The sequence below is a fragment of the Sphingobacterium sp. UBA6317 genome, assembly GCF_002440385.1.
GTDB classification, from domain to species: Bacteria; Bacteroidota; Bacteroidia; order Sphingobacteriales; family Sphingobacteriaceae; genus Sphingobacterium; species Sphingobacterium multivorum.
In genome coordinates this window covers 1-42692 of sequence record NZ_DJTD01000022.1, presented here as the reverse complement: position 1 = coordinate 42692, position 42692 = coordinate 1, and the positions used below count along the sequence as shown (strand labels likewise).

The following is a 42692-nucleotide window of genomic DNA, read 5'->3' as shown; positions in this document are numbered from 1 at the left end:
TATCTCCCCTTTGTATTTTTATTTTTTGAGCTGCTCCAACCGTGTCAAACCTTCCAGATAATAATAATCTGCATAGGTCAGCGGAACATCGATTTCCGAATGATGGGGTAAGCTACCCACACTATGCTGCAATAAGAAACCGCCATTGCTTGCATATTTAGCAAAATAGGTGGCTCCTGATAGTGTTTGCAGGCTTTCCTGAGCAAATGTCAAGTAGGATTTGCTTTCGGTGCCAGTGGTCATTGTTGAGAGTTCAATCAGTGCAGAAGCAACAATGGCTGCAGCTGAGGCATCGCGCGGCACAAAATTTAATTTCAAGGAAGAAAAATCAGCATCCGATTTATAACCCGGCTTTCCGGCATTAAAATCCCAATACGGAATTTTATTTTTTGGAAGATTCGGATGGGTCATGTAAAACTTTGCCGCCGCTTTTGCCGTTTTAAGAAATTCTGGTTTTTTGGTCTCCCGGTACATCATGGTAAATCCATAAATAGCCCAGGCTTGACCGCGTGCCCAGGTTGAATTGTCGGCATAGCCTTGGTTCGTTTGTTGGTGGATAGCATGGCCATTACCATCGTAATCGACAACATGGTAAGTACTGTGGTCTTTACGAAAATGGTTTTTCATGGTTTGGGTGGCATGACTGATGGCCACATCCTTATATTTGGTATCTCCAGTCAAGTCGGACACATAACACAGCATTTCCAGGTTCATCATGTTGTCGATAATGACTGGATATTTCCATAGGGTCTTGCCGTCCCAAGACTTCTTCTCGTTCCATGATTTGATGACGCCCACCTGCGGATTATAACGTTTAAGCGCAGTATTGGCCGAGTGGATGAGGATATCCTTGTAAGCGGCAACCTTTTTGGGATCTTTAAGGTATTTAATGGCATTGCCATAGGAACAATACATCACAAAACCAATATCATGATGTTGATCAAGGTCTTTGGCTTTTTCAAGCGCCTCTGTCCATTTGATCGCCGCAGCTTCGGTCTCTTTATTATGGGTATGGTTGTAGATATACCATAGTGACCCTGGAAAGAAACCGCCGGTCCAATCCCATTCGTCTGTCCCTACCAGTTTTCCTGCAGGACTCAATGTGCGTGGAAATTTGTGCTGCTTTTCTGCTGCTTGTTCTAAAAATTGATATTGTTTTTCTGCAGCTCTAAAACTTGTGTCAATAAAGCTTGGTTTTTGATCTGTAAAACTCAGTGCAATCAGACTGGATGTGATCACAAAAAGTGCTTTTAGACCAGGTTTTCTTTTTTTCATAACGGCTTATATTCTTAGTAAGTTACATAATAATCTGATTCTTTTTATTTTATAGCCTCTTGGCGAATCGTAAAGGTATATTTTCCAGCGGATTTGATGCTTTTAGCGGTGAGTTTGATGCGATAGAGTTCCTTACCCCATACCTGACTCAAACGTGGGTCATCTTGAGGAATGACATCGTAGCTCGCCGTGAACTGTCCAGCATCAAAGTGTAGGGTTGCGTGCCCATTATTGAGGCGGATTTCCCCTTTGCCAATTTTTGGTTCCTGAGCAACAAGAAAATGGATGATATTGGCCTGCTTAGGACCTGTGATTTTAAACTCATCCTGAATGTCCAGCCCATTTTGTACGAGGGTGTAACTTCTATTCCAGTGTTCAACATTCGCCGACTTCGGATATGCTTTTCCAATATCAAGTTGGAATCTATTTTGTGCAGGCAGAAATGCCACATTTTCAGCTTTATATTCCTTTCCAAAAGATTGGTCTGCTCCATTGATCATCGGAACATTATGGTAAGCACTCTGCATTGTCCAGATACTGTATCTGTCATCGCTAAAGGTCTTTTTGGTATAGGTGCCGACACCGGCGTCAATGAACAGTGGTTGTTGATCCGCGTATAAGATAAAACTCCCGACATCGTTATGGTTGTGACTTTCATTATTGAAACCACCTTTGGCGGCAAAGAAAAACGGGCCCTTTTTTAGATATATAAATTGTGTTTCCGGATACCACTTGGCATTATTTTGAGGGAGTGAAGCGGTAACACGCTCTAATTGTGGATAGCATCTCAGGTCCTCGAAGGCGCGAAAAATATCCCTTGAAGGTTTGAAATTTGCAGTTTTGTCGCCGGTATTTTCCATATATCGGGCAAATTGCATCATCTCGCTACTATTGACATCCTGTCCATAACGGTAGATCAATAGTGGATCGCCGCCACCTTTTGCCGAAGCATCGGCAAAATTAACTACCCATTTATCTCCGCCAATATAGGATTGTGCGATGTACTCACCCATATCGCGAATTACAGGTTTATCAAAAATATTGATCTTGCCCTTGGTGGCAAGCGAAAGTATTTTTAAATAATCGTACAGTTTGCCCGCAGCATGTCCCCAATAGGAGGGTCCCTCTTCGCAGGCACCGTCTGTTTTGACATAATTGATAAAGCGATCCACAGAAGACATTGTCTTATAAATTCCCGCCAGTTGTATATCGGGATTGTCCTCAACCAAAAGTAAGGCCGTAAGAACATTAAAGTTACACCATGGATTCCAGTTATTGACCAACTGTCCTTCCTTGAGTTCAAATGCCTGCCACCACATGTCGTTACGATCCAGATAGGGCTGTATAATGCGTTGTTGGATCTGTTGTTTTAGACGGGTACTGATTTCGGGGTTTATTGTATTGAACGTATCGCGGAAGAAATAATGAACCCAGGAGAGGAGAGAGCCTACATCACCGGCCATCAGATCGACTACTTGTGTGCGCTCTTGCGGCAATGATCGCTTACTGGACTGAAAGGCCCCAAGGTGTGCCGAGAGAGACCATGTTGCCATTTCCGTCAATTGCCAACTGCCGTTTAGGATTTGGTCAACAAAGCGCCCCTGTCCTTCTGCAAGCTCCGCCAACAGTAGGTTGGTCAGCGCAGTACAATTTTCGTTCATTGGCTTTTCCATTATGCTGCGGTTGCCTGAACGCTCATATTCAAGGTAGTCGGTTGCTTTGACGACCTGCCACTGGTAGTTCAGGGCCTCGTTTCCCTTTTTTATAATACGCTCTTTAAAGGGAGCCATCAGCTTATCCCAGGCTAAACGGTCGGAATAAGCCGGGTAGGGAACCCAAGATTTGTCATTGCCTAGGCTGGCTTTCAGGTTCTCTTGTTTAAATGCTCCTGTTAGCAGGTTCAGATCTTTCCCTAGCAGTCTTTGGAAAGAAAAACTGCTAAGGAAAAATAGTAGGATTAAGTAAATTCTCATAATTACCAATCTTGATTTTGTGGTAGTAATGCCGGGTTCATTTCAATCTCTTGCCCTGGTATTGGCCAAAGCTTATGACGGCTTTGGTAACCCCGGGTGACGAGATTGTCTCCAGTAATACTTTTTTCGATGTAGTCTTTGGAGACGCTTTCTAAGAGGTTCCAGCGCTTAAGATCAAAATAACGCCATCCTTCACCTGCTAGTTCTACGGCCCGTTCGTGCTGGATACGTTTACTCATATCTGCTTTGTTACCGACAACCAAAAATGAGCTGCCACTATTTAGTGCGGGCATTTTAGAGCGTGTACGTACTTTGTTAAGCTCAGTAATCGCTTTATCCAATTGATTGGACTCGTTGTACGCTTCGGAAAGCATCAAAAGTACATCGCCCAAACGTATGATAGGGAAATTGATCGGTGTATGTGCACGATCGGTAATGGCGCCTTTTAGGTTTCCTTCAGGAACAAATTTCCGCCATAGATAGGTGTACCAACCCCGATTGTTGCGGATCTGACCAAAGTTTTCGTTTACACCGGTTGCCAATATCAGCTGCATATCTCTTTCTTTGTTTGCATTCCATCCTAAGTAATGCGAATATGGTACGATCAAGGTTTGATTCATCCGAGGATCGCGATTGGCATAGATCTGACGCAGTTTTGCTGTATCTGGTACTTTGGTAAGTGTGCCGCCAGATTGCGTAGACTCCATCGCCTGTTTTTTGACCGCATTATCGGTTGTATAGTTGGAGAAATAATCATTCCAGTTGAATGGACTACCATCTCGGTTTTCGTAGCGATCAGCAAGACGTGTGCTCGGCATACAGTTGTTCCAGTCGCTACCAAAGGTTGAACGCGTTCCCATATAGAAGGCCATGGGCATACCATAAGGGAAACCCGTACCACCCATATTCTGAATGGCAAAAATCATCTCCGGCGATTGATCACCATCCATGGTGAATAAGGCCGAGTAGCTTGTGTTTAAACTATAGCCATACGTGTTGGTCTTGTTGTAAACAATCTCTTCAAAATCCCGGATTGCTCCAGCCCAATCTTTATTGTAAAGGGCTACTTTCCCTCTCAAAGCATACGCTGCACCTTTAGTGATTCTTCCATAATACTTTGCATCATAGCTTACCGGCAATTTCTCAATTGCATAGTTCAGGTCATTGAGGATAAACTTATTGACATCTTCTACAGAAGAGCGACTATTTTTAAGATCAGCGAAATCTTTGTTCAAGTCGACAGTTTCATCGTATATCGGCAAGGCGCCATATAGATTGGTGAGCTGGAAGTACATCAGCGCACGTAAGAACTTCGCTTCCGCAATAAAGCCCTCCTGTTTGGCCTTGTCTATGGTCATAGGCTGGATATGCGCGATTGCATGATTACAACGTTGGATAAGATCGTAGCCCGCTTGCCATCTATCCACAATAATTGACGAACGGTCCGTAAAAGTACCGCTGATCACTTCGCCCAAACCCGGGGGATCATAGCCCAGACCAATATCGGTAAGACCATCGTAAGAAAATTGCAAACCAAAGGTGGCTTCTTTCTTTAAATCATTATAACAGCCCAGTACGCCAGCTAGGGCTTGGTCTTCATTCTGCCAGAATGTGCTAGCACTTACCTGACTGTAGGGGTTGGTATCAAGCTTATAACAAGATGATAAAGCAATGCATCCGGCTATGAGTAGTGAAATTTTTTTCATGAGGTTTAATTAATTATTCATGATATGTGTTATATTCAAAGGTGTTAAACCACCTCCTCAACTTTTGTCCATAATTTATTTAATACAGGAAGGGGATACCTCCAGTTACATTTCTTTCTTATTAGAAAGATAAGCTAACGCCAAAAACAGCCTGTTTCATTGTTGGATAGTTGGTACCGCTGATCTCCGGATCGAAACCTTTATATTTGGTAATGGTCCAAAAATTTTCCAGCGATGCAAATACGCGTAGGTTTTGCACCTGTATCCGCTTAGTGATATCGTTCGGGATTGTATAGCCCAGCTGGATATTTTTTACGCGGATAAATGCCTTGTTCTGTAACCAGAAATCACTGTTTTTGGTGTTTCTTGTATCGGTATAAGGCAACAATCGCGGGAATTTTGCATCTGTTGCACCTTCAGTCCATCGGCCATCAGCAATTTCCTGATTGATTTGATAGCCCCAGCGAACAGTGGGTGTGTAATAACCATCCGTCCACACGACTTTGTTGCCTGCATTACCTTGCAAGAAGACCGAGAAATCAAATCCTTTATAATCGAATCCCATGTTAAAACCATAGGTCATCCGTGGCGCCGTACCATGACCTACCGGAACCCGGTCATTGTCGTTGATGACGCCGTCTCCATTGGTGTCTTTATACAAGAGATCCCCTTTTTTAGGTGTACCATAGGATGCGAATGGATTTACTTTTTGATTGGTGTTTGGATCGATTGGCGCATTATCGATCATCTGTTGCACGAGCTGCATATCAGCATCTGTCTGTAATATGCGGTCGGTCAACAGGATATATTGGGTATTAATGGCATAACCTTCCTGAAGTAAATTGGAACCACTGATAGACTTGTCATTGCCTTTAAATTTGACCACTTTATTGTCAATAAAGGTAAAGTTGCCACCAATGTTGAATTTAAAATTATCGCCAATTTTATCGCGGTAAGTCAAATTCAGCTCGACACCATTATTACGTACTTTGGCCGCATTGGTGCGTGGTATTGTCGCATTTCCAACGACAAGCGGAGCAGGCAGGTTGATTAAGATGTTGTCGGTTACTTTGTTGAAAACGTCGATCGAGCCCCCTAGTTTGTAATTGAAAAGGTCAAAATCTAAACCAGCATTCAGGATATAAGTGTTTTCCCAAGTCAGAAGCGCATTACTCAATACGGTCTGCGCAAAACCTACATAGAGCTGGTTGTTTAACACATAGTTTGTTGGATTATAAAGCGCTTGATATTCATAATTGTTGATGTTGGCGTTTTTGCGGAAAGACTCATCGGAGGTTCCATTGTTACCTAAGGCACCATATGATGCACGGAATTTCAGGTTAGGCATCCATTTGATGTCATAAAAGTCTTCTGAGGAAACTTTCCAGCCAAAGGAAGCGGATGGAAATGTTCCCCATCTGCTTTTTCCGCTCATAAAACGAGATGAACCGTCTGTCCGTAGATTGGCTTCCAACAAATATTTGTCATCCCAGGATAGGTTGATCCGGCCAAAAAACGAACGCATAGCCCAATCGGTGATATTGCCAGAAGCGGAGGCATCCATAGTCGCCGCATTCAGAACGGTCAGGGATGGATCTACAAGGTCGAGTTTGGATGCCGCAAACCAACCATCTTTAAAATACTCCTGGCTGGCACCCACCATGACTTCATAGTTCAGTTTCTCAAAGAGCTTGTTTTTATATTTGGCAATTCCATCCATGTAATAGCGGTGGGATTTGATTGATTCGTTAGTTACCGACGAACGGCCTGTACCCGCTGAGGCAATTGTATTTGTCAAAAAGTTCCACCGGTCATTGAACACGGGTTGAGAGTAGACGAAATCATCGTCATAGGTATAGGTGTACGATCCTTCGATGGAAAGTCCCTCGACGGGTTTCAGTTTTCCGTAGAAGCGCGACACGAAACGGTTTTTGTTGATGTTGCCTTTCTGCGCATAAAGGCGGTGTAGCACGTTGTTAGACTGTGGGTCATCTTCCGGATTGTTTGGCGAACCAAATCTTCCATCTGGAGCACGCAGGACCATCCCCGAAGTACTTGCTGCGGCAAAAGTAAATACATCATCGATGATATTGGTGCCTATATCTGTTTTGGAAACGACACCATTGATATTGGCTCCCAACGTTAACCAAGGTTTTACATCAGCTTCTAGATTGATACGTCCGGTATGACGTTTATAGGTTGCTTGTTCGATGATTCCAGGGTTATTGAGGAGGCCGTAGGAACCAAAGAACTTGATTTTGTCACTACCTCCGGTAAAGGAAAGGTTGTGGTTTTGGCTGATTTTGTTCTGGAAAAGGTCCGAAACCCAGTCCGTATTGGGATATTTCAATGGATCCTGTCCTGCGTCCTGGCGCCAAAGGTCAATTTTTTCCTGCGAAAATATGGGCTTAGCATTTGGATCGCCATTGCGATAGCCTTCATTGATCAGCTCCATATAGTTGGCATAGTTGGAAACCATTCCAATGGTATTGGATGGTTTTTGACTCGAGAAATAATTGTTGTAAATAACTTTAAATTGCTCCGATTTACCCTTTTTCGTTGTAATGAGGATAACACCATTTGCGGCTCTTGAACCATAAATTGACGCTGAAGCAGCATCTTTTAAAACCGATATGCTTTCGACATCTTGTGGGTTGATCAAGTTCATGTCGCCAATAACACCGTCGATCACGACAAGTGGATTGGCATTATTGAGTGTTCCCTGTCCGCGAACACGTAGTGTTCCCCCATCACTGCCCGGTCTGCCTGAGCCCTGATTAACATATAATCCCGGCGCCTGTCCAGCTAGACCAGCTGACAAGGAGGTTACAGGTCTGCTTTCCACAACCTCGGACATCTGGATGGAAGAGACCGAACCGGTTACATTTTCTTTTTTCTGTGTACCAAAACCGACAACAACAACCTCGTCGAGTCCCTTGGACTCATTCTCCAAGGTGATCGTAAGCGGGTTGCCAGCTTGTGCCTTCGTTTCGATACTCTTATAACCGATGCTCGTGAAAACCAATGTTGCGTCGTTCTGTTGACTTTTGATTTCGAATGAACCACTTGCATTGGTCGATGTTGCTAGATTCGTTCCTTTAATCTGAACGGTGACATTGGCGATGCCTTTGCCATCTTTGTCTAAAACCTTACCCCGAATGGTTGTCTGCTGCATGGCCAGTGAAAGCTTGCTGTTTGTCTTAACAGGTGCAAATGGAGTCGCTTGTGTTGTCAGGCTAGATACGACCAACAAGCAGGATAATGGTATTGCCGGTTACATCCAACGATTCGTCGAAACGGATGTGTTCTTGATCTTGATCATAGGCTTTTAGATTTAATTGGTCTGAAAAATGAATTTTCTGTGAAGTGAATTTACAGTATTGATAGAGAACAATAAGGACGTTTTCTCGCAATCGTTTTCGTAACAGCCTGCCTAAAAATCGAAAGATTTTTGGTTAATATCTGTTTAGAAAGGTATGCCTGCTGGGAGTATTTGGATCAATAATTCAAAGGTCAGTGTAGCGTCTGTAAGCGATTGTCGTTTAATAAGGAAATTATGTAAACCTATTTCTTTTCGTATGATGAATATCAAAAAAACCGCGTTATTGTTATGTCTGTCACTTGGAGCATATGCAGGCTATGCACAGACAAAATGGAATGTAAAAGCCGGAGTCGCCTTTTCAAATGTGGATGCTAAAAATAAAGCGGGCGATAAGGCCAGCACGGCCGCGGTCGGAGGCCTGTATTTGGGACTCGGTCCCACATTACGCCTCAGCGATAATTTCTCTTTAGAACCGGCATTTGTGTTTGCTAAACGGGGCTTTAAACGAAAAGATGGAAGTTTTATAGGCTGGGGTAAAGATTTTAAAGCGAATACGTCTTATATAGAAATGCCTATCGATGTTGTCTTTAATGCTACGATCGGTACAGGTAAGTTGGAGGTCGGTATAGGCCCTTATATAGGTTATGGAATGGGCGGGAAATGGAAAACTTCAGAATCTGTTTACCTGGACGATATTGCAATTGATAACAAGGGAGATATCAAGTTCAAAAATGATTCGAGTGAAGGTGAGTATGGGGATTATACACTTGGGAGACCTTTTGATTATGGCGCTCGTGCAAAAGTAAACTATCTTTTTAGGGAACATTATCTTGTCGGTATAGAATTTCAGAAAGGAATTGCCAATTTAGAATCCAAATGGGGGGATTATAAATCCGGGAATGCTATACGTAATCGCTCCTTGGGTATTTCAGTTGGCTATCGGTTTTAGTAACTTAAAAACAGTGAATAAATAAGCGTATTGTTGGAAGCATGAGCTTGTCTCATTAATCCAATCGTTTGTCTTCAGCGCCTCGTGTCTGGAGACAAACGATTGGAAATAAATCTTTCCGTTGTACTTGCTACTATTGGGCATTAGAATTCAATCCGGTAGTTAATGGTCGGAATGATACCAGTCCATTTTTGAGGTTCAATGATACGTTTGCTGAAATTGTAGTGCATACCCACAGTGTTTTCTCTATTAAGGAGATTCTGAATATCCAAAATAAAAAGATGGCTTACTTTTTTGCGGTTAACCCGATAGCTCGATGAGAAATCAACACGTACGTAGGGATCGGCAGTCAGGGTATTGATGCGATCTTGATCAATAACTTCTTCGTCTAAACGAAGCGATTCTTCTTCCAGAACAGGAGAGTACTTTCTTCCTCCGGCATAAATTAATTTGGCATTAAGACCGAACAGATTATTCTTACTCTTTCCCACGGTCCATTCTTTCCCCATCAATAAATTTCCTACATAACGCGTATTGAATGTGGTGTTGTATTCTTTGCCATTGCGTGCTTTGAATTTAGAATCAAAGAAGGAGGTCGTTGCCATGAAGTAATACCCCTTACTTAACGACTTCTCAAGCGTCAGCTCAATGCCGTAATTTTTGCCGGTTCCTTTATTGATAAGCTGACGGTAGTTTGATGTACCAATAGCTGCAATATCCGATACATTGAGTAAGGAGAAGTTGATGTCGGAATCTGTAGATACTGGGACATCATAAAGATGCTGATAATAGAGTTCTGTCTTAAACCGGAGTGTTCTGCTTAGGTTCTTTTCATAGCCAATAACAGCCTGAGCAGATTTCGTTGGCGAAAGAGGCTTGTTTGGCTCTAGGCTTGTTTGATCGCTACTTTTAGCAAAATAGTAGACCAAGGGCTCCAGTCGGTTATATAGACCAGTCCCAAAAGATATCGTTTGATCTGCGGCTACACGCCAGTTTAGGCCAAGCCTTGGCTCGATAGACCAGCTCTTGCTCAAGGCGAAGTAATTTGCATGTACTCCTGTATTTAGCGTTAGTTTGTCGTTCAAAACTGTTTTTAACTGTGCAAAAGCATCATAAGTACTTGTATTCCCAGTCTCATTAATCCGCTCTTTCAATGCTGCTAGCTCGGTGTCGTAGGACAGCGCATAGAGGTCATAGTGTAATAAACTTGCATTTAAGCCCGCTCTAATCGTGTTTTTACTGTTGGCGCGATAGTTTAGCGTACCCGCATAGCGAAGAGCCGTATTCGTAAATTTGTCCTTGTGATAGAGGCTGGAAACATAGTCCCGTGTTAATGTATCAGTGCTATTGGAATTACGGCTAAGGGACATGGAAACAATATTGGTGAAATATAATCTGTCGTTTGCAATGTATTGATGTTTTAGTCCAGCACTCCCCGCGTTGAACTTTAAGTTTAGATCTTGGGCGTCTGTTCGTTCGTCCCATTTTTCGTAATTACGCTCGGCAGTTTGTTGAAGTTTCCCCAAACCGCCTATACCGAATAAGGAAAAGGTTCCGGCTTTTTTTGTGGGAAATACAAAATTAAAAGAAAGGTCCTGATATTTTGGGACGCCAGTGTCTGAAACTTTTACACCTACTTTTTCCAGTAGACTCAATGAAGAATAGCGGTAACTAATCAAATAGGAAGCGTCACTTCCTTTTTTGAAAGGCCCTTCTAACGTTGCTCCTACGCCCAGTACTCCGACGTTGAATGTGTATTCGCGTTTGTCGGTATTACCTTTACGGAACCTAAGATCAAAAACACCCGCTGTTGCATTGCTGTATTCCGCGGCAAGTCCACCAGTATAGAAATCAGATTTTCCCAATACCATGGTATTGAGCATACTGATTCCGCCGCCTGCAGCGCCTTCGGCTCCAAAATGATTGGGATTTACAATTTCGATACCTTCAAGCCGCCATTGCAAGCTTTTGGGAGAATTTCCGCGAACAATAATTTCATTGTCATCGCCGCCGGCAGCAACACCTGGAAAACTCTGTGCCATACGGGCGGGATCAAAAAAGGCGCCAGCATAGCGGTTGGTCTCTTCCGGCGAAAAAGAGCGTCCACTCGTCATTGCCATCTGGTTGAGCGGTTGTTTTCCGGCATTGGCATAGACGACAGCTTCAGTTAATGCATTTATTTGCGGCTCCATTTCCACATTGACCATATTCTCCCGTCCACTGGTGATCAGTAATTCTGTAAATTCTTCTGGTTTATATCCGGCCATGCGAACTTGAAGCTGTTGACGCCCAACCGGAACTTGCTGCAGCCGAAATATGCCCTGTGCGTCTGTACTTACAGACTTTGTTCCATCACTGGATGAAATGACAATTGTGGCACCTGTAAGCGGTAATCTGGTATTTTTATCTATCACGGTTCCTTTGACAGTTTCGGTCACAACCTGATTTTTTTGCTTTGGCGCTGCTGGTTGCTGGGCGAATGTAAACCCTGCTTGAAGCGATAATCCAATAAGTAAGATTGGCGATAGTTTCATAAAAGATTAGTTTTTATCTTTATGACAGCCGACTTTCAATTTACCCTTAGCTTTTACCTAATTTTTTGTTTTTCACGCCGCGAATATGTATGATTCAACTTAAATTCACATGTCATTACATGAAATTTTATAGGTTTTACTGATAAGTAGTTATTAACATAAAGGTTGCTGATTACAAGTTAATTAACATTGTTGTTAACATTTTAGCTGAACTGTTTTTGTCCTAAATGCCTAATTGTAAAAAAATAGGACGTCCGCTACGTTTTTAACAAAAGATCTGCTCTATACTAGAAAGTTAACATGTTTATTAACAATTCCTGGGATGGTTTTTTACAAAGACTAAGCGGAGTGTATTCAAATGGCGCAGTTCATTTGAGTAGCGCAGTTCATTCAAATAATAGAGCGTATTCAAATAAAAGCTTCCCGAAAAATTAACATTTTGATAATCTGACGAACCTATCTTTGTTAGGTGAAAACTACCGAAGCCAATGTAGATAGCCACTATGTGTTGCGTTTTAAAGAAGGTGACCCCATTGCCTTTGCCCATTTCTTTGAGCGGTATTGGGAGGATCTATACACCGTCGCTTTTCGTCATCTTCGGGAAGAGGATCAGGCTAAGGATCTTGTGCAGGAAGTATTCATCCATATCTGGGAAAAACGATCGCTCGTGAGTACTGAATACTCCGATATAAAATTCTATTTCCACAAAGCCCTCAAAAACAAAATACTGAATTACTACGCCTCGGAGCGTGTACGAAAACAGGTCTTGGAGAAATCAATGGAACGTATGGACGCTTTTTCCAATTTGGATAGCCAGGCCTTTGCCAGGTATAAGGCGCTGGAGGCTATTGTGGATGATTCGATAGACAAATTACCTAGATTGATGAAAGCAGTCTACTTAATGCGTTCTGACAATTATTCAATAACACAAATTGCCAAGGAACTCAATCTGGCTGAACAGACCGTTAAGAACTACCTGTCAGAGGCCAAAAAGATTATGCGGTACGAATTGACAAGAAGGTTTGCGGACCACGATTCTGTATTTTTATTGCTCGCAGGAAGCTATCTCCTTTATGATTATTTAATATAAAGAACATATTTAATTAAAGTACTTTGCCCGTTTTGATCTGTATTAGTATAAAAATTAATGCAGGTGAATTTAGAACGCTTTAAACTTATCATAACAGATTATCTCGGAGGAAAATTGACTGAGGAGGAAAAAGGTCATGTTGACGACTGGTACGAGTCTATTTCAAACGATGATATTAATCCCTTTAGCGATGCAAATCATCGGGAAAAAATCAAACAAGAATTATTTATTCGTGTAGGAATAGCTGAAGCACCTGCGAGGGCAAAGAAGGTGGCCAACATACCGGTCAGAAAATTCTCTTGGCTTTCAGCAGCAGCGGCTATTTTGGTCCTAGGAGGCATCAGTCTGCTATTTTTACAGCACAACCCGATGTCGCTTTCTCGGAAGCGGACAGAAGCGGTCGCATTACTGACGGAAACGGTTACGAATGCGGGCGAATTGAAAGAAATTCAGTTACCTGATGGCACATCTATTTTTTTAAACGGAAATACACGTATCCGCTACGATCGTAAGAATTTTGCATCAAATAGAAAATTCTTTTTAGATCGAGGGGAAGCATTCTTTCGGGTCAGACGGGATACTTTACACCCATTTGAGATAGAAACAGGCAGCGTTTCTGTTGCAGTCCTAGGAACATCATTCAACGTCAACAATTCGATGTCTACTAAACATGTGACGGTCGAAGTTAAAACTGGGCGGGTGAGTGTTCTAAATGCAAAAAATGGAGCAAACCATATCCTTACAGCAGGTAAGGCCGTCCGGTATAGCGTAGTTAAAAATGATTTTAAAACTTTCGATAGCGATCCAGCTTACATCAGCCTTTGGACACAAGGCGGTATGCAATTGAATAACATCAGCTTCAAGGAACTGAAAGAAATAATCTATAACCGCTTCGGTGTTGTGTTGCTTACCGAAAATCTGAATACAGATCCATTCAATTATTCGCTTATGATACCACATGTACAGTCATTAGACCAGGTGCTGAATATCGTTTGCAATATTCATCAAATCAAATTTAGGAGGGAGAAAAATGAAATAATCTTATACAAATAAGCTGTAGGGGGTAGAACAGCATAATTTATCTGCCCAAGAAAAGTGCTCATCTGGCAAACCGCTAAATCGACCAGTGAGCACCTGAATATTCATGTTTAAAACATTCATACAAATATATGTATAAAATAATTAAGCTTACCGGCCTTGCGACAAAGCTTGCCATCTGCGCTATGGTCTCTTGTGCTGTAACCAATAGCCATGCTGAGGGATTGGAAAAGATCAATCGCACTTACTGGGATAATATCAATATTCATTTGTCTAGTGGTAACGCCGCGCAGGCGGTACTGCAGTTGTCAAAACAAACAGGTCAAGCGATCGGCTACGATCGGAGTATGCTCCAATTAGATCGGATTTTAATTGCCGAAAAAAAATTCCAGAATGCGAGCTTCGAGGAAGTCCTTGCCTATATCCTGAACGGGACCAACATTAAGTCAAAAAGAGTGTCAGGGGGTATTGTCCTTGTAAAAAATACGGGTAAACAGGAATCTTATGACTTGAAATTGCAGCTTGTCGATCGTACAAAACAACCTATTGGGGGAGCTTCCGTGCATATTCCACTGACTGGACAGAGCGCCTTGTCAAATGCCAAAGGTGAAGTGACTATTCGACTAGCTGCCGGCGTATATGATGTACTGATAAGCCATGTTGGATATGAAAAAAAAGAGTTGAACGATCTCAAGCTCGATGCCAGCACAGCAGGTATACGTCAGGTGGTCTTAAACGAAGATGACAACGAATTGGATGAAGTGGTCGTGACTGCATTGGGCATCAAACGGCAGGATCGTTCCCTCGGTTATGCTGTCGGTAAAATTAAGGGCGAGGATATCAATCGGGTCAATAATGATAACTTTCTGGTTGGTATGGCAGGTAGAGTACCCGGGGTTTCGATTAGTTCTACAGGACCCACCGGTTCCAGCGTGAATATGGTGATTCGGGGGGCATCATCGCTAAGTACAGACAACCAGCCGCTATTTGTCGTAGATGGAGTGCCCTTGATGAATAGTTTAAATAATGTTGGTCAGATCGGTGACGACAACAAAGTGGATTATGGTAATGCAATTGCCAATATCAATCCCGAAGATATTGAAAATATTTCTATCTTGAAGGGGCCAAGTGCAGCTGCGCTTTACGGCTCACGTGCAGGTAATGGTGTAGTGCTGATCACAACCAAAAGTGGTAAGAATGCGGAGAAGATGACCATTGCTGTGACTAGTAACACAGTATTTGATATCCCGTATAAATTTATTGAATTGCATAACAAATTTGCAAGCGGTACCTTGCCATGGCGACCAGGCGACCTGCCCGGCAATTTAGTTATTGAGGAGGAGTCTAGTGTTATGGTAGGCCCAGCACTGGATAAGGGGTATAAAGCTGTCCAATGGAATAGTCCGCTTGACGAGAACGGTAAGCCCATTCCTACGGAACTAAAAGCGTACCCAAATAACATTAAAAACTTTGTCCAGACTGGGGTCACAAGTACCAATGGGATTTCCCTGAGCAACAGAAGCGAAAAATTGGACTATCGTTTCTCGTATTCCAATATGGCCAATAAGGGTATTATCCCCAATTCGGATCTGTTCAGAAACACCTTGAATATCAATTCGACCATGCGCCTTCGCAATAGTTTGACATTGGGGCTTTCGCTAGATGCCAGCAGAAATAACTCCAGCAATAGACCTGCAGGAAATCGGGGAACCAATCCGATGCAAGCGGCCTATGAAGTTGCACCTCACATCAATATTCTGGAATTGCAGGATTATTGGTTGCCAGGGCAGGAGCAGATCCAACAGCGTTCACAGTCTATTGGCAACCACAATAACCCGTATTTCCTTGCTTATGGAGTGAATAATGCTTTTACAAGAGACCGCGTCTTTGGAAACTTACGGTTAGATTGGACCATCAAAAAAGATTGGACGGCCATGATACGGTACGCAACGGATATTTATTGGGAAAATAGGGAAACAAAAATCCCTTACAGTTATACGAACGAACCCAGAGGTGCTTATGGGATTGTTAATCTGATGAATATGGAACAGAATATCGACTTTCTGACGGCATATACAAAGAAGATGAGCGACTTTCAGATCACAGGATCACTGGGTGGAAATTTGCGGTATAATCGTGGTAAATCCGTGCAAAATACCTCAAAGAATGGCGCTGGATTAATCACGCCGGGACTCTACACATTGGCCAATATCAGTCCATTAAATTTGGATTTCTACAGTACAATTTCTGAAAGAGCCATAAACAGTGTTTACGGACTGATCAATCTAAGTTACAGGGATATGGTTTATTTAGATGTGACTGGGCGCAATGACTGGTCCAGCACCTTACCTGTGAACAATCGGTCCTATTTCTATCCTTCGGCATCCCTAAGTGTGTTGGCTAACCAGGTGTTTTCTCTGCCTAAAACGATCAATTTGGCAAAACTGAGAGCGGGTATTGCACGTGTAGGAAATGATACTTATCCCTATAATCTCTCCAATGTACTGAGTAATCCCGGTAGCTGGGGTGATGTATTGCGGCTAACACGTTCGGGATCACTCTTGGTTCCTAATCTGAAGCCCGAAATTGCAACATCTTACGAATTTGGTTTGGATCTAGGCATGTGGAATAATCGACTGAAGTTTGAAGGAACCTACTATAAGCTGGAGAACAGAAACCAAATTATTTCAACAACACTTCCCGGATCAAGTGGTTTCAATTCTAAAAATATCAACGCCGGACTGTTAAGCAGCCGCGGTATTGAACTTGCTGTTTCCGGGCGACCTATTGCCAAGGAAAATTGGTCCTGGGACGTTGGTGTCAATTGGCATCGCAATCGTACCCGTATCGATGAGCTTTCTGATGGTGTAGAATTCTATACCTTTTGGACCGACGGTCGGGGTGGGGCACGTACCTATGTCGGGGAAGAGATCGGGGATCTGTACGATTCCAAGTTAGTGACCGTAGAGGATCAATCGTCGCCGTACTATGGTTTTCCTATTCTCAATAAAAATGGTTCTTGGCAGGCTGTACGGATCAATAATAGCCGAAACAAAATCGGAAACTTCAATCCCGATTTCACGATGGGATTACAGTCAAGTCTTCGCTATAAAAAATGGACAATGAATATTGCCGCAGATATGCGTTTTGGCGGGAAATTTATGTCGCAGACCTATCGCTATTTCGAATCGAACCTAACCACGCAGCGTTTTCTTGATCAGATGATCAACCCCAATGGGATGACAGGCGAAACGCTACGCAATTATTTGGTCGATAACAATCTTGTTCGCGTGCAAGGCAATAGGTATCCCATTGTTGGAGGACCAGGCGAAGAGTATGGTGGTTATCCGATCAGTGTGGGTGGTCTTGTTGGCAATTTTGGGGTGTTTAATCCAGGTGTTATCGCACAATATGATGATAAAGGTAATATCACAGGTTATACAGAGAATCTTGGTGGTGAAGGAACAAAATATATCGCTTATTCAGACAATTACCCTTGGGATTTTATGAATGCAGCGACATTTGATGCTTCTTTTATCAAGCTTCGGGAACTGTCCTTTAGCTACGATTTATCAGGAAAATGGCTGAAACGTCTCGGAATAGAGAATGGCAGCGTGGGAGTCTATACCCGTAACCTGATCTTATGGACCAAAGCGAAAGTAGGTATAGATCCGGAAATGGCCTTTCAGCCAGAAACTGGTGTTGGATTTAAACAGGGGATTGAGCGCTACAACGTTACCCCTTGGTCAATGCCTATTGGATTTAAAGTAAATGTGACATTTTAATATACGACATAAATGAAAAATCAGTTGAAGAGATTCACCATGGCTGTAGTAGGCCTTGGGATGGTATGGAATATTTCAGCTTGTAAAGATCTGACTGAACTTAATATCAATCCGAACGGTGTAAGTGAGGAAGACGCCAATCCCAATCTGTTATTGCCGACGATATTGACAGGAACAGCGAAAAAATACAACGAATTGAGTTTCTCAGATCTTGGCGGAGTTATGCAGCACACCCAATTTGATGCATGGTTCAATTCACATAATGACTACGAATGGACAGGAGGGATTCTGAGTTGGGATGCTTATTATGGCTTTTTACGTGACAATGAGCTTATGCGTAAACGCGCGGAGAAATTAGGGTTGGATTTTCATACAGGAGTTTCGCTGGTGATGCGCGCTTACTTATTCGGATTGGTGACTGATCTCTGGGGAGACGCTCCTTATACCGATGCCTTAAAAGCGGAACTGGGAGATGCTGTATATAATTTTCCGAAATACGATAGTCAGGAAATAATCTATAAGGGAATTATCGACGAGTTGAAACAAGCCAATGAACTTCTATCCCGCCCCGATGGTTCTTATGAGGTGCTGGCGAATGCGGATGTTTACTTTGGCGGAAAGGCTTCCAAATGGCGTCGTTTTGCCAATTCTTTGGCATTACGGTATTATATGCGCATTTCAGCAAAGTCTGCTGACTTTGCCAAACAGGGGATTGAAAGTATTGTTGCCAATCCCGATAAATTTCCAATTATTACGAGTACCACTGATGATGTATTGATGGATTTTGTTGGAAATAATGCAAATGACTCCTGGCCGTCAAATACGGTGTATGATGCCAGTGGAAGTAATTTTAGACGAATGAAAATGTGTGCAACACTGGTCGACCGGCTACAGGAACTTGGCGACCCTCGTTTGGCGGTTTGGGCAAGAAAGGTAGACATACCCATTGAGATCCGCAGTAACGAGCCCGCAGGTACAGATAAGATCGTTAATGGTGTTCGGATTGTATCGCCAGATGTCGTCAAAGGCGTTCCGGTGGATACCGATAAGGAGTATGTTGGACTGCCGCCAAGTGTATCTAAAAACCCTTCGGCCTACAACCTCAATCCAACACCGGGGCAAACCTCGATCAATCCGCATGTTTCTTACCTGAATGATAGCTATCGTTCGGCGAAGGGAAGTTTGTTAAAAGCACGCTTGCTTTCTGCTGCCGAAGTTAATTTTATTTTGGCTGAAGCAGCCTGGAAAGGATGGGGGCTGCCTGAGTCAGCCAAGACCTATTATGAGCGTGCTATACAGGAATCGTTGGCAAGCTGGGGAAAGGGCGCAGACTATTCCAACTATATCCGTCAGAAAGGTGTGGCGTTTGAAAATACGCAAGTGCAGATCATTGAACAAAAATGGATCGCCAGTTGGTCAACTGCCGCACAGTCCTGGTTTGATTATCGTCGCACAGGGTACCCCGCTTTAAAGGCCGGCCCCGCAGCCATTCGTACACAGCTTCCTGTTCGTGTACCTTATATGCAAACCGAAATGAGTGTGAATCAAAAAAATGCCGAGGAGGCCTTGAAACGTATTGAAAAGACCGCTTATTCACAAGCGGATAATGAAAATAGCGCTTGGTCAAAACCTTGGTTATTGCAAGGAACAAACAAACCCTGGTAATTCGTAATCATCAATTAAAAGTTATTAAATAGAGTAATCAAATCGCTTATAAAATCAATATCACAATGAAAATCAAACATATTCTTCTTGCTGTAGTACTGTGCTGCACTTTATTGGAAGGGAAAAGCCAGACGGATAATAAAGACAAACAACCTGATCGGATTACGTTGACCTGGTCCGATGAGCCCAGCAGTACGCAGTCTGTTTCTTGGCGGATCAATGCGGATAGGACCAAAATAATTGGTCAGATTGCTGAAGAACAGAGCAATCCAGAACTTGAAAAAAACGCGATCACAATAAATGGAACAGCGCTACCGCTCGAGCGAGGACAGCAAGAGGATGCTTATGGACAGGTAACCTTCCGTGACCTGAAACCCGGTACAGTTTATGCCTATCGCGTTGGAGATGGCAGCAATTGGAGTGCCTGGAACCAATTTAGGACTGCGGAGCGTTCAGGCGCGTTTTCATTTATCTATTTGGGTGATGCACAGAACGACTTACGTTCACGCTGGGCACGTGCCATTCGGCGTGCTTTCCAGCAGGAAGCGAATGCACGCTTTATTGTTCACGCGGGCGATCTGATCAATCGTTCGAATGCAGACGAGGAGTGGGCAGAATGGCATGAGGCCGCAGGATTTATTCATCAGATGATCCCTGCTGTTCCAACACCGGGTAATCACGAGTACCGTCGCGACTCGCTTGGGAAGCTTGTACTTGACCCGCATTGGAAAGCACAATTCAACTTGCCAAGGAATGGCCCTGAGGGTATACAAGATGCTGTTTACTACCTCGATTACCAGGATCTACGTATGATCTCCCTAAATTCTCAATTGATTATGCTCGACTCTACTGCAGCAACGATACAGGAAAAGTGGTTGGAGAAAGTGTTGTCTTCATCACCAAAAAAATGGAATATTGTTGTCATGCACCATCCCGTATACTCTACGGCAAAAAATCGTGACAATACCATCTTGAGAGAACGTTTCAAACCTATTTTCGAGAAATATGGTGTCGATTTGGTCCTTCAGGGCCACGATCATACCTACGCTCGTGGCGGGCTGGGTAAAAAGCGACCTGTCTATCTCCTGTCTGTAGCGGGGCCTAAGATGTATGAATCTGATTCTGAACGCTGGATGGAAGTTGCAACGTCACAGACGCAATTGTATCAGGTGATCAAGCTGACCGAAAATAAATTGTATTTTTCAAGCTACAAGCTGAATGGGCAGTTGTTTGATTCATTCGAGTTGTCGAAAAAGTAGAACGTCATAGACGGAAGGTAATCCATTCAAACCGGATTACTTTCCGTCAATATAATTGCGGGATTCACTCCATGACGCGATTGAGATGTAACTGCAGCGAGATCGCCGGTTTTTAAGGTATAACAAAAAGAGATTGCAAAAAAATAACTATACAGCAATGAAAAAGATTTTATTTTCTACTATTCTGTTGGGTATAATAGTAAGTTCTACGACCCACTTATATGCTCAGTCGATCGATTTAATAAAAAAGTTAGAGCAAAAAAGTTTACACATTGCCGCACACCGGGGAGCTCATCTGGAGCAACCTGAAAACTCAATTGCTGCTATCGAAGAAGCCATTCGGCAGGGGGCTTCCGTGGTAGAGGTCGATGTGCGGGCCACCAAAGATGGTGTACTTGTATTGATGCACGATAAAACAGTCAATCGGACGACAACCGGGCAAGGAGAGGTCGCCAAACAAACCTATGCCGAGCTTCAACAGCTTCACTTACGCAAAAAGGCTAATGGTGAAGGCTCGGATCATGTTATACCAACGCTATCGGAAGCTTTGCGCGTTGCAAAGGGAAAAATCCTTGTTGATCTCGATTTTAAAGAAGATCGCAAAGAGTTTATTAAGAAAACCTATGCGCTTGTTGAACAGGAGGGGATGGAAGACCAGGTACTATTTTTTCTCTATGATTATAAAGACATGCTCAAGATTTACAAACTCAATCCAGCGATCACGCTTTTTCCGAGGGCACGTAATATGAAGGATCTAGAGGCCATACTAAAGATGAAATTAACCTCAATTGTCCATCTTGATGAATCATTTATTGATGCCGAAAAACTTAATGCATTGCGCCAACAGGGCATTTATTTTTGGATGAATAGTTTGGGGGAATATGACGACAAAGCAGAACAGGAGGGAAAGAAAGCTTATCGATCTTTTTTGGAGAAATATCCTTTTGTACGTCTTATTCAAACAGATCATCCTAATTTGTGGCGCGAAGTGCTTTCCGGATCTTAGTCTATTTTTATCTGTTTAGTTAAAAATGCTTGATTTTATTGTAGCGATATTGTTAGAACGATCGTTCTCAAGATATAACTAATGGAAACCGTAATGAATAAATTATTTACAGGGAGTTTTGCAATCCTCTTTTTACTGACGAGCTGTAGTAAGGAAAATGAAATGACTGTACCTATGGATGTTCAAAAACAGCTGGAAAGTTTTGAATGGAGCCCCATCGTGTCTGCGAAAGGGACGACAAACGAGCAATTGAAGCACAAACCGAAAGATTGTGAAAAGGATAATGTGTATACATTTACATTTGCTGAATCAGCGAATAAGTTCACTGTCAATCGTGGTAAAGAACTATGTGGGGATGATAAGTTGACATTTGAAAGTTTGATTTTTGCTGAAGGACAGCATCGCGCATTTGCCTATGATAAAGAGAAGAAAAGTATCAAGTTTGCCGACAGTAGCCCATACCAAAGTTATGAGGTACAGCTTGATGGTGATCAGCTCATATTAATTTCGCGCAATAATAATCCTCTAGCATACGCAGCTCCAATTGAATACTATTTTCAAGGTAAGCGAACGGCTGCAACAAAATAAGATAAGTAGTATATTTCCTTTAACATTCAAAATAAAGACGGCTTGCTGTCTTTATTTTTTTGTTCAATTCTGTTTTGATGAAATTGCAATTGAATCTTTCACATTAGTTTTTTCTTTGTCTAACTGTTTTGTTGTTGCCCAACGTGCAAGAATGAATTTCGTGGATATTTGCCATTTGCTCTCCTCTACTTCAATACATAAAGTAAAGCCTGTGTTAGGTTGTTTAGATGAACGCTGTTCAAACCGATGCTGCCGCCCTATGATTATTAAAAGAATTAGGAATCAAAATTTAACTTGATTATTTAGGCTAAATCGTTAATTTAGTGGTTTGGAAACCGGTTGCATAGATAATGTGAAATAATAAAACCGGATCCGATTAATGAAGAAAACTAGATAAATAATAATCCACTTATGAAAGTCCGTATATTACTTATGGCGGCAATGGCGACATTGCTCTGCCCACAACTTCAAGCCCAGCAATTGCCCTATAAGAATAGTACATTACCAATTGAAAAACGGGTAAGTGATCTATTGGGAAGAATGACTGTGGAAGAGAAAGTCGGGCAATTGAGCAAATTGCTGGGCTGGGAAATGTATAGCAAAAACGGAAAGCAGGTTACAATCAGCAATAAATTGCGAAAGGCAGTAAAAGAACAGCATATCGGATTGTTATGGGCAACCTTACGTGCAGATCCTTGGACACAGAAAACCTTACTGAATGGCCTGAGCCCTGTGGAAGCTGCGCGCGCTACAAATGCGATCCAACGTTATATGGTGGATAGTACTCGACTAGGGATTCCATTGTTGTTGTCTGAGGAGGCGCCACATGGACATATGGCGATTGGTGCAACAGTGTTCCCTACCGCGATCGGACAGGCGAGTACATGGAACCCACAGTTGATTCAGGATATGGCATCAACAATCGCCATGGAGACTTATGCTGTGGGTGGTAAAAACGGCTATGGTCCTGTATTAGATTTGGCACGAGATCCACGTTGGTCGCGCACTGAAGAGACCTATGGGGAGGATCCCTATCTGATCGGTCAGATGGGAACTGCAATGATCCGTGGTTTTCAGGGTGAGAAGCTAGGTGAGCGCGATAAAATAATAGGAACTTTAAAGCATTTTGTAGCCTATGCCGCTCCAGATGGCGGTCACAATGGTGAGTCCGTATCGGTTGGAGAACGAAGCCTGAGACAGTATTTTCTGCCGCCTTTTGAGCGTGCTGTAAAATCGGGAGCTGGGTCGGTAATGACAGCATATAATAGCATTGATGGTATTCCTTGTTCTGCCAACCCCTGGTTGCTAAAAGACATTCTACGTAAAGACTGGGGATTTACGGGGTTTGTTGTATCGGATCTACTGAGTATATCAGGGCTCAATGGAGGGCATGCAACAGCAGCGACTGCAGAAGAAGCGGCTTCACAAAGTATACATGCCGGATTGGATGTCGATCTAAGCGGGACTGGTTATGGTTCAAATCTGCTTAAGGCTGTCCAACAGGGGCTCGTTGAACCTGCTGTTCTTGATACAGCAGTAGCCCGTGTACTGCGAATGAAGTTCAATTTGGGGCTTTTTGATCATCCCTATGTGGATGAAAAGTTGGTAGCGCAAAAAGTCGCTACGGCACAAAATAAAACGGTAGCAAGACAGGTGGCCCGCGAGTCGATTGTTTTGCTTAAAAACGATCAGCATATCTTACCCTTAAGTAAATCGTTGAAACGAATAGCCGTTATAGGACCGAATGCCGACAATGCCTATAATCAGCTGGGCGATTATACTGCTCCACAAGCTGAGGGGAAAGTTCAGACCCTCTTGACCGGAATACGGGCGGCAGTTGGTAACAGTACCAAGGTTGATTATGTGAAAGGTTGTGCAATCCGTGATACAAGCAATTCCGATATCGCTGCCGCCGTCGCAGCTGCAAAGCAGGCCGATGCGGTGGTTTTAGTCCTGGGTGGTTCGAGTGCACGTGATTTTAAAACGTCGTATCAAGCAACTGGAGCAGCCAATGTGGATCCCAATACGGTAAGTGATATGGAGAGCGGAGAAGGATTTGATCGCGTTTCTTTGGATATGATGGGCGATCAGATCAAGTTGCTGAAAGCGATACAGGCGACGGGAAAACCAGTTGTACTTGTTACGATTATGGGGAGACCATTGAACTTAAATTGGGCAGCTGAACATGTGCCTGCGATCGTGAATGCCTGGTATCCGGGACAAGAAGGCGGCTTGGCTATTGCCGATGTATTGTTCGGTGACTATAATCCGGCTGGAAGATTACCGATTTCGGTACCTCGTTCGGTCGGCCAGCTTCCTGTACATTACAACCATACAAAACCTAAACATCACGATTATGTGGAAATGTCGGCCAAACCATTGTATGCTTTTGGTTATGGGTTGAGCTACAGTAGTTTTGATTACTCCAATTTACAGGTCTCGCTGAAGGAGAATGGCAATGATTTTGTATGTACAGTGTCGTTCGACGTGGTAAACCAGGGCAAATTGGCGGGCGATGAAGTCGCTCAGTTGTATGTTGTGGATGAAGTAAGTTCGGTGGTGACACCTGTTATGCAGTTGAAGCGGTTTGAGCGTAAAAACATTGCCGCAGGAAAGAAAGAACGTTATTCTTTTCAATTGACCAAGGAGGACCTCAAACTTTGGAATGCAGGTAACGAATGGAAGACGGAAAAAGGCAGGTTTAAACTTTTGGTCGGCGCATCTTCCGATGATATCCGGTTGAAGGGAGAATTGGAATTAACGAAGGATTATTAATTAATCCTTCGTTAATTTATAGATATAGCTATTATGTTGATGGGGAGCTTTTGTTAAAGTTAGATCGTTTCCATTCACTAAATAGGTGTAATTGTGGTTCAATATTAAAGCCCAATCGAAGTCGGCGGTCCATACATTTTTATCTTTGAAAATAATTTGGTCGCCATTAATCTCATATGTTCCTGAGCCACCTGCAGGAAATCTATTTTTGTTTGCTGTACAAAAGAAACTGTCCGCTTTAAACCGTACAGTTACGTCTCCAGTGAAAGTTTGGTCCTGATTTTTATAGCTGACTATAAATTTTCCTGAATAGGTTCCCTCGAGATAGAGGTTGTGATTAGCAGTTTCCTTTGAGCAACCTACGGATACGATATATGCTAATAATGTTAATAATTTTGATATTGATCTCATAACTTGGTTTTTAGCATACAACGAAGTTACTGCCATTTTTGTTACAACTATCATTCTTATTTGAGCACAATATGCTTGATACTTTTCCTATTCCAGGTATAGGTGATGTGGATAAGACCGTTTGTGTCCTGAATAATTGTCGGATAAGAATATTCATCGTTCTTTACCCCATCTTCAAGGGTTAGGACATCTTTCCACTGTAAGCCATCCTTTGATATGGCGACATGGAGTTTTGTGCGTCCTTCCCACCAGTCGTTGCCAGCGATGGCCGGATTGAAGACGATCATAAATAAACCATTATTTAAACGGATGGCGTCTGTGGCAGAATTGGGATTGAGCAGGTTTGTGGCTTGCCAGGGGCCCCAGGTAAGGCCTTCATCTGCTGAGAATGCTGCCATCACTTTATTTTCTTTACTTCGACAGAGCACCTGAATGCGTCCATCTGTATGTTGGATCACACTTGGCTGAATAACCTGGATACTGGTATCGGGGCGTATTGCGCTGACGGACCAGGAGCGGCCATGATCGCGGCTGATTTCCAGGTGTGCTTTCCAGATTTCTTCTTTGGACTCCGTGCTGGAAGGGGAGAGAAGCAGTCCGTTTGTCAAGGTGAGCGGTTTATTCTTGATAGGCCCCAAAATACCTTCAGGCAACTGCTGCGCTGCAGACCAGGTCGTTCCTTTATCCAGTGAATGTTTGACATAGCCTTTCCATTCTCTGGGATTGGGCCCTATTTTATAATACAAAGATAGGGTGTCACTGTGCGGGTATTGATAGAAGACAGGATTCCATGTTGGAAAGCGGTTGTCACCAAGGATACCGTCTGCAATCTGTACAGGACGCTGCCATTGTCCATGGCTATACAGTGAACTCCATATGACAACATCGGGGTTAGATTCATGTGTACCACCAAACCAGGCTGCCAATAAACTGTCTTTTCCGATGACTTGAATCGTGGAAGCATGGCATTGTTGGAATGGAACCTGGCCTGTTTTAAAAATTTGCTCTGATACCAGGATCTGAGGTTTATACGTTGCACATGAGGAGAGAAAAAGAAGGATAAATAGTGGAAATAGGTTGATTTTTTTCATTGGAATTTAAGGTTCTAAAAACCCCATAGTTTGTTGATGACTTATTTTCTTATTCCTGAGCAGAGGCTTTGGGAATATTGAGATGTTCAGGCGGTGATCGGTAAACAATGACCTTGTTAAATGATAAAATTCCGTTGGATTATATCCAACGGAATTTTATATTATTTGCTTTGCAATTGAATTGCAGTCGCATAACTAAATCGTGTACTAGGGCTTCTTAAGGTAATTTGGTTACCACGTTGAGACCAGTCTAATTTACCTTTATGACCCAAAATAGCGATTTTCTTTACGCTAAAATTATCAGGTACTTGAAAGACGTATTCGTTTGGCTGCTGGTAAGTATCACCTTCAGAAAGATGGAATACATTGACCACTTTACTGTCTTTGCTTCTAGTGTAGTAATAGTCACCTTGGTGATATGGAGCAATCGTACGTGTTGCAAACACTGCAGTTTGATTGATTTTCATCCAGGCTGCCAGTTCGTTCAAGCGATCGTATGCTGCCTGGTCATAATCTCCTGTTGGGCCAGGGGCGATGTTCAATAGGTAGTTTCCACCGCGGGAAATAATTTTTACCAATGTTTCAACAATCTTTTTGGTCGGTTTGTATTGGTCGTTGGGCACATAGCTGAACGAATTTCCCATGGTGATACAACTTTCCCATGGAATATCCAAGGGATGTTCAGGAATCGCTTGTTCAGGTGTGACATAATTTTCCCAGTTTCCAGGTACTGTACGGTCGACAACGATAATGCCGGGTTGATTTTTCCTTGCCATGCCCCCAATGCGGTCCATGTCAATATTCTGATCCATTTTGATTGTCTGTTGCCAGTCAACAGATTTGTCAACGGTTTCTAAGGGGCGCACCTGACCACCATCCAACCAAAGAATGTCGACTTTGCCATATGCTGAGGTCAGCTCGTTGATTTGATTGTAGGTAAAGTCTTTGAATTTTTGCCAACGATCCGGATATTTTTTAGGGTCATAATTTACATTTCTGTCTTTTGGCGGAAAGTATGACCACCAGTAGTAATCGGAGTGCCAGTCCGGTTTGGAGAAATAAGCCCCAATTTTAAAACCGTCATTGCGGAAGGTATTGAAGATTTCTTTGGTCACATTTGCCTTTGGGTTTGTGGAAAATGGCGTTTTGGAGGATGTAATTTTATAATCCGATTCTTTGGTATCGAACATGGCAAATCCATCGTGATGTTTTGTTGTAAAGACGACATATTTCATGCCGGCAGCTTTTGCGGCATCGGCCCATTTTTGTGGATTGAAATCCGTAGGATTAAAGGTGGTCTGTAGATTTTCGTAGTTCTTGAGGTATTCAAAATAAGTTTTACCATGTTCGGGTTTGCGTTGGGTCCAGCCTTCATCTTCAGGACAGATACTCCAGCTTTCAACGATTCCCCATTGACTATAGGTACCCCAGTGCATGAAAAGACCAAACTTCATATCTTGCCATTGTTCGAGATTTTCAATTACTAAGGGATCTGTCGGTTTTTGATAGCCATTAGATACGTTATGTGCCTGGCCAAACGCTAGTGTTGCGCTTGAAGCGATCAGCGCAGTGGATATAATGGTTTTTAATTTTTGCATGGATAAAGATAATGAAAATGATAAAAAGAAGGCCACCTAAGGTGGCCTTCTTATAGATAGATGTAGTGTATGCCTTAATTAACGTCCCAGAAAAGTTTGGTTGTTCTAGTATCTTTTGAACGAACAGCTTCGTAATTTTCGGAGTTAACGGAAATCTCTCCAGTAGGATATAAAAATCTTAATGGAAGCGTAGAATAATTTGCAGCTCCAGCTGTTAAGACCGTAATTTTTGGATAACCAGTTCTCCTATATTCAGACCAAGCATGTTGCGCCTGTAAGAATCCGTAATGAAGCCATTTTTGGGTCAAGATCAGTTCTAATTTTGCTGTTGAAGTTCCGGTATATTTCGCTGTTGAATTGTCAACAAAATCAGCGATTACAGCATCAGTAGGTTTTGTTTCTGTTTTCAGACCTGATGTATTTAAATTATTCAGGTAATAATAGAACGTAACGGACTGTTTAAGCGCTAGATCATAAGCTGCTTTTGCGTCTGTATCACTTCCCCATCTTAAGTAAGCTTCTGCTTTAGCAAAGTTAGTCTCAGATGCTGTTGCAACAATGCCCGGTAGTTTTGCATTATCAAAGAATGTTGCAGAATCCAACACCGCATATTTTTGATAATTTGTTAAAATGTCATTTTCAGTGAAGGTAATTGGCATCGCATTATACTCCTTATTTGGGGTAAATACACCATCTTTTGTAACACCAAATTTATCGTAAAATACAGGAATACGTGGGTCATTTGCGGGTTTCATTGTTTTATTTAACATGTAATCCGTTGCGTATTGATTATTTCCTTCTGTTAACGCTTGACGCAACGTACCTGTGTACGTTGTTAATGGTTGAAGCAAAATATCCGTAGTTCCCGGAAGGTAGTTTGCATTTGCAGAACCATCTACTAATGGGTATGTGCTGGGATTATTCAACATTTCTAAAACTTCTGTTTTAGCTTTACTTTCATCGACATTGGAGATGCGCATTAATAAACGTAAACGCAAAGAGTTGGCATAACGTCTCCATTTGTCAATACCACCGCTATTTAGAATGTCAAATTTTGAAAAATCACCTGTTGTAGCAGTTTCACTAAAATACGTATTGATTGCTTTTAGATCATCTATAAAAGAATAGTATAACTCTTTTTGGTCATCGAATTTCGCTTTTTTCGCAATGCTCGTTAACGGTAAACTCCCTGCTTCTGAAAAAGGAATATCACCATAATTGTCGATGAGTTTTGATGCTTCATCGTACATGACCACTTTACCAGCCTGAAGGAAAATTTCTTCTTTCGCTTGATTTTCTGGTGTTAATTCCGCGTAAGCAGCTTCCATTTTTCGGTAAACGCCAAGTACACCGGGAGCATAGAAATCTGTCCAATAGCCATAGGAATAACTATCATTCGGCTGGTACATTGTATTGTTTGGAATAAAAGAAGCAGTTTGCGTATATATCGCTTGATTTGATAGAATAAATGTTCTGTAATGCCAATACGATGGGCGAACCCGATCGTTATTTAACAAATCGGTGAAAAAGCCGGGAATACTTGCCTCAGTGGTTTGATCCGGATTGTTAAACGCATCTTCCAATTCAGATTTACATCCTGTAAATCCAAGGGTCGATAGCGTTAAAAATAATAATATATAAAATGATTTATTCATGATTAATTACGGTTAAAAATTAGCATTCAATGAAAATCCAAAACTTCTTGTTGCAGTATTAGAACCAACATCTACCCCTTGTGACCACCATTGGTTTCCAACTGGTGATTCTGGGTCAATATTTTTAAGAGTTCTGTAGAAGTAAAATAGATTTCGGCCCAATAAGGATACTCTTACATTATTTAATTTGAGCTTTTGTGTTACAGAAGATGGAATTCGGTAACTAACGGATAGTTCCCGCATTTTGACAAAAGAGTTATCATATACCGCGCCTTTCTCGGTCCATGAATCCGCTCCCCAAGCAAAGGTATTCATGTAATATTCTGCTGCGCTTAGGTGTACATTATTTTTAGCTCCGGTTTTCTCATTTACACCATCCAAGGTAACACCCGTTTCTCTGTATTCCAAAGTATTTTCATACGCACCAGTTCCCATGGCGTATTTTTGATTTTCAGACACCATTTTACCACCGAGACGATAATCTACCGTGAAATCCAATGAAAAGTTCTTATAGTTGAATGTATTGGTCATACCACCAATTGCTTTTGGTAATATATTTCCTACATATTTGTACTTTGTTTTATCAATGACATAATAACCTTCATCGGAAATTAAATTATTCCCCTGTTCATCTTTAGCTATATCATAGGCGTAAATATTCCCTAATTTCTTGCCGACTTCGGCCACGACTTTTAAGGAATTCTCATCCGCACTATAAAAAACTAACTCGTCTCCGCCAGTATTTAATTTATCCACCATTGTTCTATTGAATGAATAGTTTAGACGGGTATTCCAGCTAAAATTCTCATGTTGGATAGGTGTTGCTGTTAATGACACTTCGAGACCATTATTGGAGATACGACCCACATTTGTCCATTGGGAAGTTGCACCCGCAGATGCTTCAGTTGTTAGATTTAAAATTTGATCGTCAATGTAGTTGTCATAGTAGCTGATATCTAACCCTAATCTGTTTTTTAGGAATTTCAATTCTAAACCATATTCCCATTCATATTTCATTTCTGGCATTAGCTCTAAATTTCCATAGCTACCGCTGTAAGTCAAAGAAGGTACTGACCCATTGATTGTACCAATTGCATTTTGACTGTTCGCCACATTTGCGACATAAATTCCAGCATCATTTCCGACAATACCGTAAGAAACACGCAATTTGCCAAAGTTGAATTTTTCAGACTTTAGCCCCAAAGCATCACTAAAAATAAAACTTCCGCTAACTGAACCGTATTTGTAGTTGTTGTTGCCAGGAGGCATGGTTGAGGAATATTCCGAGCGATATGTACCATCTAAATAAGCAAATCCCTTATAACCAATATTGGCCATCCCGAAATAGGCATATTTTATTTTTTTCTTACGCTCATTTGTTGTGGTTGCTGGTGCATAGCTATTGCTGATACTAAACCAGTTCTCTTTTACGAGTCCGCTTTGTGTAGTAGACGATTGATCGTCATAGTTCTCTTCCCTAGATTGGAAACCAGCACTTACACTGTAATCCCAATCGCTATTTATTTTGTTGGCATAAGTTGCTAATACATCACCATACAATATAGAGTACAGTCCCTTTGATGTACTGAATCCTCCTGAGCTGTTGGTTGTGGAATTATAACGGGTTGCATACTCGTTATATTGTTTGTTTGTAATAGCAGCTGAAGTGAAATCATTACCGATACGGCCTCTTAATTTAAGGTGATTTACGACTTCCCAATTTAAGGTAGCACTCGTTAATAAACGGTTTTCTGTTTCGTCATAACTGTTTTTATATTGGGACCAGAAATAATCCAACAAATTGTATGGTCGAATGGTATATTTGAAATCTTCGTCGCGTCCCGTACCGAAGGCCGAATACTTGTACCCATCGGAAGTTTGATATTTTTCTTTTAATACAGACATATCTTCCGTACGGCTAAAGAAACCTCCATAGGATCCTAGGACTTGTCCGAGTAATGCCGAACGATTATGTGTTTTTGTGTTTGTATAGTTCGCTACGAGATCCAATGATAATTTCTCATGCATCTTCACCGTACTATTTAGGTTGAAGGTATTTCTGCTTTGTTTTGAACCTGGACTGGTACTTTTGTAATCCATGCGCGTACCGCTCAGACGATAGTTGACTTTGTCTGTTTGATTGGAAATCGCAAAGTTAATGTTCGAATTATAACCAGTATCGAAGATATCTTTAAAGTTGTTTTCGCGCGCTTCGTATTTCTTGGTCGTACCATCCCACCAGCTTACCTCTTCGCCAGTAAATTTTGGACCAAAGTTACCATATGAACGAAAGTATGGACGTCTTCCTGATGGTGAATTCGCATCAGCGATCCATCCCTCTTCGGTAGCACCATTCGCGAGATTGGTCGCTGCATCATAACCAGGTCCATAGATATTTTGGAATTTTGGTAAAAATGCGGCACGTTCGATAGAACCATTGTAATTAAAATCAATGCCTAATCCTCGGCCTTTAATCCCTTTTTTTGTTGTAATTACGATAACACCACTTGCCGCATCTGATCCGTACAACGCACTTGCTGCAGATCCTTTTAATACAGACATACTTTCAATATCCGCGGGATTAATATCTAACATACCATTACCACGGATACGTTGATCATCCCAATAGTTGTTGTTATTGGCTCCTTTAGTTCCGTATTGTTCATCATTACGGATGATGACACCATCTACAACATAGAGCGGTTGACGTTGATAATTTAGGGAGTTAATACCCCGGATTTGAACGTTTACGGCACTGGAAGCTCCACCTGGTGCAGTTGTAATTTTTAGACCGGCAACTTTACCATATAGCGCAGAACCAAAGTTGGTATTTCCTGCTTTGGTAAGTTCTTCCGCTTTGATCGTGCTTACTGCATATCCTAGTGCTTTGGAATCCCGTTTGATACCCATCGCTGTGACGACAACTTCATCCAGTGCAGAGGCATCAGAAGTTAAGGTTACATTAATCGTTTTAGTCGAGCCAACTGCGATATCTTGGGATTTGTATCCGACAATGGATACACGTAAGACTTCACCCTGTGAAGCTTGAATTGTAAAAGCCCCATTGGCGCCTGTTTGAGTACCTCTGGTTGTTCCCTTAACAGAAACTGTTGCGCCAGAGACAGGTCCATTAGCATCTGAAACTATTCCAGAAATGCTTTGCTGCGCATAAAGCGATGTAGCACTGAAAAGTGTACATAACGCCAATCCTGCAGTTTTTTTGTAAAATAGACTCATGTTTTAGGTATTTGTGTAAAACGTTAGTTAATAATGTTTGTGATGTATTTTTCTATGACTAATGCTGATGTACCGAGTTGCTGCGCTCTTTTGTGCAGGTCGGAGATCTCAATGCTTGTTTTCTTCGATATTTTAGGAATGCTATATTCATTTACTGCAACTTGAATATGAGGTGCAAGGATATAACCGATTTCCGCTCCACGACCACTGATGATAATTTTGTTCGGATTGAGAATATGTATCAACGTTGATATTCCTTTACCTAGTAAGTATCCAATTTTTCCGATATTATTGATTGCTATCTGATCACCAATGTGAACGGATTCAATAAGAGCTTCAGCTTTGTTGTCATATTCTTCTACAAGTTTTTCATATATAGAGTATTCGCCGTTCTTTATATCCTTTTCAATATTTCGGATGGCAGCGCTCACAGAAGCCTCTACTTCTAAGCACCCTCTCTTACCGCAAGAGCATAGTGTTAATTCGTCGGAAAGAGGGATGTGACTGAACTCACCGGCAAAACCAGAAGTTCCTTTAAAGATGTCGTCATTAATAAGAATACCCAAACCTACCCCCCAATTAAGGTTAATGACAAGGGAGTGCGAGGAATTTTGTGCATTCCCGAATTTTTTTTCGGCCCAGGCGACACAACGTGAATCGTTGTCAATTGCTGCAGGCACGTTAAATTTTTGTTCGATGAGTTCCTTTATGTTATATAAAGGGGAATCACTGTTGTAGGATTCATTTAGCCCTGTTTCTGAATTGACAAAGCCCGGCATGCTAATCCCTATGCCGATAACCTGTCTTAAAATAATATTATTTGTAGAAAAAAAGCGATCTACGGTTTTTAATAATTACGTTTGCCGCATCAGGATCTCTAAGGTCAACCGGGAGATTTTCTAACGATGACATGATATCCCCTTTAAGGTTTGATAAGGTAATTGCTGTATAGAATTGATCGATAGATATGCTGACGATTGTATAGCTTAAATCTTCATTAATCATATACTGCATAGCCTTTCTTCCACCTGTCGATGCAGCATAACCTGTCTCAACTACGATATTCTTTGAAAGAAGTTCGTTGATTTGTTTGGTGACAGAAGGTATACTTCGTGAAAGTGAGTTTGCAATGTCTGCAATCGGTTGCATAGGCCGATAATACAAATTCCTTAAAATCTCTACGACCATTTCTAATTAAGCTTCGTTAATGAGTAATTGTTTGGTTTGCAATGCTTTAAATAATGATATTATACTTTTTAATATCAGTGGTAGTTGGTTTTTAGCTCAATTGCTCTACTAAATTTAGGTGTGCGCAGTTGAGTTTTTCTGTGTTTGTTTTTAGTTTACGAATAAAGATATAGATACTTTATTTTAAGTTCCAAATTCTTTTTAAATTTTTTAAAAAGAATTTGATAGATTCTTTATTTTTAAGGGAATGGAGTGCTTCTTTTGAATTAATAATAAGTGTAATTGTAACAAATATACTGATCAATATTGTTGTAAACTAGAAAAGCCGGCTCAAGGCCGGCTTTTCTAGTGTTATAAAGAAATTATTTTTGTTTGGCCCACCATAGGGGTGTAAATACGCCATCTGATCCACCTAATAAGGATACCGCTTTATCATAATTTGCCTGATCAGCATTTCTAAATGATGAAGGATAGCTCGTTCTTTGTGGAAAGAAATCTACTTGGTTTTTTGTGTAATTTGCACTTGTCAATTGTGGCATTGTTGCGATGGCCGTTTCGACAGCAGGATTTTCAAAGAAAGGAAGGCCTAAACGACGTTGGTCATTCCATGCCTCAAGGCATAAGTATGGAAATGAGGCAATATATTTTTGCGTGATAATTTTTGTCAACTTATCATTCTTGATTGCTCCATTTTTATAGATCGTATTTTCAGGATACTTGATTGCGGCAGTTCCTGTAGCATTAGTATAACCGTCTTTGTACTTGACAGTGAAGGTCGCAGCAGGCTCCGCTGTATGATCATATTTTACTGAAGTTCCCACACGGTTGTAATTTTCTGATGCTAAGTATTGACCGAGGTAAGATGATACTTCCCAGTAGTTAAAGTTTTCTGAAATACCTTTTTCATAGGCAACTTTGTCAGATATAGGAGTGCTCCAGCCTCTCAAAGCCGCTTCGGCAATCAAAAAATAACTTTCCCATGAAGCGAAGAATAAACGTTTTTGTGTACTTGTTCTGAACTTTTTGATCATGCCTGGAATACGACCATTTTGTGCTCTAAGCACCATATTTGACGATTTAGCTCCCCATGTACCTGACGTAAACGCATTCCATGTGTATGAAGTTTTAAAATTCAATGTAGTGCCGTCTGGTTTTTTGATTTGGGCATCCTGATTGCTAGCATCGGTCCAATATTGTGGGTCGGATGTATGACCTGGAATAAAGAAAGCTTTGTATGCTCTTGGATCCATTTTATTTGGAATCCCATCTAAGTAATAACCTTGGCTTGGGTCATTTGACATAGTCGAGAAGTTATCCAGGTAACGGATACCAAAATCGTCTTCGTTCTTGATTTTGCTTAAAACTTCGGTTTCTGTAAACTGATCAGCAGTTTTGATGCCACCCAATCCAATAAATATATTGTTTAATGTAGCAGATAGTAGTTGTGTATTCCATGAACGGCTCATTACACCCGTTAGTGGATCCCAACCGTCTTTTTCCTGTACGCCGAAGTTTTGTGCAGCTGTTTCAATGTATTTATTCGTTTTAACAGCATCCTCAAATTCAGTTTTTGCTTTCGTTGCATCAACCTCTGATAAGCGCATTGCCAAACGCATACGCATTGAGTTCGCATAGCGGATCCAATTGTCCCATTTGAAACCGTAAGCGGCATCATAGTTTTCAATACCCGAATTGCTGACAGCTGGATCGATTTTCGATTGAGCATCTTTTAATTCAGTCAACAGATAATAATAAACGTCTTTGACAGCATCAAATTCAGGATTGACTCCTTGAAATCCTTTGGTAGGTATTGGGCCAAAATTGTCACTTAACTCACTTAACAAGTATGCTCGCCATATTCTGGCAACCTGTATCATATTTTGGTTGTAAACAGCAGCCGTGCCATTTTGAGTTTTCTTCTCTGCAATTTCGATGGTTGCGTTAGCGTTATTCAACCAGCCTGAGATACTTGACCAGTACAAGGAATTATAGTCATCACTTTGCTGTCCGATATTGATAAAGTTAAAATATTGCTGGTGGGCAGCGGTTTTCCACGAATAAATAAATAAACGTTCGGCCAATCCGGGATCTTGCTGAGCTCCAATAATAGAGTTGTTTAAAAAATATTCTGGTTTAACTTGCTGGTCATTTGCAGCAGTTTGATCTATATTGATATCCTCTAGTTTTGTACAGGAGGTGGCTGTGCTTCCTAATAATATTGCCAGCGCTATTTTTGATAGTGTATTTTTCATGATAATTCAGATTAGAAGCCAATAGATAGGTTTAAGAAATAAGAACGAGATGTCGGAAAAGATAGATTTTCAAATCCTACAGCATTTGAGCTCATTGCATAGGTAGATTCAGGATCTACACCATTTGCATAACTCTTTAGCATGGCTAAATTATTGACCGATACCCCTACTTTCGCATTTTTAACAATGGATGATTTCAAAACGCTTTTAGGGATAGAGTAATTTAATTGCAAATTTCTAATCCTAACATTGGTTGCATTGTATAAATTTTGTTCAGTAATACCTAAGTTGCCACTAGCTCCAGATACGGTTGTCCAGTAATCTTGTGGCGTAACTGCGACTGTACTTTTTTCGTATGCACCATTTTTTAGGATAACTCCATCAACAACAAAATTATCCCGACTTCCGTTAACAACTGTTTCGGCAGAAGAACCGCTAGCTTGTAGTGCACGCTGTGTTCCTGAGAAGAATTTTCCGCCAAATCTGCCATCAATTTGAAAGCTTAATCCGAAGTTCTTATAAGTGAAAGAGTTGGTGATACCAGCGAGGGCACGTGCAGTCTGATCACCCAGAAGCTCTGCTTCATTAGATTTCGCTTGTGGTAAACCTGTACCGCTTAGGATAAGTTGTCCATTATAAGGGCTGTTTGCATCTTCAACACGTAGGAATTTTGTTCCGAATATAGCGCCATATCTTTGATTTTCAGCTGCATATATTGCGAAATTGTCATAGCCGCCCAATGTCATTCGTTTGGATTCAGGGTGTAATTCAAGAATTTTATTGAAATTGCGAGAAACATTAGCATTCAGATTCCATCTAAAATTCTCTTTTCTGATTACATCGGCGTTTAATGTGATTTCAAATCCCTCGTTAAGAATATTACCTGCATTGGCTTTGAAAGCTCTGTATCCAGATAGATTGTTCATTGGGATATCAATCAATTGATTTGTTGAGTTGTTTTTATAATATGTTAAATCCAAACCAACTCGATTGTTGAAAAATTTAGTCTCTAAACCTACTTCAATTGATTTTTGAAGTTCATTAACTACGTTCTCATCATAAAGAACATCTCGTTTGGATGCAGTTGTATTATTATTAGGGTCATTACCAATGATATAAGTATTATATAATTGGTATGCGTCCATGTCGCGACCTGTTCTTGCATAAGATGCTCTCACCTTTGCAAAGTTGAACCAAGAAGGCATGCTTCCAGATTTATTGATCAGGTCGGAGAGTACAAATGAGGTGCTTACAGACGGGTAAAAATAACTGTTATGATTTGGGTGTAAAGTCGATGTCCAGTCATTTCTTCCTGTGAAACTAACATACCAAATATTATCATAATTGATGTCAATGTTACCATAAATCGAATTAATCTGTTTTCTATTGATACTTTCAGTAATACCAGGATTGCCAATATTGTTACCAATAGTAAATAGATTAGGTACCCTTAAATTGCCCGCACTAGCGCTTAAGGAAGTACGGCTACGGTCCATGATCTGTCCATAAATTGCGGCACTACCACCCCATTTACCGAATAGATTGTCTTTTCTTGCCTGTAAACTTGCGATATAATTGTTCTCATAAAACTTGTCTGTACCTGTACCATACGAATTGTTTATATGAGATCCTGTATATGTTTTATCTTCGTATTTTGTCGAATAGTTATCAGAACCCACACGTACATCAGCACTTAGCCAGTCATTAAAATCGTACTTTACAGTAGCGTTCATCAAATAACGATCACGGGTATCACGGCTTAATTTATTGTTGGCCGCCCAATATGGGTTAATTCCTGAATCTTCCAAATACCAACTTTGTTTCACACCCAATTCATCCATTCCAGGTTTAAATTGCGTAATGTCCAAACTTCTTGGGAAAGTTAACAACTGAGAATAATAATTACCACCATTCACACCACCAACTGCACGATTATAGGCCATATTGCGCATGTATTGTACCTTTACGTCGGTAGTCCACTGATTGCGCTGACCAAATTTGGCATTTACTCTATTAATTAAATTTAGGCGGTTTAGTTTTTGGCCGGGAGATTTGCTGTTATCATGCAAATAAGTCGCTGATGAATATACATTGACTTTATCGGAAACAGCCTGTTGAAAATTGATGTTTTGGGTGGTATTGAATCCTGTTTTAAAGAAATTACCGATATTATCGTAGGCCTTTAAATTTGTTTTCGTACCATTCCATAACTCAACTTCCTGCCCAGTTATTTTTTCTCCCCAAGATCCTGTGGCTAATTTACCGTAGACGCCGCCATCCCCCTGAGAGAAGTCACTCTGTAATTTTGGCGTCATAAAGATATTTTCGATTCCCGTAATGGTTGAATAGGAAATTCCTACGCCATCTTTTGCTTTACCACTTTTGGTTGTAATTAAAATAACCCCATTAGAGGCACGTGATCCATAAAGCGCAGAAGCAGCACCGCCTTTCAAGACAGACATGCTCTCGATATCTTCCGGATTTAAGTCTCCTAACCCACTTCCCATATCTGCTGACGGATTCCAAAAATCATTGTTTTTAGCGCCGGCAAAATTATCCATCGGCACCCCATCGACAACAATTAACGGTTGGTTGTCTCCGGTAATGGAATTGAATCCGCGAAGAATAATTTTCGAAGATGATGAAGGTCCGTTTGAACCTTTAACAACCTGAAGACTGGAAACCTTGCCCGCTAGTGCATTGGCTATGTTGTTTTCTCTGGCATCCGTCAATGCAGTACCTTGTATATCTTGAAATGAATAACCAAGACTTCTTTTTTCACGTTTAACTCCCATTGCTGTAACGACCACTTCTCCCAAAGTCGATTCATCGCTTGTTAAGGATACATTAATCGTTTTAGTTGTTCCCACCACAATTTCCTGAGGTTTATAGCCTATTAGTGAAATACGTAATGTTTCGCCTTGTGCAGCTTGTATATTAAATGCCCCACTTGCAGTCGACTGGGTAGCTCTATTTGTTCCCTTTACGGAAATAGTAGCACCTGCAATTGGCCCCTTGGCATCTGAAACTGTTCCAGAAATGCCTTGCTGTGCAAATAGCGATGTTGCACTGAAGAGTGTGCACAAAGCTAACCCAGCTGTTTTTTTGTAGAATAGACTCATCTTTAAGTGTTTAATTTATAAATAATTATTTAGTTAGGATTCTGTTGATATGGTTTTCCACGACGATAGCTGCAGTACCCTTTATTTGAGCATGTTTGTTCAATTCTGACATTTGAATCTGTGTTGTTTTTGCAATTTCAGGGATGCAAAATTCATTAATGGCAATTTGTATTTGAGGATTCAGAATTCTCCCGAGTTCTGCACCTCTTCCGCTGACAATGATTTGTTTTGGATTAAGAATATGGATGAGCGTTGATATGCCTTTGCCGAGCATGTAACCTATTTTTCCGATATTGTTAATCGCAATTTGGTCTCCAACATGAGTCGCTTCGATCAGTGCATCGATTTTGTTTAGATTACTCTTTACAAACGTACTATAAATCGAATACTCATTGTTTTGAATATCGTTCTCCGTACTTCGAATGGCGGCATCCAATGATGCTTCAACTTCAAGGCATCCCCGTTTACCACAGGAGCATAAGGTGTTGTTGTCGGACAGAGGGATATGGCTAAATTCTCCAGCAAAACCTGATTCGCCCTTAAAAACAGTTCCATTAATGATAATTCCTAATCCAACTCCCCAGTTTAGATTAATAATAAGTGAGTGCTCGATGTATTTCGCAGCCCCAAATTCTTTCTCTGCAATGGCTATGCAGCGAGAATCATTCTCTATGATTGTTGTCAGTTTATATTTTTTTTCAATCCTGCTTTTTATTTCATACAAAGGATGCGTATTGATATAGGATTCATTGACGCCCAATTCTGAATTAACAAAACCAGGCATACTAATTCCAATACCTATAATCCGATCTAATGAAATCGTTGAAGATGCTAAAATTCGGTCAATTTCGGATAAAAGGAGCTCTGAAGACTCTTCGGAATTTAAGTCTAACGGTATATCCCTATGCTCTAATATTGTCTTTTGAGTTAAATCGGTAATTGTGCATGTCGAAAAATGCTGATCACAAGAGATCGTCAATATATGGAAATCCAGGGACGGGTTGAGTGCAAATTGAATAGGTCGTCTTCCGCCAGTAGATTCTGCAAACCCACATTCAACAATGATCTTTTCTTCCAAAAGACGATTGATCACCTTGGTAATGGATGGCGTACTTTTCGAAAGCTTTTTTACCAACTCTGCTATGGACAGCGTTGAATCAAAATATAGGTTCTTCAGTATATCTTTTTCCATTGGTATTTGGTACAATTCATAAAGTTGGTTAAACTTTTGTTAAAGATATATTAAAAAGAAAGTAAGTTCCAAATACTTTTTAAACAATTTTAAAAAGTATCCCTTTTTTGACTAATAAGCCCATGCAAACGTTTGTTATTGTAACAAGGTTGTCGCTAAGTTTTCCTGTTTATGCCATTAAATTGTGGATTGCGCATAAAAATGAAGGGTAAATACGTTATATTTACCTTTTAATTATACAATCTGATTATGAAACAACGCTATTACTCCTTGGATGTATTTCGTGGAGCTACTGTGGCACTGATGATTATGGTGAATAATCCGGGTACATGGGCTCATATGTTTGCACCGCTAAAACATGCAGAATGGCATGGATGTTCACCTACAGACCTGGTTTTTCCTTTTTTTCTTTTCGCAGTAGGTAATGCCATGTCTTTTGTTATACCTCGTTTACAGGAGGCAGGACCTGCAGTATTTTGGCAAAAAGTAATTAAACGGACGATCTTGATTTTTGCGATTGGACTTTTCATCAATTGGTGGCCTTTTGTGAAATGGGATGGTGCGGAGCTGGTTTTTAAACAATGGGTGGACGGAACGGATCCGAGCCGGGGAATTCGGATTTTTGGTGTACTCCAACGCATCGCAGTTGCTTATTGTTTTGCTTCGATTTTAGCTTATTATTTTAAAGAAAAAACGATTATCTGGATCTCGGCAATCATACTGTTGTTATATTGGGCAATCTGTGCAATAGCCGGAGGAGCAGATCCCTATAGCTTGGAGGGCTGGTTCGGTACAAAATATGATATAGCAATCCTAGGTTTACCGCATGTTTACAAAGGGGAGGGGGTGCCATTTGATCCTGAAGGGCTGATGAGTACCTTGCCGACAATTGTTCAGGTCGTCTTTGGCTATTTAGTTGGTGTATTTATTAAAAAGCAAGGTCAGGTGGATTGGCTGTGGACGAAAGTGCCGGCCTCAAGTGAGCCTCATTTTAAATTGCTGGCGGGAATGTTTGTGACCGGATTTATTTTGGTCGTATTGGCTTGGATATGGGCCTTGGGTTTTCCGATCAATAAAAAAATATGGACGAGTTCCTATGTGCTCTATACAACAGGTTTGGCAACCATGACACTAGGTGGTATGATCTGGTTTATTGAAGTGCAGGGGGTGAAAAATAAATTGACACAGTTTTTTGATGTTTTTGGTAAAAATCCGTTATTCATCTTTGTCTTGAGCGGTGTTCTACCACGCTTTTTGGGGTTGTTCCGCATTCCTGATGGCGTAAAAGAGGATGGTACACAAAAATACCTCGACGCTTTTGCCTGGTTTTATAAATATGTTTGCGCGAAAGTGCCTGGGATACCAGAAGTTGGTTCTTTTGTTTATTCGCTATGTTTCTTAACGTTGATGTGGGTAATCTGCTATTGGTTGGACAAGAAGAAAATCTACGTAAAGGTTTAGTAGTAGCTGAACCTTTGCTTATTAAATTATTTTGGCAACCGAAGATTTTTGCTATCTTTGCAGCCAATTAATAAAATTTTTAACGCTTTAATATTATTCAGGAAATGTATTTAAGTAAAGAGTACAAAGCTGATATCTTCGCAGAATTTGCTGGATCAGCTACAAACACAGGATCTACTGAAGGTCAAGTTGCTTTATTCACTAAGAGAATCGCTCACTTAACTGAGCACTTGAAAAAAAACAGAAAAGATTTCGGTACACAACGTGCCCTACAAATGTTAGTAGGTAAACGTCGTTCATTATTAGCTTATCTTTACAAAAAAGATATCAACCGTTACCGTGCGATCATTAAAGGTCTAGGTTTACGTGATATTATCAAATAAGCTTTAATACAAAGGTGTTAAGAAGAGGCTGTCTCAAAAAGGCAGTCTCTTTTTTTGCATTATCTAAGGTTTATTATTTGTTTTAACGGTTTGATTTTCATATATTTATAGTGTAAAAAAAAAGGATATATGCCATC

The 42692-nt window shown here is 41.2% G+C and carries 27 protein-coding genes; 11 read left to right on the top strand and 16 right to left on the bottom strand.

Features of this window, described 5'->3' with window-relative positions:
- Window positions 1-18 precede the first annotated feature (18 nt).
- The 5 genes from B3E92_RS06185 to B3E92_RS06165 all read right to left on the bottom strand — a co-directional run bounded on the left by B3E92_RS06185 (window position 19) and on the right by B3E92_RS06165 (window position 8367).
- Window positions 19-1275 (bottom strand): glycoside hydrolase family 88 protein, encoded by a 1257-nt coding sequence (locus B3E92_RS06185; protein ID WP_145328886.1) that lies wholly within the window; start codon window positions 1273-1275, stop codon window positions 19-21.
- Between the two features lie 44 nt (window positions 1276-1319).
- Window positions 1320-3248, bottom strand: a complete 1929-nt coding sequence (locus tag B3E92_RS06180; RefSeq protein WP_145328884.1) for a heparinase II/III family protein — start codon at window positions 3246-3248, stop codon at window positions 1320-1322.
- A 2-nt stretch (window positions 3249-3250) separates the two neighbouring features.
- Entirely contained in the window at window positions 3251-4954 is a 1704-nt protein-coding gene (locus B3E92_RS06175) for a RagB/SusD family nutrient uptake outer membrane protein (RefSeq protein ID WP_286895900.1), read from the bottom strand.
- Between the two features lie 121 nt (window positions 4955-5075).
- A complete protein-coding gene (locus tag B3E92_RS06170; RefSeq protein ID WP_286895899.1) occupies window positions 5076-8207 on the bottom strand; it encodes a SusC/RagA family TonB-linked outer membrane protein in 3132 nt (1043 codons plus the stop codon).
- Window positions 8191-8367 (bottom strand): hypothetical protein, encoded by a 177-nt coding sequence (locus B3E92_RS06165; RefSeq protein WP_286895898.1) that lies wholly within the window; start codon window positions 8365-8367, stop codon window positions 8191-8193. The genes B3E92_RS06170 and B3E92_RS06165 overlap by 17 nt, the downstream gene beginning before the upstream one ends.
- A gap of 165 nt (window positions 8368-8532) precedes the next feature.
- Between B3E92_RS06165 and B3E92_RS06160 the strand changes: the two genes are divergently transcribed.
- Window positions 8533-9225 carry an outer membrane beta-barrel protein gene (locus B3E92_RS06160; RefSeq protein ID WP_286895897.1) on the top strand — a complete coding sequence of 231 codons (693 nt, stop codon included), beginning with the start codon at window positions 8533-8535 and terminating at the stop codon, window positions 9223-9225.
- A gap of 143 nt (window positions 9226-9368) precedes the next feature.
- On the opposite strand, the gene B3E92_RS06155 is transcribed toward B3E92_RS06160, so the two are convergent.
- Window positions 9369-11759, bottom strand: coding sequence for a TonB-dependent receptor (locus B3E92_RS06155; RefSeq protein ID WP_286850336.1), 2391 nt, complete (start codon window positions 11757-11759; stop codon window positions 9369-9371).
- Between the two features lie 469 nt (window positions 11760-12228).
- Between B3E92_RS06155 and B3E92_RS06150 the strand changes: the two genes are divergently transcribed.
- The 8 genes from B3E92_RS06150 (at window position 12229) to B3E92_RS06115 (ending at window position 24965) form a co-directional block, all read left to right on the top strand.
- Complete coding sequence (locus B3E92_RS06150; protein WP_070563451.1) at window positions 12229-12849, top strand: RNA polymerase sigma factor; 621 nt, start codon at window positions 12229-12231, stop codon at window positions 12847-12849.
- 63 nt (window positions 12850-12912) lie between these two features.
- Complete coding sequence (locus tag B3E92_RS06145; RefSeq protein WP_158638904.1) at window positions 12913-13902, top strand: FecR family protein; 990 nt, start codon at window positions 12913-12915, stop codon at window positions 13900-13902.
- Window positions 13903-14018: 116 nt separating this feature from the next.
- Window positions 14019-17672, top strand: coding sequence for a SusC/RagA family TonB-linked outer membrane protein (locus tag B3E92_RS06140; protein WP_208734298.1), 3654 nt, complete (start codon window positions 14019-14021; stop codon window positions 17670-17672).
- Between the two features lie 12 nt (window positions 17673-17684).
- On the top strand, window positions 17685-19337 hold the full coding sequence (locus B3E92_RS06135; protein ID WP_145328874.1) for a SusD/RagB family nutrient-binding outer membrane lipoprotein: 1653 nt from the start codon (window positions 17685-17687) through the stop codon (window positions 19335-19337).
- Window positions 19338-19402: 65 nt separating this feature from the next.
- Complete coding sequence (locus B3E92_RS06130) at window positions 19403-20596, top strand: purple acid phosphatase family protein (protein WP_145328872.1); 1194 nt, start codon at window positions 19403-19405, stop codon at window positions 20594-20596.
- A gap of 157 nt (window positions 20597-20753) precedes the next feature.
- Entirely contained in the window at window positions 20754-21602 is an 849-nt protein-coding gene (locus tag B3E92_RS06125; protein ID WP_145328869.1) for a glycerophosphodiester phosphodiesterase family protein, read from the top strand.
- 93 nt (window positions 21603-21695) lie between these two features.
- Complete coding sequence (locus tag B3E92_RS06120) at window positions 21696-22190, top strand: hypothetical protein (RefSeq protein WP_145328867.1); 495 nt, start codon at window positions 21696-21698, stop codon at window positions 22188-22190.
- 411 nt (window positions 22191-22601) lie between these two features.
- Window positions 22602-24965 carry a glycoside hydrolase family 3 N-terminal domain-containing protein gene (locus B3E92_RS06115; RefSeq protein ID WP_286777456.1) on the top strand — a complete coding sequence of 788 codons (2364 nt, stop codon included), beginning with the start codon at window positions 22602-22604 and terminating at the stop codon, window positions 24963-24965.
- On the opposite strand, the gene B3E92_RS06110 is transcribed toward B3E92_RS06115, so the two are convergent.
- From B3E92_RS06110 to B3E92_RS06065, 10 genes are all read right to left on the bottom strand, one after another.
- Window positions 24966-25376, bottom strand: coding sequence for a hypothetical protein (locus tag B3E92_RS06110; protein WP_145328865.1), 411 nt, complete (start codon window positions 25374-25376; stop codon window positions 24966-24968).
- A gap of 56 nt (window positions 25377-25432) precedes the next feature.
- A complete protein-coding gene (locus B3E92_RS06105; RefSeq protein WP_220801650.1) occupies window positions 25433-26467 on the bottom strand; it encodes a sialidase family protein in 1035 nt (344 codons plus the stop codon).
- A gap of 161 nt (window positions 26468-26628) precedes the next feature.
- The gene (locus B3E92_RS06100; protein WP_145328863.1) at window positions 26629-28065 is read right to left on the bottom strand and encodes an alpha-L-fucosidase; all 1437 of its coding nucleotides are present in this window, start codon (window positions 28063-28065) and stop codon (window positions 26629-26631) included.
- A 74-nt stretch (window positions 28066-28139) separates the two neighbouring features.
- Window positions 28140-29720, bottom strand: a complete 1581-nt coding sequence (locus tag B3E92_RS06095; protein WP_145328861.1) for a SusD/RagB family nutrient-binding outer membrane lipoprotein — start codon at window positions 29718-29720, stop codon at window positions 28140-28142.
- A gap of 12 nt (window positions 29721-29732) precedes the next feature.
- A complete protein-coding gene (locus B3E92_RS06090; RefSeq protein WP_286895894.1) occupies window positions 29733-32957 on the bottom strand; it encodes a SusC/RagA family TonB-linked outer membrane protein in 3225 nt (1074 codons plus the stop codon).
- Between the two features lie 23 nt (window positions 32958-32980).
- Window positions 32981-33754, bottom strand: coding sequence for an ROK family protein (locus B3E92_RS06085; RefSeq protein ID WP_286895916.1), 774 nt, complete (start codon window positions 33752-33754; stop codon window positions 32981-32983).
- A 19-nt stretch (window positions 33755-33773) separates the two neighbouring features.
- The gene (locus tag B3E92_RS06080) at window positions 33774-34145 is read right to left on the bottom strand and encodes a MarR family transcriptional regulator (protein ID WP_286895893.1); all 372 of its coding nucleotides are present in this window, start codon (window positions 34143-34145) and stop codon (window positions 33774-33776) included.
- 362 nt (window positions 34146-34507) lie between these two features.
- Complete coding sequence (locus B3E92_RS06075; protein ID WP_286882900.1) at window positions 34508-36397, bottom strand: SusD/RagB family nutrient-binding outer membrane lipoprotein; 1890 nt, start codon at window positions 36395-36397, stop codon at window positions 34508-34510.
- An 11-nt stretch (window positions 36398-36408) separates the two neighbouring features.
- Window positions 36409-39519, bottom strand: coding sequence for a SusC/RagA family TonB-linked outer membrane protein (locus B3E92_RS06070; protein WP_286895890.1), 3111 nt, complete (start codon window positions 39517-39519; stop codon window positions 36409-36411).
- Window positions 39520-39544: 25 nt separating this feature from the next.
- On the bottom strand, window positions 39545-40711 hold the full coding sequence (locus tag B3E92_RS06065; RefSeq protein WP_286709402.1) for an ROK family protein: 1167 nt from the start codon (window positions 40709-40711) through the stop codon (window positions 39545-39547).
- A 249-nt stretch (window positions 40712-40960) separates the two neighbouring features.
- Here B3E92_RS06065 and B3E92_RS06060 point away from each other — a divergent pair, with 249 nt between their 5' ends.
- Entirely contained in the window at window positions 40961-42172 is a 1212-nt protein-coding gene (locus B3E92_RS06060; RefSeq protein WP_070563519.1) for an acyltransferase family protein, read from the top strand.
- Window positions 42173-42276: 104 nt separating this feature from the next.
- Window positions 42277-42555 carry a 30S ribosomal protein S15 gene (gene rpsO / locus B3E92_RS06055; protein ID WP_046674145.1) on the top strand — a complete coding sequence of 93 codons (279 nt, stop codon included), beginning with the start codon at window positions 42277-42279 and terminating at the stop codon, window positions 42553-42555.
- The last annotated feature ends 137 nt before the right edge of the window (window positions 42556-42692 follow it).

Coding starts and splice junctions, on each gene's coding strand:
- B3E92_RS06095 (WP_145328861.1), bottom strand. CDS start 29,720: ATGAATAAATCATTTTATATATTATTATTTTTAACGCTATCGACCCTT.
- rpsO (WP_046674145.1), top strand. CDS start 42,277: ATGTATTTAAGTAAAGAGTACAAAGCTGATATCTTCGCAGAATTTGCT.
- B3E92_RS06115 (WP_286777456.1), top strand. CDS start 22,602: ATGAAAGTCCGTATATTACTTATGGCGGCAATGGCGACATTGCTCTGC.
- B3E92_RS06125 (WP_145328869.1), top strand. CDS start 20,754: ATGAAAAAGATTTTATTTTCTACTATTCTGTTGGGTATAATAGTAAGT.
- B3E92_RS06160 (WP_286895897.1), top strand. CDS start 8,533: ATGATGAATATCAAAAAAACCGCGTTATTGTTATGTCTGTCACTTGGA.
- B3E92_RS06080 (WP_286895893.1), bottom strand. CDS start 34,145: ATGGTCGTAGAGATTTTAAGGAATTTGTATTATCGGCCTATGCAACCG.
- B3E92_RS06185 (WP_145328886.1), bottom strand. CDS start 1,275: ATGAAAAAAAGAAAACCTGGTCTAAAAGCACTTTTTGTGATCACATCC.
- B3E92_RS06105 (WP_220801650.1), bottom strand. CDS start 26,467: ATGAAAAAAATCAACCTATTTCCACTATTTATCCTTCTTTTTCTCTCC.
- B3E92_RS06135 (WP_145328874.1), top strand. CDS start 17,685: ATGAAAAATCAGTTGAAGAGATTCACCATGGCTGTAGTAGGCCTTGGG.
- B3E92_RS06110 (WP_145328865.1), bottom strand. CDS start 25,376: ATGAGATCAATATCAAAATTATTAACATTATTAGCATATATCGTATCC.
- B3E92_RS06100 (WP_145328863.1), bottom strand. CDS start 28,065: ATGCAAAAATTAAAAACCATTATATCCACTGCGCTGATCGCTTCAAGC.
- B3E92_RS06070 (WP_286895890.1), bottom strand. CDS start 39,519: ATGAGTCTATTCTACAAAAAAACAGCTGGGTTAGCTTTGTGCACACTC.
- B3E92_RS06180 (WP_145328884.1), bottom strand. CDS start 3,248: ATGAGAATTTACTTAATCCTACTATTTTTCCTTAGCAGTTTTTCTTTC.
- B3E92_RS06120 (WP_145328867.1), top strand. CDS start 21,696: ATGAATAAATTATTTACAGGGAGTTTTGCAATCCTCTTTTTACTGACG.
- B3E92_RS06140 (WP_208734298.1), top strand. CDS start 14,019: ATGTATAAAATAATTAAGCTTACCGGCCTTGCGACAAAGCTTGCCATC.
- B3E92_RS06075 (WP_286882900.1), bottom strand. CDS start 36,397: ATGAAAAATACACTATCAAAAATAGCGCTGGCAATATTATTAGGAAGC.
- B3E92_RS06130 (WP_145328872.1), top strand. CDS start 19,403: ATGAAAATCAAACATATTCTTCTTGCTGTAGTACTGTGCTGCACTTTA.
- B3E92_RS06060 (WP_070563519.1), top strand. CDS start 40,961: ATGAAACAACGCTATTACTCCTTGGATGTATTTCGTGGAGCTACTGTG.
- B3E92_RS06090 (WP_286895894.1), bottom strand. CDS start 32,957: ATGAGTCTATTTTACAAAAAAACTGCAGGATTGGCGTTATGTACACTT.
- B3E92_RS06175 (WP_286895900.1), bottom strand. CDS start 4,954: ATGAAAAAAATTTCACTACTCATAGCCGGATGCATTGCTTTATCATCT.
- B3E92_RS06155 (WP_286850336.1), bottom strand. CDS start 11,759: ATGAAACTATCGCCAATCTTACTTATTGGATTATCGCTTCAAGCAGGG.
- B3E92_RS06065 (WP_286709402.1), bottom strand. CDS start 40,711: ATGGAAAAAGATATACTGAAGAACCTATATTTTGATTCAACGCTGTCC.